The organism is Chryseobacterium sp. CS3K3.1, assembly GCF_059515165.1.
Genome location: NZ_JCAKRV010000003.1, coordinates 230,687 through 288,357, shown reverse-complemented (window position 1 = coordinate 288,357; position 57,671 = coordinate 230,687). Strand labels below are relative to the sequence as shown.

The following is a 57,671-nucleotide window of genomic DNA, read 5'->3' as shown; positions in this document are numbered from 1 at the left end:
CGGAATGGTGATGTGTATCTTACCAAAAACCATTATAAGAGCTTTGAAAAGCAATGACCAATATATAATTTGATTGTAATTATTATAAATCTTAATTTTGAAAAATTATAGCTTTTTTTACCTTCCCATTCTTTTGATTCTGGCATACTCATGTTCAGAAAAGAAAGACAAGGCAGCGGAAAAAGCAGTAAAACCAACCATAACAATACTTATACAGCCATTTAAGGATATTAATGATGAAACTGTAGCAAAAGTAGCCGAAGGAATAAGAAATGTATACCCGAATGTAAAAGTTCTGGATGCGATAGAATTTCCTGAAAATACTTATTATAAAGAGAGAAACCGATATAGAGCCGATTCAATCATTAAGTTTTTGAATAAAGAAACAAAAGAAGGTTTTGTCACAATTGGTCTGACAGCGAAGGATATCAGTGCTACCAGAGGAAAGATCAGAGACTTTGGAATCATGGGGTTGGGGTATAGACCAGGAAAAGCTTGCGTGGCTTCAAGTTTCAGACTGAGTAAAGAAAACCGGGATGAGCAGTTTTACAAAATAGCCATTCATGAGCTGGGCCATACACAAGGGCTGCCACATTGCCCGGAAAAAATGTGTTTTATGAGAGATGCAGAAGGTAAGAATCCTACCAATGAAGAAACGGATTTCTGCAAAAAATGCAAGACTTTTTTAATTAATAAAAATTGGAAATTTAATTCAATATGAAGACAGTATATATAGATTTTACAGACATAGGTGATTATGAAGATTTTTACGCCCAGCTCAAGGAGAAAATTCAGCTTCCTGAGCATTTTGGGGATAATCTTGATGCCCTTTTTGATACCATCACCGGTAGTCTGGAAATGCCGCTCCATTTAGAATTCGTCAACATGACTGTAGATCAGCTTGAGATTTTCGAAGACCTGCTGACTACTCTGGAAGATGCGGAAGAAGAAGTTGAAGAATTTAGTTTTAGCTACTATCTTGAGCAGTACGAAGACGAAGATGATGATGTAGAATCTGAAGAAGAATAAAAAATAAAGGTTGTCCCAATACAGGAGACAGCCTTTTTTATGCTGATCCTTATTCTAGAGTATTAGAATCCTTATCCAAACCTAACAGAATCAAACCTAACAGGTTTCCAAAACCTGTTAGGTTTCTTATTTTATTTCACTGTAACGTTTATTCAGGATGAGCCGATGTGAACTTTTTGCTTCACAGCCTGTAAAAGCTTCAAACTTGGACAGGGTTTAAAATATCAAGTTTACTTTAGTTAAAAATCTCATCTTTTGGTCAATTTGCTATCTCGCTTTAGTTACAAAAACGTCGAATCAAAATAAAAAGGAAGCAGATCTTTCACGGCATGCACTTTTACAACCTCCTCATTCATACTTGAAAAATAAAGGTCTATATTTTCATTCTGCTTGGTTTCATACTCAATTAAACTCTGGCGGCATGCTCCACATGGAGGAATTGGTGGGTTTTTCTCATGAAACTCTTTCGGACCTCCTACTACAAAGATCTTTTTTATTTTCACATCCGGAAAGTTGGCTGCTACCCAAAAAACAGTCGTTCTTTCTGCACACAATCCTGAAGGATAGGCTGCATTCTCCTGATTGTTCCCGGAATAGATTTCTCCGTTTTCCAGTAATACGGAACATCCTACCAAAAATTGAGAATAAGGTGCATAAGCATTCTCACGAGCCTCTTTGGCTCTTTCAAATAATTGTTTTTCTATATCGCTCAGCTCACTGCTATTTTTAAAATATTCGTAACCGATCTGTATGTCTTTTTTCATATATTGTCAACTAAAAAAGGGGGGTAAAATTAGTTCTTTTTAATGAAGTGGGCAATATTTATTCTTCCCCTGAAAAGTTCAATTTTTTAATGTTTAAAAATGTTATACACACCGATAAAATTCAGAAATATAGAGTTGAAAAACAGATGGGTAATGTCACCCATGTGTATGTATTCATGTGAAAACGGAGAGGCTAACGACTTCCATTTTGTACACTACGGAAGCAGATCGCAGGGCGGTACCGGTCTTTTGATGGTAGAAGCTACAGGAGTAGAACCCAAAGGAAGAATTACCAATCACTGCATGGGAATCTGGAATGATGAACAGGCAGCGAAACTGCAAAGAATTGTAGAATTTGTACACAAAAATTCAGAAAGTAAAATAGGAATCCAGCTGGCTCATGCCGGAAGAAAAGGATCAACATGGAATAATATACAGATTCCTGTGGAAGAAGGTTGGGAAACGGTGGCACCAAGTCCCATTCCTTATCACCCTACGGAAAGAATTCCGCATGTACTGAGTACAGATGAGGTAAAGGAGATTGTTCAGAATTTTAAAAAAGCTGCCCGAAGAGCTGTAAAAGCAGGGTTTGATATCATCGAAATTCATGGAGCTCACGGATATTTGATCCATCAGTTTCTGTCGCCGCTTTCCAATATCCGAACGGATGAATATGGAGGAAGCTTTGAAAACAGAATCAGATTTCTGATCGAAATTGTAGATGCTGTTAATGAAGAACTGGACGAAAATACTGCCCTTTTCGTCAGAATTTCAGGAACGGAATATGCTGAGAATGGCTGGGATATTCAGAGTAGTGTAGCGCTGGCAAAAATTTTAAAAGAGCATTCCGTAGACCTTGTAGATGTATCCAGCGGTGGAAATATTCATGGAGCTAAAATTCCGGTTTTCGATGGTTATCAGGTTCCTTTTTCTTCGCAGGTGAGAAATGAGGCTGAAGTGAAGACAGGAGCGGTAGGATTGATTACCAGGGTAGAACAAGCCGAAGAAATCCTTCAGAAAGGGGATGCTGATCTTATCTTTGTAGCAAGGGAGATTCTGAGAAATCCTTATATTGCTGTTCAGGGATCTTTTGAAATGAAAGAAGACTGCTTTTTTCCGCATCAGTATACCAGAGCCAAAATCTCTTCTTAATTACCCCAATAATCTGTAAAACCACAGGAATGAATATTGATGATTTCATGCTTACCTGCCCCAGTAAAAAATTCCTTGGGGTAGAATGTCTGGGATGTGGTGCTCAGAGAGCAATCCTGTTGGTATTTGAAGGAAAGTTTTCGGAAGCGTTTCAAATGTATCCGGCTGTATACACTTTATTGTTATTCTTTTTGATCCTTGGGGTAAGTTTTATCGATAGAAAAAGAAAATACAGTAAAATTTTAATGATTATGGTGGTCGTTAACCTGATTATTATGGTCATCGGGTATATGTACAAACACTGTTAACTATTAGAATCAACAGTAACCGTTTGATTATTAGTTGTTTTTGTGTTTTGATCTTCTTTGGTGTTATGTAGAAAAATTTTAATAAAAAATATAATTTATTAGATTAAAATTCCTGTATTGTTTTGTTGTGTAGAATTTTAAAATGTCGTAGAACTACTACAATTTATGAAACAGTGCCTTAAAAACTTTTTAAATTAGAACATGACCTTTATCTTTGTTTTATAAATCCTATAGCAGGGATCTCGTTAATGATTAAAATTTAAGAATATGGCAGGAAATTCAAGAGGAATCTTAAAATTCAATGGAGGTGAAGGTCAGAAGTTGTTAAAGCTTAACTATAGTGTGTCAAGATCTACAGATGTTTCAGGACGTGTAGCCTCTGACCCGTCAAACGCATTGATCAAAGTAACAATTGAAGCAACAGAAAAATCTGATGTTTTAGAAAGTTTATTAAACAGTAAATACAAGCCAACTAGCGGGGAAATCAACTTTAATAAATCTCACGAAGAGGGAACATTGATCTCTCTGAAATGGGAAAACGGATATGTTATCCAGCATGAAGTAGACTTTGATGCCATTGATAGCAATAATATGCTGATCAGCTTTGTAGTAAGTGCTGAAAGCATCACATATGGAAACTCATCTTATGACGGACTTTGGCCGATGAGCTAAGTCTTTCATGAGCCAGAAATAAAAGACTGTCCTTACAAGACGGTCTTTTTTTACCTAGGACTATATTCTACAGGATTTTTGTTTTTAATTTTTAAACTCTCTTTCTGTTGAATAATCGTTTAAAAAACAAATCAAATCACTAAAAATATGTCAAATACACCTGGAAACTCACAAGCGGCGTCTTTTCGTCCGACGCAGAATGCAGATGGTATTTCCGAAAACCATCACACAGGTATCAACCGTCTGGTAAAGCTTTCTCTTGTCATAGAAGGGAAAATTATCAAGTACTACAAGCATTTCAAGCTTAAACAAAGTACCAGACGACATCACGAATTTACACTGACACTGGCACACGATACCCTGGGAGACAGACAGACCCACTCACTGGAGGAAGCTAACAAATTTCTCGGAAAAAGACTTACGGCGGTTATTTCCTATAAAGATATAGATAACAGTCCGGAACGAACTTTTGTGGGAGTGATTACCGGAGTAGGATTCAGTCAGGAGCATATGAGTCTGGGAAATATTGTACTTACAGGTTACAGTCCGACCATCCTTCTTGACGGAGCACTGCACATCCAGAGTTTTGGAGGAAGCCAGCCGGTTAATATCGGAATTATTGCAGAAGAAGTGATCAAACAGGGAATTGATAAAAGCCGTTTTGATATCAGGGTAGATGCCAATAATTTCTCTCAGATCATCTATAGCAGCCAGTATGATGAAACCCATTATAACTATCTGGCAAGAATGGCCGAAGCATACGGTGAACAATTCTACTACGATGGTGAAGTTTTACATTTCGGAAAACTGCCGGCTCAGAATAAACCTATTACCCTTACTTACGGAAGCAGCGCCAATGAAATTAAAGTTGAGCTGAAAGCGGTACACACCAAACCACAATTTTACGGTTATAACAGTAATAAAAATGAAAAGCTGACTTCTGGGTCTACACCCATCAAACATGTGAGTGATCTTGCAAAAACAGCATACAGCCATAACGAAACTATTTATAAAACACCGGCTTTACAGATTGCTCCTATCAAAGCTGCCACACACCTGGATGTGGAGTATTCGCAGAAAAGCGCTTCAGGAAGTGAGGCGGTGAATGTTTTTTCCGTTTCAGGAAATACAACGGTTCCTTTCCTTCACCCGGGGTGCGTAGCAGACGTCCAGATGCGTAAACAGGATTCCAATGAAACCTCTTATTTCACCAGAATCATGATTACGGAATCAGAACATGAAATTGACACCATCGGTCATTATAAAGGAAGCTTTGTAGGAATAGCGGCAGATACAGGGTTTCTTCCAAAGCCGGAATACACCATTCCGAAGGCCGAGCCACAGACAGCCACAGTAATTTCCAATACAGATCCTGAAGGACAGGGAAGAATACAGGTAAGATTCGACTGGCAGACCAATGACACCACTCACTTTATCCGTATGATGAGCCCTGATGCCGGAGGAACAGATCAGATTACCCAAAACCGTGGATACGTAGCTATTCCGGAAGTGGGAGATCAGGTAATGGTTAATTTTGTGCACAGCCATCCGGACAGACCTTTCGTAATGGGAGGAATGTTCCATGGTGGAGTAGCGTTGGGAGGTGGCGTAAACAATCACCTTAAGTCTATTCAAACCAGAAGCGGAATCAGGATCCTGATGAATGATGAAGAAGGAAGTGTAACGATCCTTGATCCAAGCGGGAACACTTATTTTATGGACGGACAGGGAAATATCAGTATGAAAGCCCCTAAAAATTTTACGTTGAATGCGGGTGATAATATCAACATCACTGCAGGAAAAGAAATTTCTATAGGCGCAGGAGCAAGTATTACCAGTACCGCAAACGATAATATTGTTTCCATCGCAGGAAAAGATATGAAACTTACGGCTTCGGGAGATATTACGGAAACTTCCGATACCAGAACGGAAATGATTGAAAAAGAATTCAAAAGACAATCTGAAACCTCCAATGAAATTGCAGGTGAAATTTCCATGTTCAGCGAGCTGGAAAATATGACCATGCAAAGCGGAAAGATTGTAGAATTCAACAGTGCTGAAAAATCAAAACTTTTCTGATATGGCGATCATCAAAACAGCAACCAACCTGCGCATAACAGTTAAAGATTCTTACCATCTGAGCGTAGGAAAAAAGGTTGAAAAAATAGCAAAGAAAATCAATGTGGAAGCACATAAGGAAAATCTGGTTTTAGCGAGTAACAAGAAGATTATGTCCCATGGCCATAAGTAAATGTAACCTGCTGATTCTTTTTATATGGTGTTTTTCATTAACGAATTGTCAGAATAAAAAAATGGAAGAAAAATACAGTTGGCTGGGAACCGTTTCTGCCCCGGAGGAATACCCGATGGAAGTATATGAAGGAGCTATTGTTGCAGATGGTTTTACTTACAGTTTTGATGCCATCTGGGGAACACAGAATACAGGTTGGGGTAAAGAAGGCGGTACTATGAATGTCAATACCGAAAGCATGAGTGCTCCCCATAAACTGGAATTTACATGGTACTCTTTGGTAGAAAATAAATTCTACACCGGAAAATGGGACCTGGATAAAGAAAAGATCAAAAAACTTTTGGATGATGGGTTTGTAGACCAGGACACAAAAAAGAAAGCCACTTACAATTCCTTTGTGGTAGGATTAGCTCCACAAGGAAGAGTTGTGCTTTGGATGAAAGGTCCGGGAAACCAGAAAGAAGTAGGTGCTTTTCAGGCTCATGATACCATTATCACCAAAGAAAAAGCATACGATAATGCTCAGTATATGTTGAATGAAGGCTTTGCAGAAAGAATGTTGAAAGATCCGTCTTATAAGACATTCAAGCCGGAAATTCGTGAGAAAATTGAAAAAGAAGGCTATCCGCCAGCAGATATTTATAACGTTTATCGGGAAAGATACAGCTGGAAACCTTCCGTGATTCTCCCTGAAGGAGCCACCTGGATAGATTTTGGTTTTACCAGTTACAACGGCGAGCAGGAAAATCTTTTTGACCAAAGTTTAAAAGAGAATACCTACAAAAGCAGGGCTATACCACGATTCTGCGGTTTTTACTGGAAAGATAAAAACAACAACAGGTATGCAGTATGGATAGACGCTTTTGATGATAAAGAGATATTTGATTTGTTTCAGAAATCAGGAAAAGATAAAAATATTGATCTGACCATTAAAGTAAACGAAGACAATACAAAAGTTTTAATCTCTTTAGAATCTGAAAAAGAAAAACTGGCAGTTACCAAGGCAAAAATAAGGGTATCCCGAAAGATAGAATGATAATATTCACTCAGTCAATTTAAAAACAAGAACGATGCACAACAATCAATTTGGAAGTTATACACCATCTGTATCCAAAGAGGAAGTACTGGATATTACCATTGGGATTTTTTTTGACGGAACCCTGAATAATAAAACCAATACAGAGGAAAGAAAAAAGGGAACAGATGCCCATAAAAAACATGGTGGCGGAGCTAAAGACAATACCAGTTATAACAATGACTGGAGTAATGTAGCCCGCATGTGGGATAACTATGATAAAAACTTCGGAATTTATATAGAAGGAATCGGTACACAGGATAAAGAAGGAGATGCAACGCTCGGATACGCTTTCGGTACCGGAGAAACCGGGATCAGATCAAAAGTGAGAAAAGGCTGCGAAGAAATCGTAAAAAAGGTGAAAACCATTAAAGCTGAAAAAAAAGCCGATAAAATTGCCGTACTTACTTTCGATGTATTCGGATTCAGCCGTGGAGCTGCCGCTGCCCGTAATTTTGTATACGAAATCGGAAAAGCAAAATATAAAGCCAGTTCACGCACCGTCGCAAACGAAGCTGTTTCAGTGACCACCTATTCAGATGATGATGGGAAAAATGTTGATTCCGAAGAACTTCCAAAATGGGGGCATCTCGGTCTTAAACTCGAAGAAGCAGGATTAAAAGTTGATGTGTTGAAAGTGAGATTTCTGGGGATTTACGATACCGTTTCTTCCTATTCAAAATACCTGTCTCCAATGCCCAATTTCAGTAACGATGTTGAAGAATTAAGCCTGAATGACATCGGAAAAGCCCAAACTGTAGTTCACTTTATCGCAGCCGATGAGCACAGAGAAAACTTTGACCTTACAAGAGTACATATCGGAATCGAAAAAACATTCCCAGGTGTACACTGCGACGTCGGAGGTGCCTATGAAAACGGAGAGGAAACATGGGAAGAAATTGAAACGTCATGGACTACCAGCAGCAAGCTGGAAGCATTAAAAACAGAACTTGAAAATGAAGGATGGTACGAAAAAGGTGAGCTTACCATTACTCCCGGATTCTATTTGTCATTAAGAGGGACACGTGATCTTGTGAAGACTTTCAGTTACATTCCATTGCATTTCATGGCGGAATACGGCATTGAGAAAAATCTTCCTATCACCTTAAAAAAAATGACAGATGACAAATATTCCATTTTGGATGATCAGTTCTTAATAGGAATTAAAGACCGTCTCAGGACTTATGTGATGGGAGATGGCAAACCTTATTCTTTCAGACATTATAAAGAGCTTAGGGATGCTTATGGAGGAAACGAAGTTCCGGAAGACCGTCAGGAAGCTTATCAGAAAGAAGTAAAGGAACAAGCCGATTTAAGAAAACTTCGCCATAAATACCTTCACTGGTCAGCAAGAAGGGAAAAGATTGGGATGGATCCAAGACCCAACAGAACAAGAGTTATCCATTAAATATTTAAATAAGAGTATTATACCAAGAAAGAATTTGAAGCAGGAACATTTTTATGCAGAAATATAATATACATACCGTTCAGAAAGATGAAACTTTAAAAAGTATAGCCTCGCTGTACGGGCTTGATAAAGATGCATTAAAACTCTTCCATAATAACCACTGCGCTGTGAAGGATATGATCCTGATCAATCTCAACGGGCAGAAAGAGCTTTTTGTTCCCAGAACAGCGGTTGCAGATAAAAACATTTTAGTAAAATTCGGAAAAGGAAACAGCCTTACTCTTCAGCCTGAAAACAAAGTGCGAAGATACAGTGTCGTTATTACCATTGAAAAAGGAGAATCGAAAAACGAATTAAAATATGAAACATCAGTTCGCTGGCTGAAAACAGAAAAAGGACATCATTTTTTTGAGATAGACAGAACATCAAAACTGTATCTCAACGAAGAAGAAGTGAATGAAATTGCAGATCTGCTGGCTTACAGAACCTCCGGGGTCTTATATCCTTTACAGATCAGTACAGATGAACACGGAACGTTTGAAACCGTAGAAAATGCAGAGGTATTTTCCAAAAGATGGGCAGCTGTAAAAGAAGAACTCTATAAAGAATTTGAAGGCGAAACGGTAGACGAATACTGCGGAAAGATTGAAAAAGTGATCAGCCAGCCCGAAGCAATCAATCTGTATATTAAAAATGATTATTTCATCCGCTCATTATTTTTTGGAATATACCAGCGTTTCGGAAATGAATATAGAACTGAGATGACAGAAACCTTTCCGGTAACAGACAATGCCATTGAACCAGCATATAAACTGACACTGGAAACAGATCCGGTGAAAGGAGAAACCGGCCTGATTACCATAGAAGGATATGGAAAGTTATATGAAGAAAGAAATATTGATGATTTTATAAGAAAATCACCTTTTTCATTGATTATAGAAGATCATCCTGTGATGAATGAAGAAGGAACTTTCAGACTCATAAGTTATCTGAAAGGAGAAACTTCACTTCCGGAATCTCTTTACCTAGAATGCAGTATCATGCTGCAGGAAGAGAAAAAGATTTCAGTATCAGTTTCAGGATTTGATAATAAATAACCACTTCACTAAAGATAAAATTAATATGGCAGAAAAACATATTGTAGTACAGGGCGCCTTATGCAAATGCCAGTTCGGGCAGGTTCCGGACAAGCTGAAAGTACTTACACACCAAAAAGAATATGCCAATGATAAAAGCGCTTCCAAAAAACTGATCGTTACTACGAAAGAAATAGGAGCAGCCACATTTGAAAAAAATACATTCGGAAACTGTACCAAAATGGGAGGTCCGCCACCTCCCTGTAAAATTATGGTTACAGAATGGCAGAATTTTTATGATAAAGTACAGCTCAGCAACGGTGGATATATCATTGTGGAAGACAGCAAAGCCGTTTGTGCTGTTGCCGGAACGCCATGCATAGAAATTATAGACCACGGGCAAAGAGCAGAAGCCAGCCAGCAGAACTTTAAAAATGCCGACAAAGACGTTCAGCAGCAGATCAATCCGCTGGTGGATTCCGAAGAAATGTATAACGAACAGCCTTCAGGAGGAGGGCAGGATGGTGCAATCTAAATGATAAGAAAATGGCAAAAGGCGTAAAAAAAATAAAAGTTGTAAGCGGGTTGTATTATCCAAAAATGTCTGTATTAGGGCAAAGGATTACCATAAAACCGGATCAGTGGGTGCAGTTTGGTATAGACGAATGGCTGCCGGGCACTACAGATGCCGACAAAAAGAAACCTCTTACCTGGATGAGGCAGAACAGCAGCAAAAAAATTATCATCAATCAGATCACCTCTGCTACCGGATATAAATTTTTAATTGGTAAGCAGTATTGCGGAAGCTATCAGTTTTATATTGAAGCCAGTCTTTCAGGAGTAAGAGACCCTAAAGGTAATACAGGACTATATGTAAAAGGCTGGTGTGAACCCAAAATTGTGAGCAGCAAATGGTCTACCCAGAAGAACAGCAAAAGCATTAAAAACAATAAAAAAGTTGATTATATTTCCTATGGACATATTGTTCATCTGAACCTCGTGACAGAAGGTCTGAATGGAAATACAGTCAGCATTGAATTGTGGAATCAGCAGTCCGCAAAAGCAGATAAACTGGTACATACCTACAATAATGTACAGGTAATCGATGGTGAAGTCAATCTGAAAATAGAAAATACCTTTGCCTGGATGGCCTATGTGGACAATATTCAGAATGTAGAGGAATTCTATGTTAAAGTAAAAGATGTTGCATCCAAAAAATACATTAAAGATAAGCTTGGAGATGACCTTCATGCCATCTATCTGAATGTTAAAAATAAAATTGCCACTACCAATACCAACGGAGCCCAGAACCAGACGCCGACTAAAGTTTATAAGCCGGATGTCAATTCCGTTAGACTCGAGCCCTGTAAATTTGAAGTCATCAAGATTACTGAAAATGAAACCAAGGACGGCAAAGCCAGCAACACAACCGTTAAAGTCTTTGATAACGGGAATGGTGTCAAACTGATAAAATCCGCCGCTTTACAGGAACATATTCAGAGAACAATCTACTATAAGTTTGACTCTACAATTATTGATAAAGACGGGGAAGCCGTCCTGAATAATGTGCTCAAATTTCTTCTTGAACATAAAGATTCCACAATGAATCTCAGCGGCTATGCCTGTGTGATAGGAAAAGAAAATTATAATAAAGGACTTTCCCAAAGAAGAGCAGATGTTGTCAAAAAATTCTTTGCCGATGGTGGATTAGATCCCAGAAGAATAATATCCGTGGGAAAAGGAGAAGTAGATCCTACCGATGATAAAATGGGAAGAGACAATATCAAATACAAAAATGAGAAAGACTACGAAAATAACCGTAGAGTAGACATCTCATTTGTATTCAATGCCCATGATGCACAGACCATCAGTTATGAAGTAACAGCACCGAGTGTATCTACAAAGAAAAATTTAGTAATTGATATTACAGGTTTTCAAACCAATGAATGCTTCAGGGACAGTAAAGGAAAACATAAAAAGCAGACCCTGATTGTAGACGTAGGGCAGGCAATAGATAAGGGAGACACTGTAAAAACATTTAATACACCTACATTTACATATGGTGTATATTCAAACCTTTCCAGAGTCAACGCTTTTCCGGTAGAATATATCTGGCCTTCAGCATCCAATCCGAATCAGTTTCATCTGCATGTGCATAGCTGCCGGTATTTCAGCAATGAAAAAAGAACTACAGTACTGATCAAGGCTTATCCGGATATTAAATGGGAACTTGCTCTTGAGTTTTTGGTGAATGTTTCCAATTATAAAGCAGCCAATATGCCGCCAGGATCTGTTTATGCAAAACACCAGGAAAAATCCAGACAGGCAGGATATAACAGAATGAGGATGAATGAAACCGGGAAAGTTCCGATTTCAATAGGGTTGGGCATATCTGCCGAATGGGATGCCGGGAGAGAAAAGAGAAGTTTTACTAATGAATTTGCAGATAAAATCAAACTGGTAGCCAGAATGATTGCCACTGCGGTCAATATTGTACAAAATGCAATCAACTATGCGCAAAGTGCGGCAAAAGAAACAGCAATACCGGTTGGTTTCAATGTCAGGTATCCAAAATTTACCGTCGTAGGAAAATGGTACCTGGAAAGAGTAAACGAAAGAAATACACTTAGCGTTATTGGTGAAGTAGGCTTTGGATTTAAACCTTTAATTGGAGCTGAAGTTGTTATTGATATATTGGGAGCAGCCATTGCGGCGGCTTCGTATGGAGCAACCGGAAACCCGGCAGCGGCAAGAATTATTAATAAGTTTCGTGGAGGATTAGAAAAATTAGGTGCTTCAGTAACCTTTACAGCAACATTTTATGGGGAGCTGGAAATAATGGTAGATGCCCTGAAGATTGACAGTATCAACGGGATCAATATGCAGGGAAAAACTACCATTGGAGGAAAAATGGGAGCCACTATTGAACTCAGTGTAAGCGTTGAGGTAGGAAGAGTAAAAGGGACAAAATCGAAGCCTATTATGACATTTAAAGCCGCTGCAAAAGCAGATTCTTACTTTGGTGGAGATATTGTACTGGATTCTGATTCTAAGGGATTATTCATACAGCCGATTCTGAAATTTTCAGGAGTAGTACTTTCAGTAGAAATAGAAGGAGAAGTAGGCTGGTGGAAAAGCAATTTTAAAGTAGAAGAAAAAGTTATAAAAGAAGAAACTCATTATTTGGAAAAAAAATATTTAACTTAAATTGACGTATGCATAATTTTAAAAAACCATTATATTCTGTATATCCGAGAATGTACTGCTCAGGAACCATCTACGTAAATGATGTTCCTGTGATAGACTGGTACGGAGACGAAACAAAAGAAGGAGGATTCGGAGGAGATACAATGATCAATCAGGCCTTGCTTCAGAGCGGAAAATATAAAGTAACCGGGAAAATGTATCCTCGTTTAGGAAAAAATATTTTGGATGAAGATGATATGATGTCCATCGATTTCTTCTGTGCAGAGCTTGATAACTGGAAGGCTTCACGATTTGCGTTTCATCCTAAAATAGAATCTCCCTGGGATGGTTTGAGTGACAATATTAAATATCCTCATTTTGAAATCAAAGGTGAAATAGAAGTTGAGCTCCCTTTTGTACTTGATGGATGGCAGAACTCGGTAGATCTGAAAGACATCAAAAAAGAAGATCTTTTCAGCGATGTTTTCAAATATTATCAACAGATTAGAACAGTATTGCAAAGCCACAGTGCCGGAAGGTATCTGGAAATGTCACAGGATAAAATGAAGCTGCAGGAACAAGCTTTATACTATACAGAAGAACGGAAAAAAAGCTTTTTGGAAAGTGCCGGTCAATTATTTGCCCAGAATTTAGAGGTGGAAGAACTTCATGAAGCTGATCTCCAGCTTGAAGTAATGGGATACGGAAAATTAGTAAGACTGATGAGAAAAGACGGCTCACAACCATTACAATTCAAAAGTCCGGATATTGAAAAACAAAGCAATATAGAAATGGAGGTAAAACTTCATATGAGAACAAAAGAAAAAGGTTTCAGTATTATTTAATCATTGAAAATGACTTTTTTAGGATATTTTATAGCAATAATTGTCATATTTTCTCTGTATAAAGGATATAAAATCTTTTTGAAATTTGCAGCGAACAGAAATAATGCGGGAAAAAAAGGAGGTTTTCTGGAAAAAGCATTCCTTCTTTTAATCATCTCAATCATTATGATTTCGGTAAATGCAATGGCGTTTGTCTTATCATATACCTTTTTCTGGGAAAAGGCTTACAGAACATTTGATGAGCCGCAATATGTAGCAACTGTTGTGGGGTATAAAAAAGAAATTACAAAGTTTAAGAACTTTTCAACTTCCACCTATAGAGACAAAGTGATTTTCTTTCCGAAAGTAGAATATACTGATGCAAATGGAAAAAAAGTAATAAAAACACTGGATATTACAACTGATCACCCACCCGCTATGGGACAGAAATTAAAGATAACAGATAAAGTAGGGAAAGATAGTACAAACACACTTCAGCTGGATTGGGTAATGTTTGCTGCAGGATGTATTTTTACAGGATTTGCAGCATTTTTCGCGTCGTTAATTTCTACATACACCACATCATATTCCATGAAAAAAAGAATGACCTTGTCCTTCAGGATTGCATTATTGCTTATTTTCATTAATATTTCCTGTATAGTATTCATATATTTGAAATCATAAAGAAACAGAAGTATAGTTAAACGGATTATAGTAATCATCAAAATATAAAATAATATGAAAAAAGTAAGAGTTCTGATATTGATCTTTGTAGTATTGATCAATATCTGTTGTGGAAATAAATCATTTGATTTGTCAACGGTTTCATTAGGTGATGATGCAAAGAAGTATGATTTTGAAAACAAAAATCTGTTTCTGAAAGATGCAGCTAAGCCAGACATCATTCAATATTATGCTGATGAAAATAAAGGACTGTCTTATGAAAATATTCCATTAGATAATACAATGGGTACAAGAATTACCGTATACAAAGGAAAAGTAGGTGCTGTTGATACCAATGCTGCTGAAAAATACTCTCTGGAGTTTGTAGAAAAAATAATAAAAAAACATGGAAATCCTACGGCTTCTACTACAGACAAAACAACCGTAGATGCCAAATTAGTAAAACCAATTTTTGAAAAACTGAAAAAACTTTCTCCGGAAAAAGTGTCATGGGATCAAAATGAGAAAAATTCCTTTACTTATCCAACTTCTTTCTTCTGGGATAATGGAAAGAGCTATTCCATACTAAGCATCTCTATTGAAGATGACGGAAGAATAAGAAATAAATACATCTCTGTTACTAAAGAGGCTTATCGTAATAATGCGGTATTTGGATTAAAATTTCCTGCCCCTCCGGCTTCTCCATGGTATAAGTATATGAATTAAAGCAGGCAGTCAAAATAAAAAACAGTTTCCGGATCTTGAATCTTGTTTTTCTGTTTTTTATTGAAATCTGATATTATCATTATGAAAAATCTGATCTTATTATTTAGCTTTTTGGCTATTGTGTCCTGCAACGGACAAACCGATCTGGAATCTTTAAAATTTGATGAAAAAGTATCGGATAATATTACGAAGGGGGAAAAAGAAACAGAAGCCAATTACGGATTATTATCATATAAACAGGCCGATGTTAAAAACTATAAGCTGGGAACAGTATCATTTTCTGAATATACCGTACCTAAAGGATATGATTATTCCAACAACAACCTTGCGCTTTTTGTAAACTCTTACCAGGATAGTCAATACCTTGGGTTTATACTGAACCTCGCTAAAGAAGATGAAGGGAAAAAGCTGATTGATTATTTGACTAAAACCTATGGTAACCCGGAAAAAAGATCCACTGATAAGACAGGTGCTGCTTACTTCTGGGATGTACCGGCTAAAAATAAATGGATATTTTTAACCCAGGATCAGGAACTTGCACTGGATAATACAAAATATACCAATACCAAACTGATTGTAGTAAAGAAAGGAACCAGAGTGGAGAATTCTTCAGATCCAGGTACGTTCTCCATCTTAGACAGTTTTACCCTTGCTTATCCTAAAAAATAAAAATGAACCCTTTATGAAATAGATTTTTTCTAAAATACATAATGAACCTATAGTATAAGTATATGAATTAAAACAGTCAGTCAAAATAAAAAAACAGTTTCCAGATACTTGAATCCTGTTTTTTCTGTTTTATTATTGATAACCGGACACTAACACTAACATTATGAAAAATCTGAAATATGCATTAACAGCGGTAATCTGTCTGAGCTTTGCGTCATGCGGCCAGCAGAAAAATAAAGAAAGTGAGTCTTTGGTTGAAACAGAGGGAAGTACTCAGACCGAACCATTCAATCTTGCTAAACTGAAAGCAGGACAAAATATCAACGATATTTTAAAATCTGCCGGAGCAACAGCAAAAGAAGCTGTCCGTACCAGTGAAGTTACCCTGATCGGAAATGAAAAGCTGGCTTTTGCTTCAAAAGAATTATTGCACTTCAACGGAATTGATCTGGAAGGAAAAAATAATAAAAATACAAACAAAGTAATTTTACATTTCGGAAAAGTAGATCAGGAAATTGGCCCGCTTGCCAATGAAAAAGAAGACGAACTGGGAATGTATCAGCTTGATATTTATACAGAGCAGGAAAAAACAGCACTTCTGGAAAACTTAAATAGAACACTTCAGAAACCTAGCTTTGATACCATACGGGAAGGTTTTGAATCAGAAGTTAAAGATAATGAGATCATCCGGACACATAACAAACTCAGACAGGAAGTCGCGATCTGGAGAAGTAAAGATATGCTCTATTATTACTGCGAAACCAAAATAGATAACAGACCGGACGAATACCGCTGCAACCTCTTCGTGTTCAGAAATAAAGAATGGAAAGACCTTTTAAAAGGATCCGGATATCCGGACCTGGATAAAATTTCTGCGAATTAATTAAGATAAAATAAACAGGGAATTTAGAACATTCGCTGAGTCAGATCAGCTTGCTGATTCCTCTCTGCCCTCTAAAATAAAACATTAGAAAAATAAAATCTCTGCGTTAAAAAGATCTGCTCAATCAGCAAAATCTGCGAGGGTTTAAAAAAATAAATGCCAGTCTAAAAAGACCGGCATTTTTTATATCAAATTACTATTTGAACTATTTCACTATAAACTGCATCGTCACCTGATCCAGTTTCAAAATATAAACTCCCTGACCAAGATTTCTGGTTTTAATAGAATTTCCATTTCTGAAAGGTTGGTCAATTGTCTGAAGAGTTTTCCCCTGAAGGTTATAAATCTCGGCTTTTTTTACTTTCTGAAGATCTCCTTTTACAAAAATTTCCTGATTGGTAACAGGGTTAGGAGAGATCTTAAAGCTGTTGGATGTAGTTTCTGCTGCCGTATTTTGAGCCATTCTTGCTGTTGATCCTGAATAACATGTCCATGAAAGATCATCAATAGCCACTCTGTTACTTGTTGAATTATTAACCAGACTTACCACTACATTTCCTGAAACGTTGATATTGTTAATGGTCGTCGTTGTAACTGAAGTACTGTAAGGAACAGTTCCTACGGTTGTTCCGTTTACTTTTACATCAAAAGTACCATTGGTTCCTGAGAATTTAAGCTGTGTAGTTACCGTTAAAGACCCAATACCGTTTGCAGAGCTTCCGGAAGTTAAAGAACCGTTTCTTACCGTAATTGCTTTATTGTTAATGGTCTGGTCTGTTCTTGCATCCGTTGCTGTCCAGGAAATACCACCATTGCTCCATGTTCTGGTTGTATACGTAGAGTTGGCTGCAGGAATGGTTTCAAAATTTTCATTGGCACAGCTGGTCCCCGGAGTAGTACCTCCTGAGTTAGTAGTACCTGAAACTGTTGAGCTGTTCGATGAAGAATTTCCAGCCGCATCCTTCGCTACCACATAAAAGCTGTAAGTTGTGGAAGGAGTAAGTCCTGAAATTGTTGTGGAAGTTGAACTCGTAGTCGTTTGCAGACTTCCGTTCATGTAAACATTATATCCTGTTACTCCTACATTATCGGTAGAAGCATTCCAAGCCAGAGAAATACTGCTGGAAGTTGTTCCTGAAACATTCAGACCTGTGGCTGTAGTTGGCGCCTGGGTATCACCTGAAGGCTGCTGGGAGCCCCAGATAAGATTAACATAATTCGGATTGTCGATAAACGGGTTTCTGTTTCCCTGAAAAGTATAGGAAGCATTATTCCTTTTGATTTCAGCCTGAGAAACCGGATCCTGATTGTGCCATGCCAAAAGGACATTAAGTTCCCATGTCTGTAATCCCGGGAATGCAGAACTTCCTAACATATTTCCTGATGAAAAAGAAGAAAGCTTGCTTTGGTAGCGGGTTACAAAATAGAAAATCATACGGGCCACATCTCCTTTAAACTCGTCAATAGGCTCAAATACCGTTCCTGAATATCCTGAAGAAGAAGAGGTTCCCAGTTTGGAACCATTTTGTGAAGTAAAAGAAGCACTTCCTACCTTTCCGAAAGGATAATTGCTTCTCATTCCGTTTACCTTTCCGTCTGTAGCTCTGATAAAGTGAATATCAGACACCATTGGAGAGGCCTGATTAAAAAAACTTTGAGGAACAATGTGCTCTCTGTTATAACAGTTTCCTTCACTGGAATAGGTACCGCACTGGTCGGTTCCGGGAGTATAGTTATACGGGTCAGCCCCTGCAGGCTTTTCAGAATAAATATCAAGGATAGTCCCGTCATTTTCATAATCTTTATCAATATCAGTAGTTTTATAGCCTGTCCAAAGTCCACTGTATCCTTTATCAATATGTCCGTTGGTGATAATGCTGCTTAATTCAGTTTTCAGTGCTGCACCACTTAGTCCGCTGGCAGAATTGTAGTATCCTGCAGGAGCCTGAGCGTGGGCAAGTCCCGCAAATACAGAAAATAAAATGATTTTTTTCATAATTAATATTTAATATAAAGTTTCAGCAAGAATACCACAATTTTTGTGAATAAAAAATTACAAAATTGTTAATTTTAAACACACTGTATGCGATACATAATGAGTGATGAATGATAAGTGATAAATGATGAATGATGTTGTGGTTAAATATCTGTATCTGTATTCAATTCAATAGAGGTGGGCTTTAGCCCGCCTTATACATTGTAATTCCATTTATCGGGCTTTAGCCAAAACTTAAAACTTAATAATTTTATCCATAAAAAAAGCCGATACAAAACGTACCGGCTATATAATGGATGACTTACATCTTATTTTCTTTGTGGCGGATAATTTTTCATAATCTCAGCCATAATTTCTGGAATCTGTCTCTGTTTTGCTTTTGGAGAATCTACAGAAATTCCGCTTCCGATACCCTGCCAAACCAATTTATTGCTTTTTGCATCAATAAGGTCAACAATAAGTGCGCCTTCATTGTGGTTGGTTGTCCATGTTCTGTTCATGCCAACACCCCATCCGAATGGTCCGCCCCATCCCCACATTCCATAAGGAGAAGAGGAATTGATATCAGTAATCTTTTTGTGATTTGCTTTTACGTTGATAATCAGATCAGGGTTTTCTCCGGACTGAAGTCCTTTGCTCTGAAGCTGTCTCGACAGCTCATTCAGCACTCTGTCTTTATCAATATCATTCAGTTTTAGATCATCAATTCTTATTTTATAGGTTTTGTAAGAATTGAAATTGGCGGTTTCAGCATAATCCGAACGTACCTGAAAAGGGCTACAAGAAGTTAAACCTAATGTAGCAGATGCCAACAAAATAAAAATATATTTTTTCATTTTATTTATTTTTTTTATCACTTTTAATGAATGTATCAGTCTTTTTATCGTACCCGTAAGGACAGTGTCTGCAGCCGCTTTTACAGCAATATCCCCTTTTCAGATGGAATTTTTCCGTAAAAACCTTGTACCCCTGTTCATTATAGTAGAAGTCTTCACCTTCTTTGATGTCATAATGGGCCATAAGTTAAATGCTAGTCAAAAAACTTTTTATATTTGTTACTATGATAATTGTATGCCAAAAGCCTTTAAAAAAATTAAAAATTAATGGCATCGCTCTCTTTCCCTTTATCTTCATTAGGAAACCCGAAGATAAGGAAAATAATGTATTGATCAATCACGAAAAAATTCATTTACGCCAGCAACTGGAAATGCTCGTTATTTTCTTCTATATTTTCTATGGTATTGAATATTATTACTGGTTTTTTAAACTCAAAGACGGATATCTGGCCTATAGAAGAATTTCCTTTGAAAGAGAAGCTTACACTAATGAAAACAACCTGAACTATCTCAGAAAAAGAAAATTTTGGAACTTCAGGAAATACCTCTGAAATTATAAATGATGAATTTCATGTTTAATGTTTCGGGGTGTCGGGATTCGAGGTTGGAGAGGTTATTTTTTTTGATTTTATATTTTAAACGGTGGATTTCAATATTCTCTATATTCAGCATTTAATATTCAATAGGGGTGGGCTTTAGCCCACTTATCAAATAAATCAATATTCATTCGGTTTTAACCAAAACTTACAACTAAATAACCCACATCACAAAAAAATCAAAAACATCATCTGTGCAAATCCGTGCGATCTGTGGGAAAAAAGAAACTCCTCACAACATTAAATCTTTTCCTACTTTTGCAAAGAATAAATCTTGAGTTGTAAAACTGAAATGCTATTAAAACTTCCGACAGAACCCGTTTCCATTCAGGAAATTCCCATTCAGAAAAATATTAAACTTTTCATTAAAAGGGAAGATCAGATTCATCCGTTGATTTCAGGGAATAAATACTGGAAACTCTTTCACAATGTCAATAACTATCTCGAAAAAAATCAGGGAAACCCCTATATCATTACGTTTGGAGGTGCTTTTTCCAATCACATTGCAGCGGTTTCTGCGGTAGGAAATAGGGCGGGTATTCCAACACTGGGAATCATCAGAGGGGAAGAATTGGAGCATAAATGGCGCGATAACCCAACCTTACTTTTTGCGAAAAGAAATGGGATGAACCTGAAATTTGTCACCCGCGAAGAATACCGTCACAAAGAAAAACTTACAGAATTCCTTCAGCAGGAGTTCCCTGAAGCTTTGATAGTTCCTGAAGGAGGAACCAATAAAGAGGCTGTGGAAGGTGTAAAAATGATGCTCAACGAACAAACAAAAGATTTTGACTATCTTTGCACCGCAGTTGGAACCGGTGGTACCATTGCCGGAATTTCAAAATTTTGTGAAGAGAATCAGAAAGTTATAGGATTTAAAGCCGTTTATGATGCTTCACTTGAAAATAAAATTTTTGAATTAACTTTGAAACAGAATTTTAATCTAATAGATTCATGTTTTGGAGGTTATGGTAAAATAAGTGATGGAAACGTCCGTTTTATCAATGATTTCAAGGAGAGATACGGTATTCCTCTGGAACCGGTTTATACAGGGAAAATGATGGAGAAGGTTTTTGAAATGATAGAAGAAGAATATTTTCCTGAAAACAGTAAGATTTTATGCTTTCACACTGGTGGTTTACAGGGAATTGAAGGAGCGAATCTGCTGTTGGAAAAACAGAATAGAAATTTAATTATATAAGTAAAATTGAAAAACATGAAACACTTAGTGTTCCATCTTTCATTTTAAAACAATAAAAAATATAAGATGAAAAGACTTTTTCTATCCATAAGCCTTTTAGTTTTATCAAAATTTTCAGCCCAGACTTGGGCAACCGAAGATCAGTATATTCAGAAGTTTGCTAAATATGCCGTAGAAGAAATGGAAAAATATAAAATTCCGGCTTCTATTACCCTTGCCCAGGGCCTTTTGGAAACCGGAGGCGGACAGAGCAGACTGGCACAGGAAGGTAAAAACCACTTCGGTATAAAATGTAAAGAAGACTGGACCGGTAGAACAATGAAGCATACCGATGATGCACCCAATGAGTGTTTCCGTGTATACGACGATCCGAGACAGTCTTATGAAGACCATTCTATATTTTTATCTACAAGAAAATATTACGCCAACCTTTTCAAACTGGATATGAAAGATTACAGAGCGTGGGCAACCGGCTTAAAAAAAGCAGGATATGCTACCAATCCGCGCTATGCTTCCATTCTTATCTCGAAAATTGAAAAGTATAAATTATATGAATACGACAATACCAATTCCAATGAAGTATTGTATGCTGTTCTTAAAATGTACCCGGATCTGAAAGACGACAGAACTTTCATGGCACAGCTGGAACCTTCAAAAGCAACCAGAAAAGTGAAAGAGCCGGTGACGGTAGAAGTTCCCTACAAACAGACTTCTTATGCCCAACAGCAAAAAAGAGTAGAGAGAATCAAAACGAAAGCTGAAATTCTTAATTCTATTCTGATCAAAAGCCATCCGAATGACGGTCTGAAATATATTATCATTCCTGAAGATACCGATGTAAAATTCATTGCCAATAAATTCAAAGTAAGCGAAAGCAGGCTGATGAAGTGGAATGAACTGGAAAATGAAACTTTAAAGAAAAATGATATCGTTTTCCTTGAATCCAAAAATTCTACAGGAAATACAGCAACTTACAAAGCTGAATACGGAGAAGATATGCATGATATTGCACAGAAATTCGGAATCAAGTTAAATAAATTATATGCTAAAAACAGGATGGATGAAGGACAGCAGCCATCTGCAGGACAGCTGATTTATTTAATAGATAAAAAACCACGAAACTAATAATAACCCCAAAACAATGAGAATCTTAAATATCAAAACTAAATATCTGTTGATATTTCTGATATTTATGTCGTGTACAATGTTTTCTCAGGAGCAAAATTATATTCCTTACAGAAAAGGAAAATTATGGGGACTTTGCGATATTAATAAATTTATAGTTGTACAACCACAATATAGCAGCATAAGCAGTTATGACGAATCTATAGGAGGGTTTCATGCGGAACAAAATGGACGATTTGGAATCGTGGATCGAAATGCTGTTATGATCATGCCATTTATTTCCAATATACCTATATCTGTAGAAGGAGGTAAATATCTGGTGTTTGATGGATTGGATTATTATTACTATTCCATTAAAACAAAAATGCGTCTTGACAGATATATTAAGCAAGAAAGTTATCCTGTAAGAGACCGTGGCTGGGAAAATTATAATCCCCTTGACAGAAATAATGCAAAATTGACATTAAGCAGGGATGATCTGGATGATGACGATCTGAATGTATTGGGTCCTTATGATCATGACGGGTATCAGCTGAATTACAAGAGCGATTTTATTGAAATAACAGAAGGTGATACTTATATTGGGATTTATATTCCTAAACTTAAAAAGATATTTATCAATACACGAGAAATAGCATATGTTGGATGGCAATTTTATAAGGGAAAACCTTATATTCTTACTACCAACCATTCAGAATTGTTTGGATTGGTAGACGAATACTTTCGTGAGATTTATCCAATACGATATACAACGATCAATCTAATTGATGACAGCCGTTTAGTTGTCCTTTCAGAACCAGATCCGAATAATAAAAATAATGTGATTTTTAAAACGCTTCTTCCCAATAATAAGGTTTTGTATGGAAAATTTGAACCGGCCGTTACACTCTGGAAGAATGGCGGTCCTTTTCAGATATATTACACAGTGATTGATGGGCAGAAGAACTATGCAGGAGAAGATGGAACCCTTTATTTTGAGGGTTAAATAAAAAAATAAAAGAAAATGAAGTATCAAAGAAGTTCGGCTTTGTTTGATGAAGCCTACAAATACATTCCGGGAGGCGTGAACTCTCCGGTAAGAGCATTCAAATCCGTAGGAGGAGTGCCTGTTTTCATGAAATCGGCAAAAGGAGCTTACCTTACCGATGCAGATGATAATACTTACATCGATTATATCAACTCATGGGGTCCTGCTATTTTAGGGCATACACATCCTGAAGTACTGGAAGAACTTAAAATACAGGCAGAGAAAGGATTCTCTTTCGGTGCTCCTACAGAACTGGAAACGGAAATAGCAAAATTCATTATTGAAAATGTCCCGAATATTGACCAGATCAGAATGGTTTCTTCAGGAACAGAAGCATGTATGAGTGCTATCCGACTGGCAAGAGGGTATACAGGAAGAGATAAAATCGTAAAATTTGAAGGCTGTTATCACGGACATTCAGATTCATTCCTGATCAAGGCAGGAAGCGGTGCCGCTACATTTGGAAATCCAAACTCTCCGGGAGTAACTGCCGGAACTGCAAAAGATACTTTGCTGGCCCGTTATAATGATTTTGAACAGGTTCAGGATTTATTCCGTCACAATCCGGGAGAAATTGCAGCTGTGATTATAGAGCCGGTTGCTGGAAATATGGGTTGTGTGCTGCCTGAAAACGATTTCTTACAAAACCTGAGAAAGATTTGTGATGAAAACGGTGCTTTGTTAATCTTTGATGAAGTAATGACTGGTTTCAGATTAGCTTTCGGAGGTGCACAGGAACTTTTCAATGTAAAAGCAGATTTAGTGACTTACGGAAAGGTAATCGGTGGAGGTCTTCCGGTAGGAGCTTTCGCAGGTAGAAATGAAATTATGGATCACCTTGCACCAAAAGGAGGGGTATACCAGGCGGGAACATTAAGCGGAAATCCTTTAGCCATGAGAGCAGGATTAAAAACCCTTCAGCTTATTAAAAATGATCCTGAGTTTTTCAACAGACTGGAAAAAACAACAGAAACATTAGATTTTGAGATCGGAAAAATATTAAACGAAAAGGGAATTGCTCACAGAATCAACAGAAAAGGTTCTATGATGTCTGTATTCTTCCATATTAAAAGTGTTTCCAACTTTGATGAGGCACAGGAAGCTAACCACTCATTGTTTAACAACTTCTTCCACCAGATGCTGCAGAATGGAGTATATCTTCCGCCAAGCGGTTATGAAACTTACTTCATCAGCGATGCCATCAAGGATAAAGAAATTGATATGACATTGGAAGCAGTAAGAAAATTTGAGTATTCAAATAAATAAATATAAACAAGACCGGATTTCACATCCGGTTTTTTTATGGAAAAGAAAATTGATTTAAAGAGTTTGAATTGAAAAAAAATTAACACAATCTTTCTCATTACGTAGAAGTCTCAGCAAGGTAGAACAGTATAATCTGAATTCCTATGGAATGACAAACTATGTGTATTATTTTTATACTAGTCGGAATTACTAGTCTTAGTTTTATACAAAAAGTAAAGGCTGTCCCCTTTGTCACTCTGTAGAAGTTTCAACAGCGTAAAAACAGCATAATTGGGGATTCTTGCGGAATGACAAGCGTTGTGGATATTTTCTTTATTGTAGTATAGAAAAGATAATTTAAGGAAATGATAAAGTATTCTCCCAAATAATTACCACAAAGTATAAATCATACAGATTTTGTAATAAACCATACACCTCATTCAAGGGGGCTTCTTTTTAATTTTGTCTTAAATAGATTGGAAATGAAGACCTCAGACAATACCATCTCCCGTAAAGATTTTATCCGGAATTCAGCGTTGGCTGTAGCGGGATTAACTTTAATACCCAATATCATGACTGCATCGCCTTTCGATGAGGAAAATCTTTCAGCAAAAGGAAAAATGAGCCTTAAAAATGTTCGCCTGGAAACAGGTTTCGAATACCAGGACGGAGAAGTGGCTTCCACCAAAACAGATCTGTTCTATGTAGAAGTTGAGAATGGAAAAATAACAAAGGTCGCTCCCAACCAACCTAATGCTAAAGCGGTAGATGCAAAAGGACTATTGATGCTTCCCGCATTTAAGGATATGCACATCCATCTGGATAAAACTTTTTATGGAGATCAATGGCAGGCCGTTAGAAAAAGAACAGGAGGTGTCAAAGGAATGATTGAGCTGGAGCAGAAAATGCTTCCTGAGATGCTTAAAAATTCCACCTTTAAGGCTGAAAAGCTAATTGAACTGTTACAGTCGAAAGGAACTTCCTACGCGAGAAGCCATGTGAATATTGAACCCACTTCAAAACTTCAGTCTTTAAAAAATCTGCAGAAAGCGTTAGAAAATAAAAAGAAAGGCTTTGGAGCCGAGCTGGTGGCATTCCCACAGCATGGTGTTTTCTATACGGATTCCGTACCTTATCTGAAAGAAGCTGCGAAGATGGACATCGATTTTATTGGTGGAGTAGATCCGTTCAACATTGATGGCGATATCGAAAAAGTGGTAGACTTTACTGTTCAGCTTGCGTTGGATCATAAAAAAGGAATTGATATTCATTTACATGAAACCGGAGATTCGGGATTGAAAACGGTAGAATACCTGATTAAAAAAGTAAACGAAAACCCTGCTTTGAAAGGGAAAACATATGTAAGCCACTGTTTTATTCTTGCAAAATTAGAAGCTGCAAAACAGGAAGAAATTGCTGAAAAATTAGGTGAAGCACAGATCGGAATTGTCTCTACAATCCCTTTCGGAAGACTGATCATGCCAATACCAACACTTTACAAGCATAATGTAACTGTTCTCACAGGAAATGACAGTATTGTGGATCACTGGAATACTTTCGGGACAGGAAGTGTACTTCAGAAAGCCAATTTAATGGCACAATTGTATGGATATTCAACAGAGTTTTTATTATCAAGAAGCTTAAAACTGGCCACTGGAAATATCCTTCCGTTAGATGATAAAGGAACTCAGCAATGGCCAAAGTCGGGTGATAAAGCAAATTTTGTATTGATCAAAGCAAGTTGTTCTGCAGAAGCAGTATCAAGAATTTCAGACGTGGAGTCTTTAGTTCATGAAGGAAACGTTGTTTTTTAATGTAGAAAAAAAGGATTAAATAAATTAATCTATAATCTAGTTGTGTTTTTTCAACCATAAAGGGGATGAAAGTTTACGAAAAGTCACGAAACGAAGATGGAAAATGAAGATAGCGTGATACAATAAAGCTTTTGTCCCTTTTGTGGTTGTTTTAGTTTTTTCTCTCGTAAATTTTAGTAATTTTAGGAGAAAATCAGGCAGAGTGGCTTACCATACAGATCATTTTCCTATTTTGGGAATACAGGAATTTAGTGAAAATCAGCTGAACAGCTGTAATTTGCTGTTTAATGATCTCTCCGGAGCACGTTCCATTGATGATCCCCATAAACATGATTTTTTCATCATTAATCTCTTTGAGCAGGGAGCAGGATCACATACCATCGATTTTACAGAATATCAGGTAAAAGATTATCAGATTCACCTTGTTTTTCCTGATCAGGTACATCAATGGGTGATTGGAAAAGAAACCATCGGTTATCAGCTGATGATCAGCCGGGACTGGTTTGAAAGTTTTCTGCCTTCATTAAGATTTTCTGCCTCTTATTATCAGAATCATCCGGTAATCACTCTTTCTGAAGAAACGTTTGCTAAGTTTTTTTATGAATTTCAGGAAATCCGGAAAGAACTGAATGGAGAAAAAGTATTCTGGGAATTGATCCAGAAAAGAAGTGAATTAATTGGTCTGCTGGTAAGTAAATCTGTGGAAGGCGCTTTTAAAGACTTTGAAATCTATAACTCAAATCCTATTATTTCAAAATTTCTGCATTTGATTGATGAATATTTTAAAACAGAAAGATCTGTATCATTTTATGCCGATAAACTGAATATTTCTGCCAACTACCTGAATATTGTCTGTAAGAAAAATCTCAATGCTTCAGCATCTTCACTTATTCAGGACCGCATTTTACTGGAAGCCAAAAGACTGCTGAAAGTTTCCGAAATGTCTGTAAAAGATATTGTTTATGATCTTGGTTTCTATGATCATGCCAGCTTTTCCAAATTCTTTAAAGCGCAGACGGGAATGACACCTTCCCAATTCAAAGAATAATCTGTACAAAACAAGACATGATTGATACACCGGTTTTACTTCAGGCCGGCTTAATTTTGTATTGTTAAATTTTACATCATGAAATTTCCCTATCAATTAACTGCAAAAGGAAACTATTTCCTGAAAAATGTCCGTCTGGAAACAGGTTTTGAATACGAAAATGAAGAGGTTACCGGAACAAAAACAGACCTTTTCAGTATTGAAATTGAAGACGGAAAAATAAAAACAGTAAAAGCCAATGATCCGGCTTCCAATGCCATCGATGCTAAAGGATACCTGATGCTTCCCGCATTCAGGGATATGCACATTCATCTGGATAAAACATTATATGGCCTTCCCTGGCAGGCCCTTTCTCCGAAAAGAAAAACGGTGAAAGATATGATCGCCTATGAGCAGGAAATCATTCCTGAATTGCTGAAAACTTCGGTAAGCAGGGCAGAACAGCTGATCAGTTTACAACAGCATTACGGAACGCATTTCGTAAGAACGCATTTCAATATTGATCCTACATCAGGACTGAAATCTCTGGAACATCTTGAGCAGGCTCTTGAAAATAAAAAAGATTCTTTTAAAGCCGAACTGGTGGCCTTCCCACAGCATGGAGTATATTACACAGAATCTGCTCCACTGATGAAAGAAGCAGCCCAACTGAAAAGTGTAGGATTTATTGGCGGACTGGATCCTTTCAGTATTGATGGAAGCATTGAAAAAGTAATGGATTTTACGGTTCAGTTGGCTTTAGATCACAACAAAGGAATTGATATTCATCTGCACGAAGCAGGAGAGTCCGGAATGAAAACGATCAATTATCTGATTGATAAAGCGGTCGAAAACCCGGTACTTCAGGGAAAAACGTTTGTAAGCCATGCATTTGCTTTAGCTCATCTTTCTCCTAAAGAAACTGAACAGATTGCGGAAAGATTGGCTGCCGGAAAAGTAGGAATCGCTTCTTCCGTACCTTTTAAAGGAAAAGTAATGCCTATTCCAACCCTGAAAAAATACGGAGTAAACGTATTGATTGGAAATGACAACGTACAGGACTACTGGAGCACTTTCGGATCCGGAAGTATGCTGCAGAAAGCGAATCTTATTGCTGAACTGTACGGTTATACTACAGAATATGCCCTTTCAAGAGCTTTGCAGTTTGCGACTCAAGCCATTCTTCCTCTGGATGAAAAAGGAAACCAGCAGTGGCCAACAGCCGGTGATGAAGCCGCTATTGTTCTGACAGACGCGTCATGTTCTGCTGAAGCTGTTTCCAGAATGTCCGAAATTAAAGCCCTGATGAATGGCGGGAATTTATTCTGGAGAAATTAATGTGAAGTATATATATTTTTATACACTTGTTTTTTGTAACTGCCATCGGAAGCTTTTCTGGTGGCTTTTTTTGTGTGGGGTGCGGGATGCGAGCTTTTGAGATTCGTGATTCGAGTTTTGAGATTATGATTATAAATTTCGAGATTATTTATATTCAATAGGAACGGGCTTTAGCCCGTTTGAATGGAAAAAATAGCCAAAACTTATGAAAAAATATATGTATTCAACCCCCAAAATTACTGTTCATATTCCCTTTATATGTTTTACAATGTGAACATCTATTCATATTCAAAATTCCTACTATTTGTAATATCCCGTAATAACGATAAAAAAGCCCCCGGAAATTACTTCCGGAGGCCTCTATTTGAAATTAAATCTAGGTACTTATATGATGATGTTATAAGTTAAAGTTAGTCCATCCTGCATACCATGTATCCGTAGCATCTTTTACAGCACCTCTGTAAGTAACCTGCGTAAACCATGTTGCTAATTTAGCGTTTGTAAATGCTCCACCTGTTAATAATGGAGAACCTGAAGTAGGTGTAAAGTTTGGAGTAGTTCCTGCAGGAGCCCAAGCACCGGCAAGTTTTACATCAGCTGTAGACGCAAGGATGGTGTTTCCTTTAGCATTGAACCATGTTGTAAGATCGGCTAATGTATACGTTGTAGGAGTAGAGGTAGATGGTCCGAATTTTAAAGGAGTTGTAGTTCCAGCCAATATGTTGTTTTCGAAGAATAATTTGTTACCAACAATATTGTTATCTGTTGGAGAACCTTTCGTGGCATCGATGAATAAACCAACCGGGAATCCTGTGAATACAGAGTTGAATACAGAGATTGAAGAGTTTCTTCTGATCTGTAATGCATTCTGGAATAGCGCATTGATTGATCCCGGAGCTGCAGAGTTGATTGGCCCGATAATCGTCATGTTAGAGAACGTAGCGGATGTCTGAGGCGTTAAAGTAGAACCGTTGGCATCATTATCAGATTCAAATGCATTAGAACCTGAAACGTCTGCTACCTGAGAATCTCTTACTGCAATACCAAACTGTACCTTTCCTGAATACCCGTTGTCAGTATCGAAATCGTCATCAAGACCTTTGTAAGAAATAAGGTGAGAACAGTTTACTGTTCCTCCGAACCACTCAAAACTGTCATCGTTAGCATAAGCAACCTCTACATAATCTACTGTAGTTCCGTTACCTACACCACCGAATGTAAGTCCGTTAACCTCTTTATCTGGTAAAAATGCATATCCTGCATATTCTATTCTTACATATTTTAATACACCACTGTTGTCCGCAGCGTTGGTTCCGCCATAAAGTCCAAGACCTTCAGAGTTGTTGATTCCTCCTTCAATTTCTCCAACTCCGTTTGCACCTCCGAAAGAGGCATTGGTAGGAGCGTTTCCTAAAATAACTAAACCTGCCCAGTCTCCTCTTTTAGGACTTGGTTTTTCTGAAGTGAAAATAATAGGGTTGGCAGCAGTACCTTCTGCCATGATTTTACTTCCTCTTGTAATGATCAAAGCTCCGTTTTTATCAGCTTCACCTACAATCTTTGTACCTGGCTCGATCGTTAAAGTAGCTCCGTTAGTTACATATACCAGTCCTCTCAGCTTATAGATTTTATTGGCTTTAAGTGTAGTATTGGAAGTGATTTTTCCTGAAAGAATAAGGTTTTCAGTTTCTCCGTTTCCGTTACCTCCATTTTGAATAATGGTAGGTCCATCTTCTTCTATATTTCTACATGCGGTAGTTGATACTAGAGCGCCAAGCATTAAAGAATATAAAACGAACTTTTTCATGTTATAAAGAATTAAATTATTTATTAGATTATTTGTTGAGTGAATTAAAAATTGTATCCCAGTGTTAAACTGATATTGGTTCCTGTAAGTCTTTCAATAGCAAGAGCATCTTTGCTGTCATACTTGCCATTGTCGTTCAGGTCATGGTAGAATTTCGCACGACGGTTCAGGATGTCTGAAACATTCAGCTTGATCTCTCCTTTGTTGCTCCATAATTTTTTAGAAAGCTGGAAATCTAAAAGAGGTCTTGGTGCTTCCCAGATTGGTGGAACCTGATCGTTTCCTACATAAAGAATTCTTCTTCCGATCATGTTGAATAATAGCGTTGAAGACCATCCTGATTTTTCAGTATCGTACTGAAGACTTAGGTTGACAGTATATGGAGACTGTCCCTGCATTGGTCTGTCAATATTGGTAGCTTCGTCTGTTACTCTGTTTTTGATTAATGCTACGTTTCCACCCAGCGTAAAGTTTTTAAGAGCGCTTACAAAATCCAGTTTTTTTCTGGCTTCCACTTCCAGTCCGTAAGCATCAGCTTTATCTACGTTAAGATAGTTGAAGGTGTTACTCGTTCCTACCCCTGATTGGTTGAAGTATAATTCGATCGGTTTTTTAAAGTTTTTATAGAAACCTGCCACGGAAATAATTTCCCCGTTTCTTGGGTAGAATTCCCAACGAAGGTCGGCACTCGTAATTTTGGTTCTTTCGATAGATTTGTTACCGATTACCGTTGCTCCAAGGTCAAAATCATAATATGCCAAAGGAGAAACTTCTCTGAATTCCGGTCTTACAACAGTTTGTGAACCTGCAAGACGGATATTCATTTTAGGATTTACCTTGAATGTTAAGTTCACAGCAGGTAAGAAATCTGTAACACGAGTGTTTACAAAACGGTCATCGCTTTTCTTCGTGCTTCCTACCAACTGGTCAAAGTTCTCCACTCTTAATCCCCACACAGCTCTTAACCATGGTGTGAAGTTATTGTCAAACTGTAAGTATCCTGCGTTAAGGATGGTGTTGGCAATATATCTGTACTGGTTTCCTGCAATTTCATCAAATGTGAATCCACCGTTAGTTCCGAAGTTACCTGGATTGAAGATGGTTTCAAAAGGCTGGGAAAGTAATCCCTGATTGAAGTTTTCAAGTCTTACAGAGAACGGTCGGGAGTTGTATATTCTGTCTTTTACCTGGAATAAATAACCTCCTTTGATTGTTTGCTTCTGTCCGAACATCGTAAACGTTTTGGAAACGTCACCTCCTGCATTATACAGATAGTCGCTCAGAGTAGAGTAGAATACACTTCCTGATTTTTGAGAAAGACCATTAGAAATCAATGCTAAATAAGGACTTCCCGGCATGTTTGTATATTGGTTATACTGTAAACGCTGCAGCAAAGGAATATACTGATCAAGGATCCCGAAGCTTCCGTACCAGTTTACGGTAAGACCGCCAAGAACATCAATTTTATGATTACCGGAAAGGGTGGAGTTATAGAAAGTCGTTTCTTTAAACCCGATTTCCCTTGCCATGATATTGGTCCCGTTGATCGGATCAAATTCAAAGTCCTTTCCTGTTCTGAAGGACATATGGTTTACCGTATTGTTGGTAATGATATTCTTTAAGGAGATTTTATTATTGTTGTTCAGCTTTAAAGCAAGGTTCAACATCCCTCCTAAAATAATATCATTGCTGTATTTTTCTGTAAAATAATCGAAGTTGGTATCAGCAAGCTGGTCGTTGATGGTAAAGAAACGGTTGGTAGATTCGGTTCTTCTTTTGTTGTTACTGTAATTTAAAACAGCAATTACTCCTAAATCTTTTCCGCATACTTTCGTGTTGAAACCTCCGTCTAACTGTAAACTTAAGTTTTCAGGATAACCAATGCTGTTGTATCCAAGATTCTTGGTATATCCTTTACCAATCTCTGTTTTCTGAGCTTCAGTCAGAATACTGAAAGCATTTTTTGCAGGCATATTGGTAGGAAGTTTTCTGTAACCGTCATCAATTCCTAAAAAGTCCCACTTTCCACCTTTCTGCATATGGAACTCCTGTCCCATAGTAGCTGTATTTCCTCCTACACCTACCTGTACATTGAAGAAGTTTTTATTAGGAATATCTTTAGTATTTACCTGAATCAAAGCACCTCCCCATTCACCTGTATATTCAGGAATGAATGTTTTATTGATGACAAGGGTTTCGATAACGTTGGCAGGGAAAAGATCAAAAGAGAAAGTCTTTCTGTCAGGCTCCGTACTGGATAACTGAATACCGTTCAGCATCGCCTGGTTATAACGGTCTGATAAACCTCTTACTACAATATATTTTCCGTCAAATAAACTCACCCCTGAAACTCTTTTCAGAACTTCACCGGTGTTTCTGTCCGGACTTCTTTTAATCGCTTCAACACCAATAACCTGAGAAACTACACCGGCATTCTTTTGTAAACCGATGGTAGAGGCTATGGTTTCTTTTCTTGCGTTTGATTTTATGACAACTCCCTCAATTTCTTTCTCTTTGGTGGATGGCTTATCCAAAACAATATCAAGGTGAGTATTACCTTCATTTTTGATAATAACTTCACTGATCTCTTTTCTGTTATACCCATTGGAGCTTACGGTTACAATGTAATTGGTGCCAGGGGAAAGGTTGATAGAGTAGTATCCGGAAATGTCAGTGGTTACTTCCTGACCATTTACTTTTACTTTTACACCTTCTATTGGAGTGTTATCTTTCTCGTCCAATACCCTACCTTCCAAAATCTGACTTTGTGCAAAAGCATAGCCAGCAGAAAACAAGGCAAGTAGCATGATGCTCTTGTGGAGTTGTTTTTTCATTATTACTTCTTTTACTTCTTTTTCAAGGGCAAAATAAAGGCTAAGTTTTTAAGAAAACTTTAGGAGAATCTTAATTAATTATGAAGTTTGTATTAACGAAAGAACAGATTTTATACTTATCGATGTTTAATTTATATAATTATAATTTTTGTTTTAATGTTAATTATTATTCCTTATATTTGATTTGTGTATATTTATTTATTGATTTTTTTATTGATTTTATAATTAATGTGTAAAATGTAATTTTTTAATAATTAGTTAACATTTGGCGGATAGATGAAATCAATTGAAATAATTAATTTTGTGGGAATTCTTAAACTAGAAGATGAGCAAAAAAATTCTTTTAATAGACGATGAACTGGACATTTTAGAGATTCTGTCTTACAATTTGGAAAAAGAAGGGTATGATATTTATACCGCTACCAATGGTAACGAAGGTATAGAAAAAGCGAAGGAAATTGTTCCGGATCTTATCTTATTAGATGTCATGATGCCTGAAAAAGATGGTATAGAAACCTGTCAGGAACTTCGTAAAGTGAAAGAACTGCAAAAAACACTTATCGTGTTCCTTTCTGCAAGAAGCGAAGAGTTTTCTCAATTAGCAGGTTTTCAGGCAGGTGCTAATGATTATATTGTAAAACTGATCAAACCGAAAATCCTTATCTCTAAAGTAAATGCATTATTACAGCTAACCTCTCAGGTGTCTGACAATGCTAAACTCATCGAAATCGGAGACCTTGTTATCGATAAAGATAACTTCAGGGTTTCCAAAAGCGGACAGCAATTTCTTCTTCCTAAAAAAGAATTTGATTTGCTTTACCTTTTGGCTTCCAATACTGAGAAGGTTTTCAAAAGAGAAGAGATCCTGGAAAAAGTTTGGGGTAATGATGTGATCGTAGGAGAAAGAACCATTGATGTTCACATCAGAAGACTAAGAGAAAAACTGGGAATCAATACGATTCAGACATTGAAAGGGATTGGGTATAAACTGATCGTTTAATTATTTAAAAATCCTAACTTTACGTTCAATCATTAAAACGTTGTAAAATTGAAATTTTACAGACTTACCCTCGTTGCCTCCTGTCTTCTGACACTGGTAATGCTCCTTTTAGTAGTCGTATTCGATTCGCTGAAAGATATCTATTATGAGACCCCTTTGTTCAAAACGGGTCTTTTCATCTGTATTATCCTGATCTTTATGATCAACTGTGTAGTACTGGAGCTGCTCTTTAATTATTACGGAAGAAAGCAGGTGAAAGGACTTTCCGGAATCCTTCCTCAGGAAATGGTTCATGATAATGATGAAAATATAACCATTAAAGAATTAGGAGAAAGATTTTCAGACCTTAATCAGCAGAGAGCTTCCGAAATTGATATGATGAAAGAGATGGAAAGTTACCGTAAAGAATACATCGGAAATGTTTCCCATGAGCTGAAGACTCCTCTTTTTTCTATCCAGGGATATGTAGAAACCTTGAGAGACGGCGGCGTGGATAATCTTACGATCCGCGACAAATATCTGGAAAGAATTGATAAATCGGTAGAAAGACTGATTGCTATTGTGACAGATCTTGATATGATCAACAGGCTGGAAGCCGGTGAAATCAATCTTACCGTTTCAAAATTCGATGTGAACCTTCTGATCAAAGAAATTTTTGACCTTCTTGATCTTGAAGCTGAAAAACGAAATACAACATTACAGATTCAGACCCTTCATCCGCAGATTTTTGTGGAAGCCGATAAACAGAAAATTTCCCAGGTTTTTATTAATCTGATTTCCAATGCTATTCATTATGCCAACAGGCAGGAAGCAAAAGTGATCGTAAAAACCAGTGTCCTTAAAAATAAGGTGCTGATCGAAGTGATAGACAATGGGATGGGTATCAAATCTGAAATTCTTCCAAGAATCTTCGAAAGATTTTATCGTGTGGAAACCAGCAGAAGCAGAAGAGAAGGCGGCTCCGGACTCGGTCTGGCTATTGTAAAACACATCCTTGAAGCTCACAACGAAAACATTACCGTAGAAAGCGTTTACCTTGAAGGGACGAAGTTCAGTTTCATGCTTGAAAAAAGTAAATAATTCCGGCAAAATGTAAGAAAAAAAAATATTTTAAAAAATCCTGAAATATTTTTTTGTCACATGTCATTTATTATATATTTGCAACAGAGATTTATCATAATTATAAAGGCAAAAAGTAATTTAAGAAACTGATATGGTTTACAAAATCCGCGTAATATTAGATGCGAAAGAGGATATTTTCCGTGATGTCGAAGTTAAGGGAAAACAAACGTTATGGAACTTACATTTAGGAATTAAAAGTGCATTCAGTCTGCAGGGAGATGAGCTTTCTACTTTTAATCTGTTGGAAGATGACGGAACGATCGTAAAAAGTGTCCCATTGGAAGATATGAGTGATGATGGTGATGGTGAGATCATGTCAGATGTTTACATTGATGAAGCTTTTGAAAATGTAGGTGACAAAGCGCAATTCCAGTATGGACTTCTTGATCTTTGGGAATTCTTCTGCGAGCTTGTGGAGGTAATTGAAGAAACAAAAGGCGTGAACTATCCGATCACTGTATACAGATTTGGAAATGTTCCATTAAAAGCTCCAAGCAAAAACGGAAGTACCGGAGGTGGCAAAAAGAAATCAGCAATGCCATTGGTAGATGATGAGTTCGGTTTTGATGATGATTTCGGAGCGGGAGGAAACTTTTCAGACGAAGATGATGACAGCTTTGATGATGAGGAAGAAGAAGACTATAATGACGATGTCTTTGATGATGAGGATGACAATGATGATGAAAGATAATCATACAATATACTGGCCCTGGATTTAGATCCGGGGCTTTTTTTATGCTGATTAAAGCAAATTGCCATTCTGCTTTTAACGATTTTGCCTTTTTACCCTTTTACCCCAAAAACAATCCTTACTTTTGTTAAAAATAGTTTAATGAAAAAATTAATTTTGTTAGCTGTAATTGGTCTGGGAATTGTTTCCTGTACCACTCAAAAAAATAAGCGGAAGATGACAGAACTGCCAAAAGATTGGAAACATAATACAAATATTTACGAAGTAAACATAAGACAATACACTCAGGAAGGAACTTTCAAAGCATTTGCAAAAGAAATGCCCCGACTGAAATCTATGGGAATAAAAACCCTTTGGTTTATGCCTGTTACTCCGATTGCCCAGCAAAACAAAAAAGGAAGTCTGGGGAGTCCTTATGCCGCAGCAGATTATACTTCCATCAATCCTGAATTCGGGACCCTGCAGGATTTTAAAGATATGGTGAATGAAGCTCACAGGTTAGGATTCAAAGTCATTATCGACTGGGTAGCCAATCATACCGGCTGGGATCATGTGTGGACAAAAACACATCCTGAATTTTATCTTAAAGATCCGGATGGGAAATTCCATATTGCTTCCGGAATGGATGATATTATTGAATTGGATTATAAAAATCAGGAAATGCGCCAGGCAATGATTGATGCTATGAAGTTCTGGGTACAGGAAACCAATATCGACGGATTCCGATGTGACCTTGCCTCATGGGTGGAAGTCGATTTCTGGGAACAGGCACGTCCTGAAGTGGAAAAAATAAAGCCTCTTTTCTGGCTTGGAGAATTTGATGAGCTGGAAAGTCCTGAATATGGTAAAGTTTTTGACGCCAGTTATTCCTGGAAATGGATGCATAAATCTGCCGACTATTACAAAAATAATGAACCTCTTCAGGAATTAAAAGATCTTCTGAGACAATATTCCAATATCGGAGACGCTTCGATGAGAGCCTGGTTTACCACCAACCACGATGAAAACTCATGGAACGGAACCGAATATGAAAAATACGGAGTCATTACAAAACCTATGGCAGTATTCTCTGCAACATGGAATGGCATTCCGTTATTATATTCAGGACAGGAACTTCCGAACATGAAGAGGCTGGAATTTTTCGAAAAAGATGCCATCAAATGGACCCATACCTATCAGGCTGCTGATTTCTATAAAACACTATTGGATTTAAAAACATCAAATCCTGCATTAAGAGGTGGAGATTCCAACGTGACGACCTATCTTCTCAATACGACAGCCAATGATAAAATTCTTGCTTATGTAAGGAAAAATGGGAAAGATGAAGTGCTGGTAGTCCTGAACATGTCAAAAGAACCGGTTAATTTCTTCATTGAAGACGACCATCTGTCCGGAACATTCAGAAATGTTTTTGATAAAACAAAAAGAGACTTCAGTAATGGAAAAGACTTCAGCTTCAAAGTTTCTGATTATGCCGTATTTGAAAAATAAAAAGTAATGGCTTTGAAACTTAGCTTAAACAGTAAATTTTAATCACTAGTCTTTAGAGGAACTCAATTCCCCTCCGCTGGAGGGGTGTCAAAATCTGTGATTTTGACGGGGTGGTTTATCTACCTGCAATAAAAAAGATCATTCAATGAACAAACAGGAAATAATCAACATCATCAAAGCAAAAGCCGCAGACAAAATTCAGTATTTTGAAAACCTTATTGCTGAAACACGGGCTTCCAACAACGATACTAAAAGTTCGATGGGTGATAAATATGAAACCGGAAGAGAAATGCTTCAGCAGGAAATCAATAACCTGCAGAGGCAGCTCAATGAAGTGTTGAATCAGCAGGCTGTTTTGCAGAAAATAACATCCGATCCTTCAGAAAAAGTGCAGAACGGAGCATTGGTGAAAACCAATAAAGGAATGTTTTTTATCTCAGTTTCAATGGGAGAGTTTGTTTTTGAAAACCGGAAAATAATGACAGTTTCTGCAGAATCTCCTTTGGTAAAAGCAATGTTTGGCAAGAAAATGGGAGATAACTTTACCATCAACAATATCAATCAGGATATTGAAGATATTTGGTAAATTAATCTTTAATAATATGAAATTTAAAAATTTATTTGTCTTTGTATTTCTATTGGGCAGTTTGGTCATCAATGCTCAGGTTCGTGCCACCGTTTCCGCAAAAACATACGATCTGGAAACAGTGAAATTAACGGTAGAGGATTTTGTAATTACGCTGAATGCTGACGGATCAATTTCTGATTTTAATGCCCCTGCTCTGAATGGGGAACTTAAGTATTATGATAATCAGGTTTTTGATAAAGCTAAATATGGTAAGCTTAAAAGTATAGGGAATGTCAAAATAGAGTACTGGGATGATTCCATATTTGCCACAGAAAAAACAGGGAAGCTGAAAAGTATAGGAAATATTTCTGTAGACTATTGGGAAGACTCTGCCTTTACCAGAGAAAAAGCAGGTAAAGTAAAGAAAATAGGTGCTCTCAGTATAGATTACTGGTCAAATGATGTGATAGATAACAGCAGGATGGGCAAACTGAAAATAATAGGAGACATTTCTATTGACTATGGAACAAAAGATATTATTGATGAAAGTAAATTCCAGAAGCTTATAAAGTTTGGTCCGGTGAGACTGGATTATTCAAATGATAAGTTTATTGATAAAAACAGTTATGGTCAGCTAAAATCAATCAATGGAAACAGTGAAAAAATTAGCGTTTCTGTATTATAATACTTCTATTGCTTTAATAGCTTGAAGCTGTAGAATATACGCGCATTTAATAAAAAAGAGATATACATCTTATAAAACGCATCCATAGGTTGGGTGCTTTTTTTTTACTAAATTTGAAACTTAAAATCTCATTCAAAATGCAAAACTACCTGGACCTTTTACAGCATATTTTAGACAACGGAACTGATAAAACCGACAGAACAGGCACTGGAACAAGAAGTGTTTTCGGATATCAGTTGAGATATGACCTGTCTAAGGGATTTCCCTTGGTAACGACGAAAAAAGTGCATTTGAAATCCATTATCTACGAGTTGCTTTGGTTCCTGAAAGGAGATACCAATATTAAGTATCTTAAAGATAACGGAGTAAGCATCTGGGATGAGTGGGCTAATGAAAATGGAGATCTGGGACCTGTTTACGGAGCGCAGTGGAGAAGCTGGAGTGGAGCAGACGGAAAAGTGGTAGACCAGATTACAGAAGTAATTGACCAGATCAAAAAAAATCCGGATTCCAGAAGACTTATCGTATCTGCATGGAATGTTGCAGAAATTCCTAACATGGCTTTGGCTCCTTGTCATGCCCTGTTCCAGTTTTACGTAGCTGATGGTAAATTATCGCTGCAGCTGTATCAGAGAAGTGCCGATGTTTTCCTTGGCGTACCGTTCAATATTGCAAGTTATGCATTGCTGCTGATGATGGTAGCACAGGTGTGTGATCTTGAGGTAGGGGATTATGTTCACAGCTTTGGAGATGTTCATATCTACAATAATCATTTTGAACAGGTAAACAGACAGCTTGGAAGAGAACCACGATCACTTCCTACAATGAAATTAAACCCTGACGTTAAAAATATCTTTGATTTCGATTTCGAGGACTTTACGCTGGAAAATTATGATCCGCATCCGGGGATCAAAGCTCCAGTAGCGATTTAATATTTTTATATCTTTTTATTTTTTAAATTTACTTCTATTATTTTAACAGTAATAGAAGCATTATTTGTGCTTATAAGCCGGGAAATCAGAATATAATCCTTTGGTACACTTTCTTTGGCAATAGTTTCTTACATTTGGAAGAACAACGCCCGTTCACCGGATTTCTTTTGTAAGATGATCCGTTGACAGGCAGTAAGTCATAAATATCAAATGCTTAAGAACAGATTATGAAGTATTTAAAAATTAATATTGAAGAAAATGCAGATATTGAAGTACTGAAAAATGCTGTACTTCAGCTGAAAGGTGTGGCATCCGCAGAAATAGTGGATGACGAAAACCCGGAAAGTGAACTCAAAAAAGCGTTTGCAAAAACGAAGGAACAGCTTAAAAAGGGCGACTATGAAACCCTTGTCAATGATATTTTCGACATCATCATAAAAAAATAATTCTAAAAAATAATAAAGCAGACCGATGAGAAAGGCTATTTTATCAATTGCTATACTTGGAATTTTATTTTCCGCCAATGTATCAGCACAAACCGACACTTCAGGAAGAGAAAAAGTATACAGAGCTACCCACACGAAAGTAACAGAGCTTAAGCACACAAAGCTGAAAGTGAATTTCGATTATCAGAAAGAACAGATGAATGGGGAAGAATGGCTTACCGCATCACCTTACTTCTATGCCACCAATGAGCTTACCCTTGATGCAAAAGGAATGCTGATTCATGAAGTGGCTCTTGATAACAACGGCAAAAAGTCTCCTTTAAAATACGAATACAAAGATGATGTTCTAAAAATTACGCTGGATAAAACCTATCAGAGAAATCAGGATTATACCGTTTACATCAAATATACCTCCCGCCCGAATGAAGTGAAACAACAGGGAAGCATGGCAATCAATGATGCGAAAGGTTTGTATTTCATAAACGCTCAGGGGACAGATCCCAACACACCAATACAAATCTGGACACAGGGAGAAACAGAATCTTCTTCGGCATGGTTTCCTACTATTGATAAACCCAACCAAAAGACAACACAGGAAATCTATATGACAGTTCCTGATAAATATGTAACGCTTTCCAACGGTCTTATGAAAGATTCTAAAAAAGAATCCAACGGACTTAGAACCGATCATTGGGTGATGGACAAGAGACATTCTACTTATCTTTTCTTTATGGGCGTTGGAGAATATGCCATCGTAAAAGACAAATGGAAAAACATTCCTGTTGATTATTATATTGAAAAGGAATACGAGCCTTATGCTAAACAGATCTACGGAAATACTCCGGAAATGATCGACTTTTTCTCCAAAAAGCTGAATTATGACTATCCATGGGCGAAATATGCCCAGATTTCCGGAAGAGATTATGTAAGTGGTGCAATGGAAAATACCACAGCCACTCTTCATGGAAGTGATATCCTTCAGAAACCGGGTCAGCTTATCGATGAAAACACATGGGAAGATACCATTGCCCATGAATTGTTCCATCATTGGTTTGGAGATCTGGTAACGGCAGAAAGCTGGAGCAACCTTACTGTCAATGAATCTTTTGCCAACTACTCCGAATATCTTTGGAATGAATACAAGTACGGAAAAGACCAGGCAGATTATCACCTGATGACAGATGTGAATAATTATCTTCATAATCCATCCGATTTTAATAAAAATCTGGTGAGATTCAATTACGAATCCCGTGAAGATGTTTTTGATCTTGTAACATACCAGAAAGGAGGTGGCATTTTAAATATGCTGAGAAACTATCTTGGAGATGATGCCTTCTTTGTCGGAATGAACGATTATCTGAAAACCAATGAATATCAGAATGCTGAGGCCCATCAATTAAGACTCTCTTTTGAAAAAGTTTCCGGGAAAGACTTAAACTGGTTCTTTAATCAATGGTATTTTGGAAGCGGAAACCCAAAGATTAATTATTCATCCACCTTTGAGCCGGTAAAAAAACAGGTTGCTGTAACCATTAATCAAACTCAGGAAAAACCATTTGAATTTCCTCTGGCTATTGATGTCTATGACAATGGAAAACCCAAAAGGTATAATGTCTGGGTAAATGCGGAAGCAAAAAATACGTTCAGTTTTGATGTTTCTAAAACACCGGATCTCGTCAATATCAATGCAGACGGAGTTTTACTGGCTGATATTACGGATACTAAAACTTCGGAACAGAATCTGATGCAGTTTACCAACTCCAAGGAATTTAAAAGCAGATATCTGGCTCTAAACGGAATTAAAGATCAGGCCGGGAAAAGTCCTGCCGCTGTAAAATTATTGGCTGCTGCATTAAAAGATCCTTTCTTCAGAGTAAGAATAAAAGCATTAAACTTAATAGACCTTACCAATCCTGAACAAATGAAAGCATTGGGTGCTGAAGTTGAAAAACTGGCTTCCAATGATCCAAAAACATTAACTCAGGCTGCGGCTATTGCTGCTTTAGGAAAAACAAAAGACAAAAAATACCTTCCTTTATTTGAAAAAGGAGTAAGTGCTGTTTCCAATGCAGTAAAAGGAAGTTCGATGGGTGCGCTTCTTTCTATTGATCCGTCAAGAGCAAACAGTCTTGCTGATAAAATTGATATGAAAGGTGCTTCAGAAGAATTGCAGGCACAATTGCTTCCTGTTATTGTAAAGAACAGGATTACTTCACAGATCGAAAATATTGCACCTCTTGCTACTTTCTATCCGTTCATTAAATTCCAGAATCCGGAATTGGGAAAAGCAGCAGAAGACGGTTTCAACTGGATCATGACTTCCGATAACCTGAAAGCAACTGAAAGCGTTACTAAAATAGCAGGATATGCCAAAAACCAAATGGCAGACAATCCACAGGCTAAAATGATGATGGTTCAGATGCTGAAAGATGGCTTGAGCAAAAAAATGGAACTGCTGAAACAGAATCCGCAAAACGCAGCAAGTATCAACAAGCAGATTGATGTTCTCAATAAAGCTATTGAAAATTATAAATAAAGAAAGGAGCCGGTAAATTTACCGGCTTTCTTTTTTACTGTTAAAGGTTTCTGGATTACTGTATTATATTTTAAAACGCATTGGTTTTTAATGATGTTGCAAAAATTAGCATTTTTTACCACCGTTTTTTGCATTATCTTTCATAAATTCGTTTAAAATTTAGACAATTATGAGTTTTGGAATTGAAGCAGCGGGTTATTATGTGCCTGGTTTATATTTGGAGATTAAGGATTTAGCAGAAAAAAGAGGGATAGAGCCGGCGAAATTGGAAAAAGGCCTGGGTCTTCATAAAATGGGACTTTCTGATGTTCACGAAGACGCTGCCACTTTTGCAGCAGAAGCATTACTGAAGCTTATAAAAGATTATGAGATCAATCCTAAGGAAATAGCAAGAGTATATCTGGGAACAGAAAGTGCTGTGGATGCAGCAAAACCTACAGCTTCCTATGCTGTACAAATGGTGGAAAAAGTACTGGAAGATGAATGGGGAACCCGATGTTTCAGAAACTGTGATGTGCTTGATATGACTTTTGCCTGTGTAGGAGGAGTAGATGCGTTACACAACGCTCTGGACTTTGTGAGGGTGAATCCCGATAAAAAAGCAGTAGTGATTGCCAGTGATTATGCAAAATATGAATTGGCTTCTTCAGGAGAATATACACAGGGAGGTGGTGCGGTAGCCCTTTTGGTTTCATCCAAACCGGACCTTCTTGAAATTGAAAATAATTGGGGAGTTGCTTCGGAAAGTGTTTTTGATTTTTTCAAACCCAGGAGATCATATAAAAAAGAAGACTTGAATGGGGCTCCTGAAACATATCCCGAAAAGATTGAAGTTTTCACAGATGAGCCGGTTTTTGACGGACAATATTCTAACCAATGCTATCAGGATAGAATAAAAGAAGCTTATTATCATTATAAAGAACTGACAGGACAGGATAAACCATATGAAAACTGGGAGTATATTATCTTCCATCTTCCTTATGCCTTCCACGGAAAAAGAGTTTTCACAGAAATCTACAGTCTTGAGAACGGTCTTTCCTATGAAACGGCTGATGAACAGAAAGCAATTGCCAAGTCAGAAAATTATCTGAAATTAATCAATGATAAAATAGAAAAGACCCAGAGAGCTTCTTCTGAGATCGGAAATATGTACACCGCTTCTATTTTTATGGCATTTCTTTCTGCTTTACAGACATCTTTTAACGAAAATGAAGAACTTTCAGGAAAAGAAATTGGCTTTGTAGGGTACGGAAGTGGCTCAAAATCAAAGGTGTTTGCCGGAAAATTGTCCGGGAACTGGAGAAAGGTAGTAGAAAAATGGAATTTGTTTGAAAGTTTGAAGAAAAGAACCGCTGTGGACTTTGAAACCTATGAAAAGCTTCACAGAAAACAGCTGAAAGATTCTGTAAATAAAAATTACAAAGGATTTGGACTTGTCGCTATCGAAACAGAAAATCCTGTTTTAATTGGAGCAAGATACTATCATTATCAGAAGTAACTATATTCTCAGTAAAATTGTATAAAAGCATCTCATACTTCGGGATGCTTTACTTTTTTATCTATAGAAATATTATAGTATTTTACAGTTGGATTATTTGTAATTTTAATAACGAGACAGTCACAAAATAACAATAAATGCTGTGTGAAATTCTCTACAATTTATTTGAACTCAGTAAACAGTAAATGAACGGTTTTTTTTACTGTTGTGATGAACAAAAAATTCTGAAACAGGAATTCTCTGTTTGCGGAAGGCTGTTTTTTATATAAAATTTAAGATGAAAGCCTGTTTTTTACTCCATTTTCTTCCAATTGGTGAATTATTTAAATGTATTTTTTACTTTACGATTGATTGTCGAGGTTTATTTTTTTAATCATTTTTTTTAAATTAATGTAAATTGATTTTAATTTTAAAATTTATTAAAATTCCGTTAATATATAAATTGACTTATTTTTTGTTAAATTTTTAAATATTTTCAAAATGATTCCTCATCATTTTTTTAAGATGAATGTGAATCTCTCCGTTCTGGAAGCGCGTTTTCAGCATTCAGCGAATTGATGTTATAGATATTTATCGACATATTTGTCGCTTGAATATATTAAAATCTGTTAATATGAATGTGAAGTTGCATGTATTAAGTGCCGGAGCTTTGTTTTTTTTAGGACAAGCTGCTTTTGCACAAAAATCTAAGAATGATTCTGTTCTGAAGGAGAATAAGATCGATGAAGTAATCGTTACTGGATACCAGAAGAAAAAAGCAGATGAAATTACCCAGGCTCAGGCTGTTGTTGGTGGTGATGAAATCAGAAGAAACTCTCCTACAACATCTATCGGTAACTCTTTACAGGGTAGGGCTTCAGGGGTATTTGTACAAAGTACTACCGGGCAGCCAGGTGCTGCTGCTACCATCCAGGTAAGAGGGATTGCCGGTGTTGGTGGTTCTTCAGAACCTACTTATGTAGTAAACGGGATGTACATGACTGCACGACAGTTCAGTGCAATCAACCCTGCAGACGTAGAATCGATTTCAATTCTTAAAGATGCTGCTGCTACAGCGCAGTATGGAGCAAGAGGAGCAAATGGGGTAGTGGTAGTAACTACTAAAGCCGGTAAAGCCGGAAAAACTCATTATTCATTTGAAACCAAGTTTGGTTTCAGTGAAAAGCTGAGAGACAAAAACTACACTATGATGAACTCCAGGGAGCTGATGGATTTCCAGAATCAATTGGGATATCTTGGATTCAAACCAAGATCTCAACAGGAAATAGATCTACTTGCTGCCTATGACCACAACTGGCAAAAAGACCTGTTGAAGCCTTCAAGCATCCAGTCTTATTTATTCAGTGCACAGGGTGGTTCCAGAGAGAGTACTTTCTATTACTCTTTAGGATATGATTCTGACAATGGAATTATCAGAGACATTGATGGTCTTAAAAGATATACTGGTAACTTTGGATTTACCAATAAACTGAGTGAAAAACTGAACGTTGGTATTAACCTGGGGGTTCAGTATCAGGAAACGCAGAATTTCAGAGACAGAAACAATACGCAGAACCCATTTGCAGCTATGTATAAATATGCGCCTTATGAGCCGGTTTATAATGCAGATGGCAGCTACAACCAAACCATGAGAGCTGGTTCTAACGTTGTTGAGCAGATCCGTACTAATAGATCAGATGATCAGAGACTGAGAATTCCGGTAACTTTATTTGCTGAATATAAAATTATCGATGGACTGAAGTTTAAATCAAACTTTAATGGACTTTTCGATTGGTACATGAGAACTCGATGGATGCAAAAAGGTTCAAACCTGGATATTACAGTGAACAAAGTTCCTACAGGTTCATTGAACAAAGACTCATTCTACACATTTAACTATACCTGGAATAACTCCATTAATTATAAAAAATCATATGGAGGTCACAACTTTGATTTCTTAGGATTTATCGAATATAACGATAACTACAATGAAACAATGAATGGTGGAGCTTACGGATTGAAATCTCCGGTAATCAATGTTCCATCAATCACAACACCTTCTGACAGAAATACATTTACAGGGGTTAAAGTAAGAAATACCCTGTTCAGTTTAGCGGGGATGTTAAACTATGATTACGAAGGTAGATATTTGGTGACAGGATCATTGAGAAGAGATGCTTCATCAAGATTTGGTGCCAATAACCAAAGTGGTATTTTCTGGTCTGCAAGTGCAGCATGGAATATTGCGAAGGAGGAATTCATGAAAGGTGGTTTTATTAATGATTTAAAACTTAGAGGATCTTACGGTACAACAGGTAACGACGGTACCTTACCGGATTATTTTAACGTAAACAATATCAGCTACGGTTTATATGGTACTAACGGTACTTCATATCCCGGAACATCTTCACAAGGCTATTATATCATTGGTAACAGCAACCTGAAATGGGAATCTAATGCAATTACCAACTTAGGGGTAGATTTCACAATGTGGAACAGAAGAGTTCGTGGATCCGTAGAAGTATATCAGAACAAGAGAAAAGACTTCGTACAGCTTGTACCTTTGGATAAACAGGAAGGAGGGTACTATCAGTATATCAATGCAGGGGATATGTCTCAGAAAGGTCTTGAAGTTGAACTTAGTGTAGATGTAATTAAGCAGAAAGATTTCCAGTGGAATTTACATGCTAACATTTCTTTCCAGAAATCTGTTCTTGACAAGTTAGCAGACGGACAGACTGAAAGAAACTTAGGAGATACTTATTTAAAAGTAGGAGAGTCTCCATACGTATTCTATAATGTAAGATTTGCCGGAGTAGATCCAAGCAACGGAAAAGCTCTGTATTATGATAAAGAAGGTAATGTTACTGATGTTTACAGTGCATCCAATGCAGTTCCTATTACGGATAAATCTCCATTCCCAAAAAGTTTTGGTGGTTTTGGAACAACAGTTCAGTACAAAGGACTTGATTTCAGTGCAGATTTCTCATTCAAGCTAGGTGGTTATACTTATAACAACATGTATGCTGCTGCTGTTGATCCAACATTGGCTGTTGCTGGAAGAAACATGGCTCAGGCTGCTGCTCAGGTTTGGCAAAACCCTGGAGATACAGGAGTATTCCAGAAAGTTGACTCAAACGGTATGCGTGATTCTGATCAGTGGATAGAAAAATCAGATTACTTAAGATTAAGATCACTTACATTAGGATACACATTTGATAAAGCGTTCCTTGGAGAAGGATCTCCAATCAATAAGCTTAGAGCATATGTACAGGGACAAAACCTATTTACAGTGACTAAATTCCACGGAGAACCTGAAGTTTCAGTAGGATCAGATGAATCTGCAGCTTTGTTCGTTCCAGGATCATATAACCTTTATACTTACCCTGCTGTAAGAACAATTCTGGTAGGACTGCAATTAGAATTTTAATATTGAATAGCCTTATGAAAAAGAATATAATAAAAATAAGTTTAGCTGCGTTAACCATCTTTGTTTCGTTAACGTCTTGCGACAGAAATTTAGATCAAATCTCATCAATCAATGAAGATCAGGAGCAGGCAATGACCAGACCTGAAACTTTCAGACAAGCTATGGATGGTGCCTATACAGCGCTTAAAGGAGCCGGGTATTATACGAGTGATACAGGAAACCAGCTTATCATGGGAGATCTTACTACTGATAATCTTGTTCGTACAACTACAGGTAGAAATACCAATCTGGCTGCTTCGAACTTCGAATTCTCATCAGATAATTCACAAACGACAGGATTGTATAGTGCTGCTTACCTTGTGATCAGCAGAACTAACTTCGTTTTGAAATATATCAATAACGGTGTATTATCCGGAACACAGAAAACGAATCTGGAAGCTGAAGCAAGAGCATTAAGAGCAATAGCTCATTTTGATATTGTAAGAGCGTATTCTAAGATCCCGACTCAATCTGCAGATGCAAAATCCAGTATCGGAATTTATTACGCTGAAAAATATGAGCCTCTCAACAATACAGGTTCCAGAAATTTAACTGTTGAACAAGTTTATGATAAGATTATAGCTGATTTATTATTCGGTGCTGATAATATTACACAAAATGATGCCGATAAAGGAAGACTAAGTAAAGCTGCTATCTATGGTTTATTATCAAGAGTATACCTATACAAAGGAGACTATGCTAAGACTGTAGAATATGGAGAGCTGGCATTAGGACTTTCACCAGGCATTACTGAAAAGAAAAATTTTACTTCACTGTGGAAAGAAGAAAATAATGCTAAGAATGTTGACGGAATTTTATTCCAGGTGTTAAATGCGGCATCAGAACAAAATACGGTAGGTGTTGCATATAATCAATCAGTTCCGGCCCTAAGATCTGAATTTGTTGTGGATTATGATCTGTATACCTCATATACAGATAATGATGTGAGAAAACCTGTTTATTTCACTACCAGTGTATACAGCAAACAAAATTATAATCATGTAACAAAATATTCAGGAAACGGAGGTCCTGCTAACATTGTTTCAATTAAATATTTAAGAGGAGCTGAAGTATTACTAAATGTGGCTGAAGCATATTACAGAACAGGTAATGGTGCACAGGCTCTTGTTTTACTAAACAAGTTAAGAGCTGAAAGATATAATACATTTACTCCTGGTACAGAAACAGGACAGGCACTTTTAGATGCTATCCTGAAAGAAAGAAGACTGGAGCTTGCATTTGAAAATGACAGATGGTATACACTGAAGAGATTAAACCTTGCCGTTCAGAGATCAGGTAAAGGAGATCTTTTTGATGGTACAGGTACCCCTGCAGTTGCACAGACTCTTGAAGCCGGAAGCTACAAGTGGCAGTGGCCTATTCCTATCACTGCTATTCAGGCGAATCCGAACATTAAGCAGAATGATAAGTATTAATCATATTTGATTTTTGAGGAACCCTATTCTTATAGGAAGTAAAATTGTAGACTCGGAAATAATATATTTTAATATCAAAAGTAAAGGCATTTCATTATATGGAATGCTTTTATTTTTTTTGTCCCGTCCTGAAATAAATTGACAGTCAGTTCGCTTATGTTATGGAAGATCAGGAATTAAAAGTTGAAAAGCGAATGCAAAGAAATGGTGATATTGCTTTAAATAATGAATTATATTTCTATTATTTGGACCATTTTATTGCTATTTTTATGGATTTAACCAGTGGAAAACGGTATTTTATTTATTATAATTAATTTTTGTACTGATTTTTTTAGTTAATTATTTGCACTAAGGCTAACCTTACTAAATTTTTAAAAACTTCTTAATATTGTGTTAAGATTAAGTTGTTCGGTATTTTTTTTTCTTTTTTTCAAATCACTTCATGTTTGATTTTTTAAAATTGCTTTTTTAACGAAATTATTGCAGTTTAAGTTATTGTTTGTCAGTTGTTTAATGTTTGTTTCTGTTTGCGTTTATTAACATATTTGTCTATGGATATTAAAATGTGTTAAATATGAATGTTAAACTTTATGCATTAAGTGTAGGTGTTTTGTTCTTTTCGGGACATACGGTGTATGCACAGAAAACAAAAAATGATACCATCCGGAATGAAATCGAAGGAGTTATTGTAACAGGGTATCAAAAAAAGACCAAAGATGAAATTGCCCAGGCTCAATCTGTTATTACGGCTGATGAGTTAAAAACCCAAACTCCCGCAACTTCTATAGGTAATATGCTTCAGGGGCGTGCTTCTGGAGTATTTGTACAGGCTAAAAACGGACAGCCGGGAGCTGCTGCTGAAATTAATATTCGTGGTATTGCAGGCTTTAGCGGAAGTTCAGAACCTTTATATGTCGTCGATGGAATTTATATGACAGCCAGACAATTCAGCGCAGTTAATGGAAATGATATCGAAAGCATGGTCGTGCTTAAAGATGCCGCAGCAACTGCCCAGTATGGCTCAAGAGGAGCAAATGGAGTGATTGTTGTCACTACAAAAAAGGGTAGAAGTGGCAGAACTCAGTATTCATTTGAAAGCAGGCTCGGATTTTCAGAAAAAATTTCTGATAAAGAACTTAATTTCGAAATGATGAATTCTGCCCAAAAACTGCAATATGAAAGAGAAATGAACGCACTCGGGCTTGGTGGGCTGCCGGTTTATACCCCTGCGGATGAAGAAGCTCTTCTGAAGCTAGACCATAACTGGCAAAAAGATATTTTAAGAACATCTTTTCTTCAGAGTTATCTGCTTTCTGCAAGAGGTGGAGGTGCTAAAAATAAATTCTACTACTCTCTCGGATATGATAAAGACGATGGTATTGTACGTGATATAAATGGTCTTGACAGATATACAGGAAGGTTTAATTTTGAAAATAACCTAAGTGACAGACTAAAAGTAGGGTTAGACCTGGGGGCTGCCTACCAGAATACTCAGAATATTCGCGACAGAAATAATACCCAAAGCCCGTTTGGTGCAATGTACAGGTACAATCCGTTTGAGCCGGTATATAATTCTGACGGATCCTACAATATAAAACTGAGAGCAGGATCAAATGTGGTTGAATCATTAAGAAATGTACCCGATATTGAACAACGATTAAGGGTATCCGGAAATATATTTGGAGAGTATAAATTCAATGACGGATTGTCCTACAGAATGTACTTTAATTCTTTATATGACAATCTGGTAAATACTACAAATGTTAAAAAAGGTTCACAATTAGATATTACTACCAACGGAGCCAACGGATTAGGCAAACTGACCAAATCAACATTCTACACATTCAATTATATTTATGGAAACCGGTTGGATTTCAGGAAACAGTTGAACGATCACTATGTGGGTGCAACAGGTATTGTAGAGTTTAGCAATGAATTTACAGAAGATATTACAGCAAGTGGTACCAACTATAAAAATCCCAATTCTGATGTACCTTCAAACACCACTCCGTCAGATAAAAATACCTTTACAGGAAGTAAGATAAGAAGTACCCTGTTTTCATTATTAGGTCTTTTTGAATATAATTATCAGAAGAAATACTTAGTCACAGCTTCTATTCGTCAGGACAAAAGCTCGAAATTCGGTGCCAATAGCAAATCAGGGGTTTTCTGGAGCAGCAGTGTAGCATGGAATATCGGTAAGGAAGATTTTCTCAGCCAAAGCTTTTTTAATGACCTTAAACTAAGGGCATCGTATGGGATTACCGGGAATGACAGAAATATACCCAATTATGCCAATATAGGATATGTGGCGTATGGAGATTACGGAACAGGAGGAACGATGATTCCCACAGATGTTATAGGGAATCCTGATATTAAATGGGAAACCAACAGAACAACCAATTTAGGATTTGATTTTGCATTTCTGAAAAGCAGATTCAGAGGTGCTGCTGAAGTATACCGCTCGGACCGTAAAGATTTTATCCAGCTCCTGCCTATGCCTTACGAATCGGGAAATTATTCTATCTACCAAAACCTTGGTAATATGCGTACTGAAGGAATTGAGACAGAATTTACCTTTGATGTCATCAAAAAGGAAAATATAAAACTCTCATTACGAGGCAACGCTTCCTGGCAAAGAGCTAAAATAATTTCTCTTGATGGCATAAATACACAGAGAAATTTAGGCGAAACCTCTTTAAAGGTAGGGGAAACACCTTATTTCTACAGGCTGGTAGAATATGCCGGAGTAAATTCTGCTGATGGAAAAGCACTGTACTATACAGACAGAACAACCCCGGATATAGGAGAAAATTTTTATTCAGTGAATGGAAGAACAGCCACAGATGTTTACAATGCCACTTTGGATAAAAAGGATATCACAGATAAAAGCCCGCTGCCAAAATTTTTTGGGGGATTCGGGCTAAGCCTTGAAGCGTATGGATTTGATCTTTCCGCAGACTTTTCTTTCAAAACAGGTGCGTATACCTATAATTATCAGTCACAAATGTTGCAGAATCCTTCCAACAGAAAAAATAATATGAGTGTAGATGCATTTAATTACTGGAAAAATCCCGGAGATACCGATGTACTGCCAAAACCGACGACTTTAGGACTGAGAGCATCTGATCAGTTTCTGGAAAAATCAGATTATCTGAGATTCCGGACCTTGATGATTGGCTATACTTTCAGTAAAAAAAGTCTGGGCAATGAAGTTCCGCTCAACTCATTAAGAATATATGTGCAGGCTCAGAATTTATTAACGTGGACCAGTTTTAAAGGAGATCCGGAGGTAGCAGTAGGGTCAGGAGAGAGTCAGCTGCAGGCTGGTCAAACCTATGTGGCAGGATCATTTGCACAATTTGGTTATCCGGCTGTCAGACAGTTTATGTTCGGTATTCAGGTAGATTTTTAAAATGTAAAAAAAATGAAAAAGTTAATTATATCGGGATTATTCCTTTCTCTCTTAACTGCAGCTTCTTGCGAAAGAGATTTGGATCAGTATTCAAGTAAAAATACATTGTCTGATCAGGCATTTCAAACCTCTTCGGATTACAGATTGGCATTAGACGGAATCTATGATGCTATGAAAGAAACAGGCTATTTCTCAGGCGATAGTGGGAACCAGAATATTATGGCAGATATCACATCTGATAATTTAATTCAGAGCCCTTCAGGCAGATTATCCAATAACAGAGCCTGGATTTTAGAATTTGGTGCCGACGATGGTCAGACTACAGCTCTGTATAGCGCAGCATACCAGGCAATTTCGAGAGCTAATTTTGTTTTGGAAAATCTGGGTAAAGGAATTCTTTCCCCCGCTGATGCCTTGAAAGTTGAGGCAGAAGCAAGAGCCCTAAGAGGAATTATTCATTTTGATCTTGTAAGAGCATATTGCAAAATACCTACTCAGTCTGCGGATGCCAACAGCTCTTTAGGAATAGCATATATGACAACTACCTCCAATAGTCCGGTAACGAGAGATCTGACCGTAGCTCAGGTTTATGATAAAATTATAGGAGATCTGGAGTTTGCAAGAATCAATATTCCTCAGACAAATGACACTGCTGCACCATTTACGAAAGGCAGGCTTAATAAAGCTGCAATAGATGGTTTACTCTCAAGAGTGTATCTTTACAGAGGAGATAATACAAAAGCGCTTCAGACAGCGGAAGAATCGATTGCTCTTTCACCAAGTGTAGGGTCAATTGATAACTTCCCGTCAGTCTGGAACAATACCAATCAGGACGGAACTTTGCTTGAAATACTGAATTCTGATGCAGAAAAGGTTACAGTGGGTGTTTCATATAATCAGATTGTGGGAGGTGCTATCAAATCTGAATTTGTAGTTTATAAAAATTTTTATGATATGTATACCTCTAAAGATATCAGAAAAAGTACCTATTTCCAGGTAAGTTCCTATTCAGGCCAAAGCTATATAAATGTTATAAAATATAATACCAGAGGATCTTTACCAAATGTTGTGAATTACAAATACCTCAGAACGGCAGAAGTTTACCTTAACGGTGCTGAAGCAGCTTATACCTCTAATCCTGCCCGAGCTCTTGCATTGCTTAATATTCTTAGAAAATCAAGGTATTCTGATTATACCCCTCTAAACCTTACAGGGATAGCGTTGTGGAATGAAATTCAGAAAGAAAGAAGATTGGAACTCATGGGAGAAGATGACAGATGGTACACCCTCAAGAGATTAGGACTTGGTTTGACGAGACCTGCTCTGGGCGCCTTAAGTACAGGAGGAGGAGCTCCTGCTCCCACACTTACCCTGCCTTCTTCAAGCTACAAATGGCAATGGCCGATTCCATTGGCAGCAATTAATATTAATTCTTCTATTCAGCAAAATGAAGGTTATAAATAAGGATCTATGGTAGTTCGCTGATCAAAAATTGACGGGACTGTACTTTTGCGGACAGTCTCGTTTTTTTTTAATATTCACCATTTTATTTAGGAAATATTATTTTATCCTGATAACTTTTCGGAGTTACTCCTTCCAGTTGTTTAAATACTCTTGTAAAATAGTTGGTATCTGAAAATCCCGTCTGAAAAGCGGTTTCTTTAATGCTGGTCCGGCTTGCCAGCAATTCCTTCGCTTTGCTGATTCTTTCCTGCAAGATGAAATCATTGGGAGATGTTCCCAACTCATCTTTGAACATTTTAAAGAAATTCGACTTACTTACATAAGCCAGCTTGGCAATACTGTCAATAGATAATTTCTGATGCAGGTTTCTTTTAATATAATCCACCGCAAAACCTATCCTGGATTTATTTTTTACAATATTCTTTTCCACCATTCCCCTTGCCTGAGTCTGCATCAGCCTTATCAGAAGTTCTTTCAATGCAAAATCAGCCATGATATCTTTTTGAGAATTATCGTCCATGGCAATTCTCATAATATTGTTGGTGGCAGAAGCAAGCGCTTTATTATTAAACAGAAAATACTCATCAAGCTGAATATTCCAATGAGAAGTTTCATCTGCTTTGGGAAGATGGTAATTCAGATAGTTGAGAGAATCCTCAATAAAATCAGGATTAAGGCTTAAAGAAATACATTGGGTAGGAGTTTCATCCGCTTCAGGAAAATCAATCACCATTGTTTCTCCCGGAGCTACCAGAATGCTTTCTCCAGGATAATAATCAAAGTAACTGGTCTTATTATCCAGTTTCATATGCTTTTTACCCCTCAGCATTGCCGTAAATGCAATGTTTTCAAAATGAAGTTTTACATCAAAAGCGGCCTTATGAGTCTCATAAATGCTGAACTCACAATTGTTTAGATTGAATTTCGTCTGGTTTTCAACAAGACTCAATAGTTGGCTCTCCTTTCGTAATTCAGGAGTGTTTAATAAAATCTTACTATTGTTATTCATTTCTAAATTTTTTTGAAAAAGAGGTAACTCAAATATAGAAAATTTGAGTGTACGTTGCTGTTAATAAAATACTAAAATTGAACCTCTTGCACTATTTTCCACTTTTTTTATACGATTGTGCTATACTCTTTCTGGCTTCTCAGTGTAATTTGGCGTTATCGAAAAATAAAAACAATACTAATATGAGCACTATTACAGAACCAAGATCAACAACGCTTTTACAGCGCCCGGAGTTTAAAAACAGATACGATAACTATATTGACGGGAAATTCACACCACCCGTTAAAGGACAATATTTTGACGTGGTTTCCCCGGTAGATGGCAAAAACTTCACTCAGGTAGCGCACTCGTCCAAAGAAGACCTGGAACTGGCTGTAGATGCAGCTGAAAAAGCATTTCAGACATGGAAAAATACTTCTTCTACAGAAAGAAGCATCATCCTGAACAAAATTGCAGACAGGATGGAACAGAACCTGGAATACCTTGCTACAGTAGAAACAATAGATAACGGAAAGGCTGTAAGAGAAACGTTGGCAGCAGATTTACCTTTAGCTATTGATCATTTCAGATACTTTGCGTCTGTGATCCGCGCAGAAGAAGGATCTCATAACGAACTGGACAAAGACACCGTTTCCTTAATTGTTCACGAACCTCTTGGAGTAATTGCACAGATCATCCCATGGAATTTCCCGATCCTGATGGCTGTATGGAAGCTGGCTCCGGCATTGGCTGCAGGAAACTGTGTTGTTTTAAAGCCTGCAGAAAGCACTCCTGTTTCCATTATGGTATTAATGGAGCTTATTGGTGACCTTTTACCGGCAGGAGTTATTAATATTGTCAACGGATTCGGAGCAGAACTTGGAAGAGCGCTCGTTACCAATCCGAAAGTAGCCAAAGCAGCATTTACTGGTTCTACCGCTACCGGACGACTGGTAATGCAATACGCTACAGAAAATATTATTCCGGTAACGTTGGAATTGGGAGGAAAGTCACCGAACGTTTTCTTCAATTCTGTAATGGACGCAGATGATGAGTTTTTAGACAAAGCTATAGAGGGAGCTGTTCTTTTCGCCCTTAACCAGGGAGAAATCTGTACATGTCCTTCAAGGCTGCTGGTTCAGGAAGGAATTGCAGATGCCTTTATCGAAAGAGTGATCGAAAGGGTAAAAGCCATTAAAGTAGGAAATCCACTGGATAAAACCGTAATGATGGGAGCCCAGGCTTCGCAGATCCAGAAAGATAAAATCCTTTCCTATATCCAGCTGGGAATAGATGAAGGAGCAGAAGTATTGGTGGGTGGAGATGTCAATCACCTGGGAGAAGATCTTGAAGACGGCTACTACATTCAGCCGACTATTTTCAAAGGAAATAATAAAATGAGAATTTTCCAGGAAGAAATTTTCGGGCCTGTGCTGGCATTTACCACTTTCAAAGATGAAGAAGAAGCCGTGAAAATTGCTAATGATACCATCTACGGACTGGGAGCAGGTGTATGGACCAGAGATGCCCACCAGCTGTACAATATTCCAAGACAGATTGAAGCAGGTAGAGTATGGGTAAACCAATATCACTCTTATCCGGCAGGAGCACCTTTCGGAGGTTACAAACAATCAGGAATAGGAAGAGAGAATCATAAAATGATGCTCGACCATTACCGACAAACCAAAAACATGCTGATTTCCTATAACAAGAATAAGCTAGGTTTCTTTTAATATTATTATTTAGGACGTGCCCGATTGCCTTGGCTTTATCCAGGGCAAAACGGTCGGGCTATCCAGGGCTGCACTTCGTTTCGGTGCTCCATTGCATTGCGCACCGGCTCGTTCCTCGCCGCCCTTCCTATCCCTCACGCAGGGAAATTACCTGTTCAGAAGCAGAGATAAAAACTGATAACGTGAAATAACTCAATCCAAAAAAGAAAATATGATTCCAAAAACAATGAAAGCGGCGGTAGTTCAGGGCTATGGCCAACCTTTGAAAATAGAAGAAGTACCTGTAAGAGAACCCGGAAGATATGAAGTGCTTGTTAAAGTCATCGCCTGTGGAGTCTGTCATACAGATTTACATGCTGTGGATGGCGACTGGCCTGCCAAACCTAAGATGCCGCTCATCCCCGGACACGAAGGAGTAGGGATCGTGGTAGCCTGCGGACCGGAAGCTTTTGTGAAAGAAGGAGATGCGGTAGGAGTTCCATGGCTGTACAGTGCTTGCGGATGCTGCGATTATTGCATTACAGGATGGGAGACTCTTTGTGAAGCACAGAAAAACGGAGGATATAGTGTAGATGGCGGATTTGCAGAATACGTCATTGCAGACTCAAGATATGTGGGACATTTGAAATCTGATGTTAACTTTTTGGAAATTGCCCCAATTTTATGTGCCGGAGTCACAGTTTACA

The 57,671-nt window shown here is 37.4% G+C and carries 49 protein-coding genes (2 of these 49 running past the window's edge); 42 read left to right on the top strand and 7 right to left on the bottom strand.

The features are described from left to right. The 3 genes in view from AC5YGI_RS05175 to AC5YGI_RS05165 are tightly spaced (at most 40 nt apart) and all read left to right on the top strand, a layout consistent with a single transcriptional unit that may run on beyond the window. Positions 1–57 carry the 3' portion of a ribonuclease domain-containing protein gene (locus AC5YGI_RS05175; protein WP_330747339.1) on the top strand. 447 nt of this gene lie to the left of the window's left edge, so only the last 57 of its 504 coding nucleotides appear in the window; the start codon falls outside the window, past its left edge; its stop codon occupies positions 55–57. A 40-nt stretch (positions 58–97) separates the two neighbouring features. Further along, on the top strand, positions 98–721 hold the full coding sequence (locus AC5YGI_RS05170; protein WP_330747338.1) for a Zn-dependent protease: 624 nt from the start codon (positions 98–100) through the stop codon (positions 719–721). Further along, entirely contained in the window at positions 718–1,029 is a 312-nt protein-coding gene (locus AC5YGI_RS05165) for a barstar family protein (RefSeq protein ID WP_202838866.1), read from the top strand. The genes AC5YGI_RS05170 and AC5YGI_RS05165 overlap by 4 nt, the downstream gene beginning before the upstream one ends. A gap of 281 nt (positions 1,030–1,310) precedes the next feature. Here AC5YGI_RS05165 and AC5YGI_RS05160 read toward each other — a convergent pair whose 3' ends face one another. Next, positions 1,311–1,793 (bottom strand): cytidine deaminase, encoded by a 483-nt coding sequence (locus tag AC5YGI_RS05160; protein WP_110011371.1) that lies wholly within the window; start codon positions 1,791–1,793, stop codon positions 1,311–1,313. 99 nt (positions 1,794–1,892) lie between these two features. On the opposite strand from AC5YGI_RS05160, the gene namA reads away from it, so the two are divergent. From namA to AC5YGI_RS05085, 15 genes are all read left to right on the top strand, one after another. Continuing rightward, complete coding sequence (namA, locus tag AC5YGI_RS05155; RefSeq protein ID WP_496167702.1) at positions 1,893–2,945, top strand: NADPH dehydrogenase NamA; 1,053 nt, start codon at positions 1,893–1,895, stop codon at positions 2,943–2,945. 29 nt (positions 2,946–2,974) lie between these two features. Continuing rightward, positions 2,975–3,253, top strand: a complete 279-nt coding sequence (locus AC5YGI_RS05150) for a DUF2752 domain-containing protein (RefSeq protein ID WP_110011373.1) — start codon at positions 2,975–2,977, stop codon at positions 3,251–3,253. A 267-nt stretch (positions 3,254–3,520) separates the two neighbouring features. Then, positions 3,521–3,925: a type VI secretion system tube protein TssD gene (gene tssD, locus AC5YGI_RS05145; RefSeq protein ID WP_002977458.1), complete on the top strand. Its 405-nt coding sequence runs from the start codon at positions 3,521–3,523 to the stop codon at positions 3,923–3,925. A gap of 147 nt (positions 3,926–4,072) precedes the next feature. Further along, positions 4,073–6,004 (top strand): type VI secretion system Vgr family protein, encoded by a 1,932-nt coding sequence (locus tag AC5YGI_RS05140; RefSeq protein WP_496167699.1) that lies wholly within the window; start codon positions 4,073–4,075, stop codon positions 6,002–6,004. A 1-nt stretch (position 6,005) separates the two neighbouring features. After that, on the top strand, positions 6,006–6,176 hold the full coding sequence (locus AC5YGI_RS05135) for a hypothetical protein (RefSeq protein WP_153816338.1): 171 nt from the start codon (positions 6,006–6,008) through the stop codon (positions 6,174–6,176). A 61-nt stretch (positions 6,177–6,237) separates the two neighbouring features. After that, on the top strand, positions 6,238–7,212 hold the full coding sequence (locus tag AC5YGI_RS05130; RefSeq protein WP_496167697.1) for a DUF2931 family protein: 975 nt from the start codon (positions 6,238–6,240) through the stop codon (positions 7,210–7,212). 34 nt (positions 7,213–7,246) lie between these two features. Next, positions 7,247–8,659 (top strand): phospholipase effector Tle1 domain-containing protein, encoded by a 1,413-nt coding sequence (locus AC5YGI_RS05125; RefSeq protein ID WP_496167696.1) that lies wholly within the window; start codon positions 7,247–7,249, stop codon positions 8,657–8,659. A 53-nt stretch (positions 8,660–8,712) separates the two neighbouring features. Beyond that, positions 8,713–9,756: a hypothetical protein gene (locus tag AC5YGI_RS05120; RefSeq protein ID WP_446105115.1), complete on the top strand. Its 1,044-nt coding sequence runs from the start codon at positions 8,713–8,715 to the stop codon at positions 9,754–9,756. 25 nt (positions 9,757–9,781) lie between these two features. Further along, the gene (locus AC5YGI_RS05115; protein ID WP_332385211.1) at positions 9,782–10,270 is read left to right on the top strand and encodes a DUF4280 domain-containing protein; all 489 of its coding nucleotides are present in this window, start codon (positions 9,782–9,784) and stop codon (positions 10,268–10,270) included. Positions 10,271–10,281: 11 nt separating this feature from the next. Beyond that, the gene (locus tag AC5YGI_RS05110; protein WP_496167695.1) at positions 10,282–12,942 is read left to right on the top strand and encodes an OmpA family protein; all 2,661 of its coding nucleotides are present in this window, start codon (positions 10,282–10,284) and stop codon (positions 12,940–12,942) included. A gap of 8 nt (positions 12,943–12,950) precedes the next feature. Next, complete coding sequence (locus tag AC5YGI_RS05105; RefSeq protein WP_446105117.1) at positions 12,951–13,766, top strand: hypothetical protein; 816 nt, start codon at positions 12,951–12,953, stop codon at positions 13,764–13,766. Positions 13,767–13,775: 9 nt separating this feature from the next. Further along, the gene (locus tag AC5YGI_RS05100; protein ID WP_330747327.1) at positions 13,776–14,429 is read left to right on the top strand and encodes a hypothetical protein; all 654 of its coding nucleotides are present in this window, start codon (positions 13,776–13,778) and stop codon (positions 14,427–14,429) included. 54 nt (positions 14,430–14,483) lie between these two features. Beyond that, positions 14,484–15,134 carry a hypothetical protein gene (locus AC5YGI_RS05095; protein ID WP_330747326.1) on the top strand — a complete coding sequence of 217 codons (651 nt, stop codon included), beginning with the start codon at positions 14,484–14,486 and terminating at the stop codon, positions 15,132–15,134. A gap of 81 nt (positions 15,135–15,215) precedes the next feature. Continuing rightward, positions 15,216–15,803, top strand: a complete 588-nt coding sequence (locus tag AC5YGI_RS05090; RefSeq protein ID WP_446105119.1) for a hypothetical protein — start codon at positions 15,216–15,218, stop codon at positions 15,801–15,803. A 163-nt stretch (positions 15,804–15,966) separates the two neighbouring features. Next, on the top strand, positions 15,967–16,686 hold the full coding sequence (locus AC5YGI_RS05085) for a hypothetical protein (protein WP_446105120.1): 720 nt from the start codon (positions 15,967–15,969) through the stop codon (positions 16,684–16,686). Positions 16,687–16,891: 205 nt separating this feature from the next. On the opposite strand, the gene AC5YGI_RS05080 is transcribed toward AC5YGI_RS05085, so the two are convergent. From AC5YGI_RS05080 to AC5YGI_RS05070, 3 genes are all read right to left on the bottom strand, one after another. Continuing rightward, the gene (locus tag AC5YGI_RS05080; protein ID WP_454510333.1) at positions 16,892–18,682 is read right to left on the bottom strand and encodes an endonuclease; all 1,791 of its coding nucleotides are present in this window, start codon (positions 18,680–18,682) and stop codon (positions 16,892–16,894) included. Between the two features lie 308 nt (positions 18,683–18,990). After that, the gene (locus tag AC5YGI_RS05075; protein WP_496167694.1) at positions 18,991–19,518 is read right to left on the bottom strand and encodes a DUF4136 domain-containing protein; all 528 of its coding nucleotides are present in this window, start codon (positions 19,516–19,518) and stop codon (positions 18,991–18,993) included. A 1-nt stretch (position 19,519) separates the two neighbouring features. Further along, a complete protein-coding gene (locus AC5YGI_RS05070; protein WP_047434227.1) occupies positions 19,520–19,702 on the bottom strand; it encodes a C1orf53 family protein in 183 nt (60 codons plus the stop codon). Between the two features lie 40 nt (positions 19,703–19,742). Here AC5YGI_RS05070 and AC5YGI_RS05065 point away from each other — a divergent pair, with 40 nt between their 5' ends. From AC5YGI_RS05065 to AC5YGI_RS05030, 8 genes are all read left to right on the top strand, one after another. Then, positions 19,743–20,069 (top strand): hypothetical protein, encoded by a 327-nt coding sequence (locus tag AC5YGI_RS05065; protein WP_330747322.1) that lies wholly within the window; start codon positions 19,743–19,745, stop codon positions 20,067–20,069. A gap of 337 nt (positions 20,070–20,406) precedes the next feature. Further along, positions 20,407–21,315 carry a 1-aminocyclopropane-1-carboxylate deaminase/D-cysteine desulfhydrase gene (locus AC5YGI_RS05060; protein ID WP_496167693.1) on the top strand — a complete coding sequence of 303 codons (909 nt, stop codon included), beginning with the start codon at positions 20,407–20,409 and terminating at the stop codon, positions 21,313–21,315. A 66-nt stretch (positions 21,316–21,381) separates the two neighbouring features. Further along, positions 21,382–22,440 carry a glucosaminidase domain-containing protein gene (locus AC5YGI_RS05055; protein WP_062674272.1) on the top strand — a complete coding sequence of 353 codons (1,059 nt, stop codon included), beginning with the start codon at positions 21,382–21,384 and terminating at the stop codon, positions 22,438–22,440. Positions 22,441–22,456: 16 nt separating this feature from the next. Next, a complete protein-coding gene (locus AC5YGI_RS05050) occupies positions 22,457–23,425 on the top strand; it encodes a hypothetical protein (protein WP_496167692.1) in 969 nt (322 codons plus the stop codon). 18 nt (positions 23,426–23,443) lie between these two features. Then, entirely contained in the window at positions 23,444–24,733 is a 1,290-nt protein-coding gene (gene hemL / locus AC5YGI_RS05045; protein WP_227943004.1) for a glutamate-1-semialdehyde 2,1-aminomutase, read from the top strand. Between the two features lie 461 nt (positions 24,734–25,194). Beyond that, positions 25,195–26,526, top strand: a complete 1,332-nt coding sequence (locus AC5YGI_RS05040; RefSeq protein WP_496167691.1) for an amidohydrolase — start codon at positions 25,195–25,197, stop codon at positions 26,524–26,526. 202 nt (positions 26,527–26,728) lie between these two features. Next, positions 26,729–27,574, top strand: a complete 846-nt coding sequence (locus tag AC5YGI_RS05035; protein WP_330747318.1) for an AraC family transcriptional regulator — start codon at positions 26,729–26,731, stop codon at positions 27,572–27,574. A gap of 78 nt (positions 27,575–27,652) precedes the next feature. Then, positions 27,653–28,891 (top strand): amidohydrolase, encoded by a 1,239-nt coding sequence (locus AC5YGI_RS05030; RefSeq protein ID WP_330747317.1) that lies wholly within the window; start codon positions 27,653–27,655, stop codon positions 28,889–28,891. 397 nt (positions 28,892–29,288) lie between these two features. On the opposite strand, the gene AC5YGI_RS05025 is transcribed toward AC5YGI_RS05030, so the two are convergent. Next, positions 29,289–30,698, bottom strand: coding sequence for a beta-helix domain-containing protein (locus AC5YGI_RS05025; protein ID WP_330747316.1), 1,410 nt, complete (start codon positions 30,696–30,698; stop codon positions 29,289–29,291). Between the two features lie 44 nt (positions 30,699–30,742). After that, on the bottom strand, positions 30,743–33,532 hold the full coding sequence (locus AC5YGI_RS05020; protein WP_496167690.1) for a TonB-dependent receptor: 2,790 nt from the start codon (positions 33,530–33,532) through the stop codon (positions 30,743–30,745). A 325-nt stretch (positions 33,533–33,857) separates the two neighbouring features. On the opposite strand from AC5YGI_RS05020, the gene AC5YGI_RS05015 reads away from it, so the two are divergent. From AC5YGI_RS05015 to AC5YGI_RS04950, 14 genes are all read left to right on the top strand, one after another. Continuing rightward, positions 33,858–34,532, top strand: coding sequence for a response regulator (locus AC5YGI_RS05015; RefSeq protein ID WP_002977493.1), 675 nt, complete (start codon positions 33,858–33,860; stop codon positions 34,530–34,532). Positions 34,533–34,580: 48 nt separating this feature from the next. Then, positions 34,581–35,612: a sensor histidine kinase gene (locus AC5YGI_RS05010; RefSeq protein ID WP_110010193.1), complete on the top strand. Its 1,032-nt coding sequence runs from the start codon at positions 34,581–34,583 to the stop codon at positions 35,610–35,612. A 133-nt stretch (positions 35,613–35,745) separates the two neighbouring features. Beyond that, positions 35,746–36,345 carry an IS1096 element passenger TnpR family protein gene (locus AC5YGI_RS05005; RefSeq protein ID WP_330747314.1) on the top strand — a complete coding sequence of 200 codons (600 nt, stop codon included), beginning with the start codon at positions 35,746–35,748 and terminating at the stop codon, positions 36,343–36,345. A 141-nt stretch (positions 36,346–36,486) separates the two neighbouring features. Continuing rightward, the gene (locus tag AC5YGI_RS05000; protein WP_330747313.1) at positions 36,487–37,836 is read left to right on the top strand and encodes an alpha-amylase family glycosyl hydrolase; all 1,350 of its coding nucleotides are present in this window, start codon (positions 36,487–36,489) and stop codon (positions 37,834–37,836) included. A gap of 145 nt (positions 37,837–37,981) precedes the next feature. Next, positions 37,982–38,422 carry a hypothetical protein gene (locus AC5YGI_RS04995; RefSeq protein ID WP_330747312.1) on the top strand — a complete coding sequence of 147 codons (441 nt, stop codon included), beginning with the start codon at positions 37,982–37,984 and terminating at the stop codon, positions 38,420–38,422. A 16-nt stretch (positions 38,423–38,438) separates the two neighbouring features. Next, the gene (locus AC5YGI_RS04990; RefSeq protein WP_330747311.1) at positions 38,439–39,089 is read left to right on the top strand and encodes a hypothetical protein; all 651 of its coding nucleotides are present in this window, start codon (positions 38,439–38,441) and stop codon (positions 39,087–39,089) included. Between the two features lie 137 nt (positions 39,090–39,226). Beyond that, the gene (locus tag AC5YGI_RS04985) at positions 39,227–40,021 is read left to right on the top strand and encodes a thymidylate synthase (protein WP_454510338.1); all 795 of its coding nucleotides are present in this window, start codon (positions 39,227–39,229) and stop codon (positions 40,019–40,021) included. A 227-nt stretch (positions 40,022–40,248) separates the two neighbouring features. Continuing rightward, a complete protein-coding gene (locus AC5YGI_RS04980; RefSeq protein WP_110010187.1) occupies positions 40,249–40,467 on the top strand; it encodes a hypothetical protein in 219 nt (72 codons plus the stop codon). 25 nt (positions 40,468–40,492) lie between these two features. Beyond that, positions 40,493–43,003 carry a M1 family metallopeptidase gene (locus AC5YGI_RS04975; protein WP_496167689.1) on the top strand — a complete coding sequence of 837 codons (2,511 nt, stop codon included), beginning with the start codon at positions 40,493–40,495 and terminating at the stop codon, positions 43,001–43,003. A gap of 169 nt (positions 43,004–43,172) precedes the next feature. Beyond that, complete coding sequence (locus tag AC5YGI_RS04970) at positions 43,173–44,501, top strand: hydroxymethylglutaryl-CoA synthase family protein (RefSeq protein WP_496167687.1); 1,329 nt, start codon at positions 43,173–43,175, stop codon at positions 44,499–44,501. A gap of 613 nt (positions 44,502–45,114) precedes the next feature. Beyond that, a complete protein-coding gene (locus tag AC5YGI_RS04965; RefSeq protein WP_496167685.1) occupies positions 45,115–47,910 on the top strand; it encodes a SusC/RagA family TonB-linked outer membrane protein in 2,796 nt (931 codons plus the stop codon). A gap of 14 nt (positions 47,911–47,924) precedes the next feature. Beyond that, positions 47,925–49,385, top strand: a complete 1,461-nt coding sequence (locus AC5YGI_RS04960; RefSeq protein ID WP_496167684.1) for a RagB/SusD family nutrient uptake outer membrane protein — start codon at positions 47,925–47,927, stop codon at positions 49,383–49,385. 574 nt (positions 49,386–49,959) lie between these two features. Then, entirely contained in the window at positions 49,960–52,800 is a 2,841-nt protein-coding gene (locus AC5YGI_RS04955) for a SusC/RagA family TonB-linked outer membrane protein (protein ID WP_330747305.1), read from the top strand. 12 nt (positions 52,801–52,812) lie between these two features. Beyond that, a complete protein-coding gene (locus AC5YGI_RS04950; RefSeq protein WP_330747304.1) occupies positions 52,813–54,264 on the top strand; it encodes a RagB/SusD family nutrient uptake outer membrane protein in 1,452 nt (483 codons plus the stop codon). A gap of 82 nt (positions 54,265–54,346) precedes the next feature. Here AC5YGI_RS04950 and AC5YGI_RS04945 read toward each other — a convergent pair whose 3' ends face one another. Next, positions 54,347–55,273, bottom strand: a complete 927-nt coding sequence (locus AC5YGI_RS04945) for an AraC family transcriptional regulator (RefSeq protein ID WP_454510343.1) — start codon at positions 55,271–55,273, stop codon at positions 54,347–54,349. A 182-nt stretch (positions 55,274–55,455) separates the two neighbouring features. Here AC5YGI_RS04945 and AC5YGI_RS04940 point away from each other — a divergent pair, with 182 nt between their 5' ends. Together AC5YGI_RS04940 and adhP are read left to right on the top strand one after the other, a co-directional pair. Continuing rightward, positions 55,456–56,985, top strand: a complete 1,530-nt coding sequence (locus tag AC5YGI_RS04940; RefSeq protein ID WP_330747302.1) for an aldehyde dehydrogenase family protein — start codon at positions 55,456–55,458, stop codon at positions 56,983–56,985. Between the two features lie 211 nt (positions 56,986–57,196). Further along, on the top strand, positions 57,197–57,671 hold the start of the coding sequence (adhP, locus tag AC5YGI_RS04935) for an alcohol dehydrogenase AdhP (protein ID WP_110010178.1). 560 nt of this gene lie beyond the right edge of the window; only the first 475 of its 1,035 coding nucleotides appear in the window; the start codon lies at positions 57,197–57,199; its stop codon lies beyond the right edge, outside the window.

Coding starts and splice junctions, on each gene's coding strand:
- AC5YGI_RS05025 (WP_330747316.1), bottom strand. CDS start 30,698: ATGAAAAAGTTCGTTTTATATTCTTTAATGCTTGGCGCTCTAGTATCA.
- AC5YGI_RS05120 (WP_446105115.1), top strand. CDS start 8,713: ATGCAGAAATATAATATACATACCGTTCAGAAAGATGAAACTTTAAAA.
- AC5YGI_RS05085 (WP_446105120.1), top strand. CDS start 15,967: ATGAAAAATCTGAAATATGCATTAACAGCGGTAATCTGTCTGAGCTTT.
- AC5YGI_RS04940 (WP_330747302.1), top strand. CDS start 55,456: ATGAGCACTATTACAGAACCAAGATCAACAACGCTTTTACAGCGCCCG.
- AC5YGI_RS05055 (WP_062674272.1), top strand. CDS start 21,382: ATGAAAAGACTTTTTCTATCCATAAGCCTTTTAGTTTTATCAAAATTT.
- AC5YGI_RS05125 (WP_496167696.1), top strand. CDS start 7,247: ATGCACAACAATCAATTTGGAAGTTATACACCATCTGTATCCAAAGAG.
- AC5YGI_RS05135 (WP_153816338.1), top strand. CDS start 6,006: ATGGCGATCATCAAAACAGCAACCAACCTGCGCATAACAGTTAAAGAT.
- AC5YGI_RS04980 (WP_110010187.1), top strand. CDS start 40,249: ATGAAGTATTTAAAAATTAATATTGAAGAAAATGCAGATATTGAAGTA.
- AC5YGI_RS05065 (WP_330747322.1), top strand. CDS start 19,743: ATGATAATTGTATGCCAAAAGCCTTTAAAAAAATTAAAAATTAATGGC.
- AC5YGI_RS04975 (WP_496167689.1), top strand. CDS start 40,493: ATGAGAAAGGCTATTTTATCAATTGCTATACTTGGAATTTTATTTTCC.
- AC5YGI_RS04985 (WP_454510338.1), top strand. CDS start 39,227: ATGCAAAACTACCTGGACCTTTTACAGCATATTTTAGACAACGGAACT.
- AC5YGI_RS05080 (WP_454510333.1), bottom strand. CDS start 18,682: ATGAAAAAAATCATTTTATTTTCTGTATTTGCGGGACTTGCCCACGCT.
- AC5YGI_RS05015 (WP_002977493.1), top strand. CDS start 33,858: ATGAGCAAAAAAATTCTTTTAATAGACGATGAACTGGACATTTTAGAG.
- AC5YGI_RS04990 (WP_330747311.1), top strand. CDS start 38,439: ATGAAATTTAAAAATTTATTTGTCTTTGTATTTCTATTGGGCAGTTTG.
- AC5YGI_RS05140 (WP_496167699.1), top strand. CDS start 4,073: ATGTCAAATACACCTGGAAACTCACAAGCGGCGTCTTTTCGTCCGACG.
- AC5YGI_RS05000 (WP_330747313.1), top strand. CDS start 36,487: ATGAAAAAATTAATTTTGTTAGCTGTAATTGGTCTGGGAATTGTTTCC.
- AC5YGI_RS05160 (WP_110011371.1), bottom strand. CDS start 1,793: ATGAAAAAAGACATACAGATCGGTTACGAATATTTTAAAAATAGCAGT.
- AC5YGI_RS05095 (WP_330747326.1), top strand. CDS start 14,484: ATGAAAAAAGTAAGAGTTCTGATATTGATCTTTGTAGTATTGATCAAT.
- AC5YGI_RS04995 (WP_330747312.1), top strand. CDS start 37,982: ATGAACAAACAGGAAATAATCAACATCATCAAAGCAAAAGCCGCAGAC.
- AC5YGI_RS04960 (WP_496167684.1), top strand. CDS start 47,925: ATGAAAAAGAATATAATAAAAATAAGTTTAGCTGCGTTAACCATCTTT.
- AC5YGI_RS04955 (WP_330747305.1), top strand. CDS start 49,960: ATGAATGTTAAACTTTATGCATTAAGTGTAGGTGTTTTGTTCTTTTCG.
- AC5YGI_RS05040 (WP_496167691.1), top strand. CDS start 25,195: ATGAAGACCTCAGACAATACCATCTCCCGTAAAGATTTTATCCGGAAT.
- namA (WP_496167702.1), top strand. CDS start 1,893: ATGTTATACACACCGATAAAATTCAGAAATATAGAGTTGAAAAACAGA.
- AC5YGI_RS05030 (WP_330747317.1), top strand. CDS start 27,653: ATGAAATTTCCCTATCAATTAACTGCAAAAGGAAACTATTTCCTGAAA.
- AC5YGI_RS05115 (WP_332385211.1), top strand. CDS start 9,782: ATGGCAGAAAAACATATTGTAGTACAGGGCGCCTTATGCAAATGCCAG.
- AC5YGI_RS05130 (WP_496167697.1), top strand. CDS start 6,238: ATGGAAGAAAAATACAGTTGGCTGGGAACCGTTTCTGCCCCGGAGGAA.
- AC5YGI_RS05050 (WP_496167692.1), top strand. CDS start 22,457: ATGAGAATCTTAAATATCAAAACTAAATATCTGTTGATATTTCTGATA.
- AC5YGI_RS04965 (WP_496167685.1), top strand. CDS start 45,115: ATGAATGTGAAGTTGCATGTATTAAGTGCCGGAGCTTTGTTTTTTTTA.
- AC5YGI_RS05100 (WP_330747327.1), top strand. CDS start 13,776: ATGACTTTTTTAGGATATTTTATAGCAATAATTGTCATATTTTCTCTG.
- hemL (WP_227943004.1), top strand. CDS start 23,444: ATGAAGTATCAAAGAAGTTCGGCTTTGTTTGATGAAGCCTACAAATAC.
- AC5YGI_RS05070 (WP_047434227.1), bottom strand. CDS start 19,702: ATGGCCCATTATGACATCAAAGAAGGTGAAGACTTCTACTATAATGAA.
- AC5YGI_RS05075 (WP_496167694.1), bottom strand. CDS start 19,518: ATGAAAAAATATATTTTTATTTTGTTGGCATCTGCTACATTAGGTTTA.
- AC5YGI_RS05150 (WP_110011373.1), top strand. CDS start 2,975: ATGAATATTGATGATTTCATGCTTACCTGCCCCAGTAAAAAATTCCTT.
- AC5YGI_RS04950 (WP_330747304.1), top strand. CDS start 52,813: ATGAAAAAGTTAATTATATCGGGATTATTCCTTTCTCTCTTAACTGCA.
- AC5YGI_RS05105 (WP_446105117.1), top strand. CDS start 12,951: ATGCATAATTTTAAAAAACCATTATATTCTGTATATCCGAGAATGTAC.
- AC5YGI_RS04970 (WP_496167687.1), top strand. CDS start 43,173: ATGAGTTTTGGAATTGAAGCAGCGGGTTATTATGTGCCTGGTTTATAT.
- AC5YGI_RS05005 (WP_330747314.1), top strand. CDS start 35,746: ATGGTTTACAAAATCCGCGTAATATTAGATGCGAAAGAGGATATTTTC.
- AC5YGI_RS05090 (WP_446105119.1), top strand. CDS start 15,216: ATGAAAAATCTGATCTTATTATTTAGCTTTTTGGCTATTGTGTCCTGC.
- AC5YGI_RS05110 (WP_496167695.1), top strand. CDS start 10,282: ATGGCAAAAGGCGTAAAAAAAATAAAAGTTGTAAGCGGGTTGTATTAT.
- AC5YGI_RS04945 (WP_454510343.1), bottom strand. CDS start 55,273: ATGAATAACAATAGTAAGATTTTATTAAACACTCCTGAATTACGAAAG.
- AC5YGI_RS05165 (WP_202838866.1), top strand. CDS start 718: ATGAAGACAGTATATATAGATTTTACAGACATAGGTGATTATGAAGAT.
- AC5YGI_RS05060 (WP_496167693.1), top strand. CDS start 20,407: ATGCTATTAAAACTTCCGACAGAACCCGTTTCCATTCAGGAAATTCCC.
- tssD (WP_002977458.1), top strand. CDS start 3,521: ATGGCAGGAAATTCAAGAGGAATCTTAAAATTCAATGGAGGTGAAGGT.
- AC5YGI_RS05020 (WP_496167690.1), bottom strand. CDS start 33,532: ATGAAAAAACAACTCCACAAGAGCATCATGCTACTTGCCTTGTTTTCT.